Origin of the sequence: Brochothrix campestris FSL F6-1037, assembly GCF_000525915.1 — a bacterium.
Lineage (GTDB): Bacteria > Bacillota > Bacilli > Lactobacillales > Listeriaceae > Brochothrix > Brochothrix campestris.
In genome coordinates, this window is record NZ_AODH01000035.1 from 1 (window position 1) to 49113 (window position 49113).

The following is a 49113-nucleotide window of genomic DNA, read 5'->3' on the forward strand; positions in this document are numbered from 1 at the left end:
TGGAATCATTCGAAGATTCATTCCAAAAGGAGTTCTGTCAGTGATGTAAGTGATCAACTTGTCCAAAGGATTCAAACATGGATGAATAATTTGCCACGTCGGATTTTAGGATTTCAAACACCAAAAGAGCTATTTTTAGAAGAAATTACAAAACTTCAGCTGTTCACAAATTAAAAAGTAAACTTACTATCATGATTCGGCACGTGGTGGCTAACTTATTCTTGCAATTCATGGTTTCAATATCTTCTTTTGACATTCTTCCGCTCAATGGCACATTAGCTTCTGTATATTGTACACTTCCGTTGACTACAAATGTGCCTATTGGAATACCTGTTAAAATACGATATTCTGGAACGTCTTCTTTATATCCCGAAAGTTCCCCATCTACCCATTTTAAAATTGTCTCATCTTGTAAATCTGTTAAAATAACTTTTAAACGAAGTAAAATCGTTTCTAAATTCCCTTCATTTTTCACAAAATCTTTTAGTAACTGACTTTTAGCCAATACTTACCCCCCCTAAAAAAGTTCTTCCATGGTTTGTTTTATATATTTATTTTTTATTAATAAATCGTACGGATGATTCTTTCTTTTTAAAGCCTGGTTCTGTGTCAGAAATTTTGAAAGAGTTGAATAATCCTTTAATAGCAATGAATTAAGCAACATTTCAGTAGGTGCGGTTTTATTGAATTTCACTACATTTTAATATCTTCGCACCTTAATACGTACCCAAAAATACATGTGAATCAGAACAAGACTACTTCTATAACCATCATTCATCTTAAACATTGCGTTTAACTTTCAACAAAAAAAACGGTTGGCAAGGATTTTTTTTCATTACTTTTTTTTAATTACCTAGCTTTATTTAAGAATACGTTATACTTGATACTTTTATAATATAAGAAACTATTGATAATACTATACCCTTTCCATCAATTAAAATTTCATTTCACGACAAAAAAAAAGCTATTTTGAGAAATATTAACCAATAGTAAAAATTATCATGCTATCTTTTGTATGTAATAAAAATTATTTAAAGGAGGGTGTTTCATCATGCACAAGGTAAAAAAATTAAACAATCAAGAGTTACAACAGATCGTGGGAGGTTACAGTTCAAAAGATTGTCTAAAAGATATTGGTAAAGGAATTGGTGCTGGTACAGTAGCTGGGGCAGCCGGCGGTGGCCTAGCTGCAGGATTAGGTGCTATCCCAGGAGCATTCGTTGGAGCACATTTTGGAGTAATCGGCGGATCTGCCGCATGCATTGGTGGATTATTAGGTAACTAGGAGGTTATATTTATGAAAAAAGAACTATTGAATAAAAATGAAATGAGTAGAATTATCGGCGGCAAAATAAATTGGGGAAATGTTGGCGGTTCTTGTGTTGGAGGTGCAGTAATTGGAGGCGCCCTCGGTGGACTAGGTGGAGCTGGCGGAGGTTGCATTACAGGAGCTATCGGAAGTATTTGGGATCAATGGTAAAAACTATACTATTTTCGGTTGTAATTTCATTCGTTGCATTATGTAACTTTTTAATAAAAAAAAGATGTGTCTTTCAAAAAAAAAAATTATTTTTAACAGGTTCTATTGCTGTCTTTCTAATTATCTATGATTTTCTATGGATTATATTCTCTAACTAGTACAAAGCTATATCTATATGTGTTAAATAATTATATAACAATAATATATATAATTATTTCATCTGCATCATATTTTATTTCAGGATACTTTATGATGCAGTTTGTATTATATGTCTTTTAAGCAATGGAATTATGATTCATTATTTTAATTTATGAGGTGATTATATTTGAAAAAAATATTCACAGGTATTTTAAGTATTTTTTGAGCATAATATTTGTATTATCATACTTTCCTCAAAATATTTATGCAGAAGAATCTAATGTCGTATTAAACGAAAAAGAAACACAATCTATTACCGATGTCTCAGCGGAACAATATCTATCAAATATACAAGGAATCAAAGCTCCTACAGGAAAGGAGTTACTCAACATTATGCACTCAGACGAAACCTATTTTCTATATATAGGTTATGAATCCTGTCCCTATTGTAGAGAATTTTCTAGAACCCTGTCCTCTTTTAAAACACAAAATTCATTTCCCATCTATTATGTTGATCTTGAAATAAACTATAGTACTGATTTATCATCTGAGGAATTTACTGAATTTAAGTTGTTTTTTGATAAAAAAATTGGAGCCTTGTATACGCCGACATTTGTACGTATCGAACACAAAACCCCAGTTTCCGGATTCATCGGCGGTAGCACAACTATACAACAATTACAAAGTATTAACAGCTAAAGCAAATAACAAATATATTTACTAAAATAAAACGTGATTAAAGAATTATCTTTTTGAGACGTTTTATTTTAGTTTTTTTACTTTAAGATTAAAATTAACGATTTTATGATTTTTTACACGTTTCTATCCAATTAAAGGTTATCCTTCTGATAAGAAATGAAATTTTCAGAAGGATGAGAATATTAAATGGAAAAATTTAAACTAATTAAACAACATGATGAAAAAGATTGTGGCGTAGCTTGCTTATCAATGATTTTAAATACGTATGGAACAAAAATTCCAATAAGCAAATTAAGAAATATGGCAGGAACAAATAGTCAAGGTACGTCTGCCCTTGGATTGGTGTGCGCGTTAGAAACATTGGGATTTGAAAGTGAAGTTTACCAGACTGATAGTACTATTTGGAAAGAAGAGTCCTTGATATTTCCCTTTATTGCTCATGTTGTCATAGATAAGTCATTTTTGCATTATGTCGTAATTTATGGATATAAAAATGGAAAAATTTTGTTAGCTGACCCAGCTAAAGGAAAGCTAACAAAAACTCCAGATGAATTTGGAAAAGAATGGACAGGCATCGTACTATCCACATCGCCAACACCTAATTATAAAGCTATTAGAGATAGCTCTCATGGATTATTTCATTATCTACCTCTGTTAAAAGAACAGAAAAAAATGATTATGGCTATTATATTTCTGTCTTTAGTACTAACTGGAATAGGAATCGTTGGATCGTATTACTTTCAAATTATTATAGATAAGATTATCCCATCAAACTCAATAAATCTATTATCTATCATCTCTATAAGTCTTTTAACTATTTATATAACACAAGCAATTTTACAATATATAAAACAATATTTCTTGATAAAACTTGGACAACGCTTAAGTTCTATAATCATGTTAGGATACTTTCGACACGTATTAAGACTACCTATGAATTTTTTTTCAACAAGAAAATCTGGAGAGATTATCTCTCGATTTTTAGATGCAACTAAAGTTATTGATGCTCTAGCAAATAGTACACTATCCCTTTTTCTTGATGTTTCAATGTTGTTAATAATTGGAGCCTCACTTTTTATACAGAATAACCTTCTATTTTTAATAAGTTTTACCACTGTACCCATATATACCTTGATAGTCTATGTTTTTATAAAACCCTTTAATCAATCGAACGAAGAACAATTAGAAGCTGGGGCAGTTCTTAATTCTCATATTATAGAAAGTCTAAAAGGAATTGAGACGATAAAATCATTTAATGCGACAGATCAAATATACAGTAATATAAAAGATCAGTTTCAAGATATGATGGTGAAATCATTAAAAAAAGAGAATCTGGATAACTTACAAGCAAATTTAAAAATGGCATTACAAGCTACTAGTACAACAATTTTACTCTGGATAGGAACATCACTTGTTCTTAAAGGACAATTGTCTATCGGGCAACTTATAACTTATAATGCGTTAATGGCATATTTTACAACACCTTTACAAAATATTATCAACTTACAAGTCAAAATCCAAGCTGCCAAGGTAGCAAACGATCGTTTAAATGAAATATTCTATTTAGAACAAGAACATTTATGCGAAGATTCCATATTAAGCCTGTCTACTAGCTGCATGGAAAAAAACTTAATTGATATAACAAACCTATCATTCGCTTACGGATTTGAGGAAAATGTGCTTAATAACATCTCATTCTCAATACTACCTAATGAAAAAATAGCGATTGTGGGAATGAGTGGATCTGGCAAATCAACACTGGCAAAATTATTAGTAAATTTTTACGAAACTCAAAGCGGCACTATCCATATACATGGAATTCCTATTCAAGAAATACCGAAAGCAACACTCCGAAATTCGATTAGTTATGTATCACAAGAAACCTTTTTCTTCAGTGATAGTATATATAAGAACTTAATTTTTGGATTAGAGTTAGAACCTTCTATGGAAGAGATTATTTGGGCATGTGAAATAGCTATGATTAGAGAGTATATAGAGAGCTTACCTCTAACTTACTTATCCGTTATTGAAGAAGATGCGAGTAACCTTTCAGGTGGGCAGAAACAACGGTTAGCTATCGCAAGAGCCTTATTAAAAAAATCTGACATAATCATTTTCGATGAAGCAACAAGCGGGTTAGATACACACTTAGAGTACGCGGTCATCCAAAACTTAATGAATCTAAAAAATAAAACTATTCTATTCATAGCTCATCAACTTTCAATTGCAAAAGGATGTGATCGAATAATCGTTTTGGAAAATGGAAAACTTGTTGAGTTCGGAACTCACGATCAACTTAGTGTTTCAAAAGGTACGTATGAAAAATTATGGAGAATGTTAACGATTGCATGAATGCAACTACCTAATTTTAATTTTTCTTGTTATAATTAAGATAAGTCTAATAACAGGATGTGGTTAAGATTATTTTTCTTGATTTAGTCTCCTACTTTTTTAAAGATTTTTTTGATTTGATTTTATTGTTCTTATTGATCCGTATTTTAACAAATATAAAGAATAAATCATTCTACGTTATTTTATCGGCGCTTATATTCCCCCTTACTTTACTTTCTGTAACAGACGTTCTAATTACCGGAATATCAATAACTTTTCTATTTGTTTTATTAAGAATAAAATCATGGAGTAAATCTTCAACTAGCCGAATTGATGAGCTAATTGGTTTTTTAATTTCTTTATCACTCTATGCAATTGCTCCTCTTCTCTCATCCATCATTGTAACCAGTTGTTTGAATCTGAAAATGGATTCTTTAGCGCAAAACGGATTGTTAGTAGTTAGTACAATGGTTGGATTAGATTGGTTATTTGCGATTGGAATTGCCTATTTAATAAAGAAAAAATTTTTTAAAAGGTTCTTTTCTTAATTCTGAAAAAAAAAATTTTTACAATACAGCTTGTAGTATTTTTAGCCTTTGTTTACTTATTCGCTGAAATATTGAGAAAAATGCAGGTCCTAGGTACACTTCAAAATATTATGGTTGGATTTTTATTTGCTCAATTTTCCTTTACTATGTTCCTAACCTATTTTTCTTTTAAAAAAAAATAGAGATAGAACTGAATTAGAAAATTTAAAAGAACAAATAGCTATGATGAATATTTATACAAAAGATATTGAAAGAAATTATCAAGAATTACAAAAATTCCGCCATGATTACAAAAATTTGTTGCTCGCTTTAAAAACAACTCAGAATACTTCAGAAATCAATCATCAGTATTTAAATAAAATGATAGAATATTCTTATCACATTATTGATACAAATATTATGCGTTTTTCTGATATTCAAAATATAAAAATACCTTCAATTAAATCACTGATAATTGCTAAGCTTTCACAAGCTAAACAGACTGGATTAACTATCACGTTTGAATGCTTATCGCCGATTAATAATATCAACTTTAATGAAGTCAAACTTATTCGTGTCTTAGGTATTCTTCTAGATAACGCTATAGAAGCTTCAGAAAAGTCACAACAGAAAAAAAATTACCGTTTTATTTATAGATTCACCAGACTCATTAGAAATTTCAATTGAGAACTCATACTTTGGAAACCTTGTAGATTTCTCAGCAATGAACAAAGAAGGCTATAGTACAAAAGGAAAAAATAGAGGCTTAGGCCTCTCAAATATTCAAGATATTCTCAATGAAAACAAACAAGTAGCATTCAATCACTATGCTGATAACGATATATTTGTTTCTATATTAACTATACGAAAGAGTGAGTAATTTGACACTACCAATTATTCTTTGTGACGATGACATTATTTTAATGTCTCACTATAAAACAATAATAACAAACTGGATTATGATTAACGATTACGATATGGAGTTAGTGTTATCTACCACTGATCCAGATGATATTTCCCTTTACATTTCTAAGAATAAGATAACCAATAGTTTATTCTTTTTAGATATTGACTTAGGAAATAGATTGGATGGAATAGACATTGCGCAACACATCAGAAATGAGAATGAGTTTGCACAAATTGTTTTTATTACCTCTCATCGAGAGCTGGCTTTAGAAACCTTGAAACGTCAAATATCTCCTTTGGACTTTATAGTTAAAGATGACAAAACTGAAAAAAAAACAAATAGAAAATATTCTGGATGGACGTCACACTAAAACCTTTATAGATCACAGTTCCAACAAGCAACATCTATCTTTTATGATAGGATCAAGAAATATTCGTATTGATGTTTCCTCTATTTATTTTTTAGAAACATCAATTACTCCCCATAAAATCATCTTATACGGGGATAATATTATGTACGAATTTTATGGTAAAATGAATGATTTGGAAAAAGAAAATAAAGAGCTTCTACGTGTTCATAAATCTTTTTTAGTTAATCCAAGCCACATCAAATCAATAGATTTCAAAACTCGTACAATTATCTTTCCAGAAGAATATATGTGTAACTTTTCTTTAGCAAAATCAAAATATTTAAAAAAGCTATAAATAATTTAGAAAAACAGTTTCATAAATCATCTATTGTATTTACATTTTTTCAACTCTGCTTAAATTACCGTCATCTAGTATTTGAGGATTGAATTTTGCTGTTTCACGATGTATAAAACACTAACTAATTAGAATTAGTTATAATTTTGTTATCAATAAAGGAGGGTATCAAATGCTAAAGAAAAAAACATTATCTCAAAAAGAATTGAAAACAATTATGGGAGGAACCCCTGGAGGCTTTGACTTTGTTACTGCTGGACCAAATGCTGCTCAAAACATTTTGAATTCTATTAGAAATTACTTTAAATGATATGCTTTGTCACCAAAAATTATATTGAGCATTTTTATCTACTCCAAATTTTTGTTAATATCTGAAAATACAAAAATAATTCAGTCAGTGGTAAATAAATCTATTATGTACTTTCTTTACCACTGATTAGATATGTATAGAGTGTGAGTAATTCATTTTAATTACTTCATACTCTATTTATCTAACCAATTATAGTAATCATCAAAAGTTGATTCCGCATATAGTTTCAATAGCTCTGGGTGTAAGAGTTGAAATACTTTGATTATTTCCTGGATGGCTGTTCTGAAATTTTATAAAGTTGAAAAACACTATAAAAGCGGGATTTACAGCAAACTTTTAAGGGAAATAGTTTCACTAAATTTTATTGAATTTTAGATACTCGTTACCACCGTTCGTAACCAAAAATAAATAAATTGCACATCAGAATATATACTTTCCATTAATATAAAAATTCAAATAAAGAAGTCAACAGCATTCTTTGCTGTTGACTTCTTTATTTGGGTTACTTGATTAGACATCTGTTTCTATCTTTCAAACCAATCATAATAATCGTCAGAAGTTGTTTCTGCATATAGTTTCAATAACTTTGGTCGTAGTGATTGGAACACTTGTATTAATTCATTTCCCCCAAAAAAAGTCGAGAAATGTTTTCCTGTCAATTCTTCAGACAAATCAGAAATAAGCTTTTCTGTTTCCTCTTCATTTGCAAGAATATTAATTAGCTTCCCAACAAGATATCCATCATCAAAAGAGATTTCTTTCTCTTTTAACGTTCCCTCGTAATAATTTTCTATGGCAGTCATAATCTTTTCTGTATCCCCATAGTCAAAATCTCTGGTTGCTTCGTAGTAACCCATTACTTCCGAGCTAAGGAAAATAGTCGCATCCTCTCTCTTACTCTCGTCTAAAGAGGTACGCTCTTTAAGATAAGTTAATGCTAGCCCTTGAATATGCTCTCGTAATAACTTAGAATGGATTTCCGCATAACAATCATCAATAAAGCCTTCTACTGGATAACCAAAATCCGTTTCCCATCCCGTATTTTTAAAGTCTCCAGTTAAAAAGTCTTCTTTCATTTTTAATGGCACCTCAGGATGATCCTTTAATAATGCTTCTTGTCCTCGTACCAATAAATAGGCTTGAATATACTCTTCTATTTCACCAAAATAAAACCAGCCAACTGGTTTACCACTAAGCACTGAAACCTTCTCAACAACTTCTAATGGAGCTAAAGAATACCCTCTAACATACGAGTTAATCGTTGTCTTAATTAGCCCCAAGCGATTGCCATATTCACTAAAAGAAAGCCCTAGTTCATCCTTCACTTCTCTCAAACGGCTTCCAACCTGCTCTTTATTCGGTTTTAATAATCCAAACATTTCCAGTTCCTCCTGCGTCATTTCATGGTATCTAACAATATTTTGTAGTAGCTCATAATTGATTATAGCACATCGTATACATTTTCGTATATATTTTTCTCGAAAAAGTATTGACTACGTATATAAATTCGTGTATGATAAATTTGTAGCGGTACCCTACAAAAAAAATTTAACCAAATCGTGTATAAAAACGTGTAAAGAAAGAAAGAACCTGCATGGCAGTAAAAATTAATGATCTAACATTACCAAAAGAAAAACTAGAAACAGAGTATCAAGTTGTTCAAGTCTCACGGTGGCAAAAAGACGGCGAAGTGCTTGGCTGGACGTATGAATGCGTACTTCCAAAGTTACGATTTGAAAAAATCAGCGTCAAAGTTAAAAGCGAAACTCCTGTAATCACTAAAGACGCACTGGATGAACAAGGAATGGCAATCATTCGATTTGACAACCTCCTGATTACGCCTTGGGGACGTGTAAATGGGCAATTTGTTAGCTATGGATTAGCCGCTGTTGCCAACAAAGCCACACTCATTCCAAATAAATGACCGAATATTTCACCGCTCATGACGTGTTAGAAAAAGTAGAGGGGTTAAATTCCCTCTCTACTTTGAACAAGTGGGCGAATTTTATCCAAAAAAAATGTGATTACCAATTCCACTATGATTATATTCGTTTTGCCAGTCACACCAGCACCAAAAAAAACATCAATCATCGCAAAACTAGAATGTTTACAGTAGAAGAAATCCAAAAGTTTCAAAAAGTAGTTGAATTGATTCCAACACTTGGCAGAGACAATTCTTTGCGGATTTTTTTTGATAAGAAGCATCATTTAGACGCCATGAAGCATAGTGATCTAATGACTGAAATCATCAAGCAAGTTGAAGTAAGGTTGAAAACTAGAGAAGAATCATTCCAAACCTTAACACAACAGGTTCAACGATTAGAAAGACAATATCAAGCATTGGAACAACGCTTCATTCAGCTTGAGGAAGTCCCCGCTACACAGGAGCAAACTTCCAGCGGGTGGTTTCGACGGAAGCGGTAGAGCTATCAAAGCTCACGCCGTTTTCCGCTCGAAAATCAACCACATGATGGATGATTGCTCTGGAAGAAAGGCGCAGACTTTCTTCCTACTTAACTTGATTTATAGAACACTATCTGGCGAAAAAACAAAAGGGTTTATAAAAATCGTTCTTTGATAATTAAATACTAAATAAGAACACTCAATTTCTATCGGTAGGAGTGATTACGATTGCTACATGGATACAATCAAAAAATCATTGAAACTCCTACGTACATTGAAATTTGGGAATATGAACAACCAATACTAGCAAAAAAGAAAAAATTGTGAATGATGAAAAAAAAAGAAAAACCTGACTGGTTGAAAAATACAAAATACACATTTGATGAATTAACTGCAAAAGGACAATATGATAGCCTAAAGAGAAAACAAAAACATTATAAAAGCCAACGCTTTGCCGTTGCCCGATTAATTGATACAAACTTTGATAACCAAACTAAATTCTTAACACTAACCTTTAAAGAGAATATAACGGACATATCTTATACAAATAGTGAGTTTAAAAAATTTATGAAACGACTTAATTATCAACTATACAAAACAAAGAAATCCCAAATCAAATATTTGGCTACGTGGGAGAAACAAAAACGTGGTGCTATTCACTACCATATTGTCTTATTCGAATTTCCTTACCTACCTCATTCACAACTTGTTCAAATTTGGGGACATGGAATTATAGGAATCAATCGAATTGATGTTGATAGCGCTGAGAATAGAGGTCGATATGTGAGTAAATATTTCGATAAAGATTTAGAACTAAAGGAACATAAGAAAAAAAGCTTTCTTCAAGTCTCAAAATCTAAAGAAACCTATTGAAACTAAAAAGCTCACAAATAAACCTTATGAAGTAAAAAATCAAGAAATACTATTTACAAACAATTATGTAAGGAAAAGTCCTGTCTTCTTTCAGAGTTGGGATGAACAAGGTGCCCCTCGTAAAGAAATGGGCTTTGAAGAACAAAACGTTCGCTATACGAAAATAAAAAAATATGGAGGAACACATAAATGAACGAACTCACTATTTTATTGTCTGACTCTCAAAAGAAAGGGTTACAGGAAACAATCCACCAGCTATTAGAAATTGAAATCACACAATTTCAAACTGATTTAGGATTAAATAAGCGATATCTTAAAAAGCTACAATTATGCCAATATCTCAATCTTTCCAATAATACTATTTATAAATTAATTATAGAAGGACTACCTCGAATTAATATCAATGCCGTATTGCTTACAAAATTCAACTTTATCGGCAACCATGTTATCTAAAGCCATCATCGCGCCTTGCCATGAAGGTCCTTCTAAACCTACATAAATGCCTGTAATAATACGCGAATAAATATCAACAATGGCATAAACTACAGGCCTACCAATAATTCGATTTACATCAAAAGAACTCACTAAATAAATATCTGCAATCGTTGCGTCAATTTGAAAACGTGTGCCTGGTCCATTTGTTTCAACCTCAGAATTACTTAATAAGGGACGATGCTTTAGATCGTATTCTTTTGCACTTTTGCGAAATTCGATGTCCTTCTTAGGGTCTTCCAATTTCTTAAACCAATAATAAAACTGGTGGTATGATGGAATTCGATTCGGCTCCCAAATACGGTAATGGATTTCTCCGTTTTCTTTATAGCGGTCTGAGTAAAAGTCCCGCAAAATAAATCCATATACGTCCTTTAATGAATAGTTATTTGCTTTACGGTAATATTTATTTATCACGTGTTCAAATTGCGTTTTAATCTCATCTGTAATGTTAATGCCACTTCGATACTCTCCATTAACTGTCACCCTACGTGGACGTCCTACTTTTTCAGCACTTAATTTTTTTGTCTTACCTCGACCACCTGAATTTGCATAATCAGGAAGCATCGCGTTTTTATTCATGCCACGCTGCCAATACCGGCTGAGTAATTTTTTTTACCTTCGTTTTTCCTAGTCCACTCTGTTCTGAAATCTCTCTAATTTTCGCTTCGCGTCCTTGTTTCTTCAAAAGCTCATTCATATTTGGTAGTAAATACTTTTCAACCGTTTCCCAATCTTCATCACGCTTATTTTTTTGTATAACCGTTAATTCACTATCTGGGATTGCTCTCGCAAATGGATCGGTCACTATAAGTAAATCCCCTTGATTAAGCTCTAATTCTAAATGACTGTATAGCTCTCTTTTTGGCATAGCGCTTGTTGTATCGATGTTTACGACATAGACATAGGATTGTTCAATTTCAATAATGCGAATGCGCTGTGAATCAGCTGTGTACTGCAATACTTGGTTAATATAAATCATCCGTACTTCACCTTCTTCAGCTTGCTTTCATCAATTGATTGAATAACAAGTGGTTGCTCTACGTTTAGCGGTTCTAACATATCAATTCGAATTGTTTTCGTTGCGAGTAAATGATAAAACAATGTCATTCCACTACCTAAAGGCAAATGCGTATCCCTATCAAATGCATTCGTAATAGCTCGAATACTTTCATCATTCGTTAAAAGGCGCTGTAATAATGCCATAGACAAGTCTTCGATATACTGACCGCTTAAGCTTTGAAAAGCGTCATAATGCTCAAGGCTGTAATAATCATGAATATAGCTAATATTTCTCGCCATTTCTTTCGGGATTTCTAGCTCCGTTACAATGCCCCAATCAATTTGCCTTCTTTCCCAATACACACGTTCAATCTCAAATTTCTCAATGACACGTTCTTTTAATAGCTCGTCCTTCATTTTGATTGTTCTAGCAAGTTCAACAAGCCCTTCACCTTTATCTACGGTTAATAAAAAATCTGTTGTCATCACAATAGGCTCATGCGTTTTTGGGTCTGTAGGATGTTTAATTCCTAACTCATCTGCAATGACAATTGTTTCTTCCAACGGTAGTAAAGGAAATTGCTCTCGAATATCAACAACAAAATCTGAGTATTCAGTTAAATAAAAGTGGTTTCGTTCCAAATCTGATAGAAATTCATGCTGTCTGTTTGTTTTAATGCCTTTTAAACGTGTGGAACGCCCTTTTGAAGCAACGTCTTGAATGTTTAGCCAAGGTTTATACTCAGAGCCAACGCCAGAACCGCGACCTTCTTTAATCCACTTTTCGATTTTAGATGTTCTTGCTCGTTTAGACATAAAAAACACCCCTTTAGACAAATATAATCTAAAGGGGTGTTTCATCGCAACTTTTTTACAACCGTCGCGACTTTATTTTAAACATCGTATCTTTTTTATAAACGTCGCAACTTTATTTAAAAGCTACATTGAATGAGCTGAATTAACTTTCACTACTCAACTGTTACTGATTTTGCCAAGTTACGTGGTTTATCCACATCACAGTCACGCGCCAATGCCGCATAGTAAGCGAACAATTGCGTGAACACGACTGACACAAGTGGTGTCAGTTCTAAGGCTGTGTTCGGAATTACAAACGTATCTTCTGGTTGAGCTAAGCTCTCTGTCACAACGGTTGCAACATGTGCACCACGTGATTGCACTTCTGAGCAATTGCTACGGATTTGGAGCTGTGTATGCGGTTGTGTAATTAAGGCAATCACAGGTGTGTTATCTTCGATGAGAGCAATCGTCCCGTGTTTCAATTCACCACTTGAAAAGCCTTCAGCTTGAATGTATGATATTTCTTTCAGTTTTAAAGCCGCTTCGAGTGACACAAAGTAATCAACACCACGGCCTAAGAAGAAGGCATTTCGTGTTGTCGCTACATAATCATGCACCAACTGCTGAATCTGCTCTTTTTCATCAATGATTGTTTGCATTGCATTGGCAACAATCCCTAATTCATGCACCATGTCGTTCGTTTGAGTATGGCCGTTTGCCTTACCTAACGTTTCAGCTAAAATGCTCAAGACAGCAACTTGGGCTGTATATGCCTTCGTTGAAGCAACGGCAATTTCAGGGCCTGCGTGTAACAATAACGTATGGCTTGCTTCACGTGATAAGGTTGAACCGGCCACATTTGTTAATGTGATTGCAGTGTGGCCAAGTTGTTTAATTTTAACGAGTACTTGGCGACTATCAGCTGTTTCACCACTTTGTGAGATAAACAAGAATACTGGTTTCGCAGACAACAACGGCATATCGTAACCAAATTCACTGGCAACAACGACTTCAACCGGAATCCCGGCTTTTTCTTCAATCAGTTTGCGTCCAATTAAACCGGCATGGTAGCTCGTACCACAGGCCACAATATAGAGGCGATCAGCTGCATTAATTGCTGCCATCAAGTCGGCATCAATTGTAAACGAGCCGTCTTTTGCTTGGTATTTTTGAACAATGCGACGAATCACACCAGGTTGCTCATCCATTTCTTTCATCATGTAATGTGGGTACATTCCTTTTTCAACGTCATCGGCATCGATTGCCGCTGTATAAGGGGCACGCACCACCACTTCATTTGTATCACCATCAAACAAATGATACGACTCAGCCGTTAACACACCCATTTCACGGTCGTTAATTTCAACAAATTGATCGGTTTGACGAATAACTGCCATTGCATCACTCGCTAACATCATCGCGTCGTTGCCAACACCAATTAAGAGTGGGCTTTTGTTCTTCGCAAAAAACAATTCGCCTTCACGTTGCATATCGATTAAACCAAAGGCATATGACCCTGCTAATTCATTCAGTACCGCACGAAAAATTTCCTCAGTCGAGAGACCGTCTTTTGCAAACACATCCATCATTTGCACAACGACTTCCGTATCAGTATCACTTTTCAAGTTTACACCGTTTAAATACGTTGCTTGTAACTGACGGTAGTTGTCAATGACACCGTTATGGACTAACGTGAAACGGCCTGAATGTGATTGGTGTGGATGTGCATTACTTTCGCTCGGTACACCATGTGTTGCCCAACGTGTATGACCAATCCCACAAGTTCCATATTGTTCAGCTGTAACAGCTGCACGTAAATCAGCAATCCGTCCCTTTGTTTTAGTCGTTGTCACAGTATGATTTGCTACTAGGCAATGCCCGCTGAATCATAGCCACGATATTCCAATTTTTCTAACCCATCTAACAACACATTTGTTGCATTTAATTTCCCGATATAACCAACGATTCCGCACATATTCATTTCCTCCTAAAGTGTATTAAAACGCTTCAAGAACGACCGTTGTTCACGTGGTTGTTGTGCAAGTAGTCACCCGCTTGTTTTAACCTTGTGTATCGACCCCAACAGGCCGGAAAGTATCCGCCGAATCCTCGATAACTTTCTCCTCGTCTACTTAAACATTCTAAGTACTGGCGCTAGCAATTAAGCTTTTAATAAATTGGTACAGTCCTCTATTCGTTTTTTTCTAACATAACTAATCATACTACAGAGCGATATATCACGTCAACACCTAACAATTAAAGGGAACAAAAAAACTAACATCTGTTAAAAGATGTTAGTTTACTATAATTGGTATAGTTCAATTCGGGGTTAATTTAATTCTGGCAAGAAACTTGTACCATAATCAGGCATTTTAACAGTAAAATTGGCAGCTACCGTTGCGCCTAAATCAGCAAACGTCCCGCGTAATGGCAACTCACCCGCTTCTTTAAGCGCTTTTGAGTAAACGAGCAATGGCACATACTCACGGGTATGATCAGTCCCTTTATAGGTCGGATCATTACCATGATCGGCTGTAATAATAAGCAAGTCATCCTCAGCTAAGTTGGCAAACACTTCTGGTAAGCGGGCATCAAATGCTTCTAATGCATCCCCATAACCAATGGGGTTGCGACGATGACCATAGACCGCATCAAAATCGACTAGGTTTAAGAAACTCATGCCGTGGAAGTCGGATTTTAACACGTCAACAAACTTATCCATCCCATCCATATTTGACTGCGTCCGAATCGCTTTTGTCACACCTTCACCATCAAAAATATCTGCAATTTTACCGATTGCTACCACATCTAAACCACCGTCTTTCACGTGATCCATTACTGTTTTATCAAATGGTTTCAGCGCATAATCGTGACGGTTTGGCGTACGAGTAAAATCTGCCGCTGATGTCCCTAAGTAGGGACGTGCAATAATTCGACCGAGCATGTATGGATCTTCACGTGTGATTTCACGACAGTACTCACAAATACGATATAGTTCGTCCAACGGAATAACTTCTTCATGTGCAGCAATTTGTAATACTGAATCTGCTGAGGTATACACAATTAAAGCTCCTGTCTGCAACTGTTCTTCACCGAGTTCTTCTAATATTTCAGTCCCACTCGCAGGTTTATTCCCAATAACTTTCCGCCCAGAAAACGCCTCGATTTTTCCGATTAATTCGGCGGGAAAACCATTTTCAAACACGCGGAACGGTGTATCAATAAAAAGTCCCATAATTTCCCAGTGACCGGTCATCGTATCTTTACCAGCCGATGTTTCTTGCATTTTTGTATAATAACCTAAGGGTGTGTCTGTTTGAGGCACACCTTCTATTTGTTTGATATTTGATAACCCGAGTTTTGCTAAATTAGGTAAATTCAAGCCCTTTTTCTCACGTGCGATATGCCCTAATGTGTCGACATCAAAATCGCCAAATTGAGCGGCATCTGGCGCCTCACCAATACCGACTGAATCCATTACAATTACATGTATCCGTTTGAATTTTTCACTCATTACAAAAACTCCCTCTCTGATATGACTCTTTCTTTCGTGATAATTATACTATGTGCATCAGGCGAATGAAAGCGAGAACAACCCACTTTCTAACTTGTATTTGTCAAAAAAAGAACAGTTCGAAAGTTTCATCTTCCGCCCTGTTCTTCTGATTTTTTATATCTTAAAGACTCATTTCGTCTTTAACAACTGCAACGATTCGTTCACAGTAATTAACGCAGTCTTCTTCACTGGCCGCTTCAACCATTACACGCACTAATGGTTCTGTTCCTGAAGGTCTTACAAGCACACGGCCTTTATCGCCCATCAGCTCTTCGACTTCGGCAATAACAGCCGCAACCTTCTCATTATCAGTCACGTGGTGTTTATCTGTGACACGCACGTTAATGAGCGTTTGTGGGTATTTATCCATTTCGCCTGCTAAGTCAGACATTTTCTTACCTGATTGGTTTAAAATATCAGCTAATTTAACAGCCACTAACATCCCATCTCCGGTTGTATTATGGTCAAGCAACACAATGTGTCCTGATTGCTCACCACCAAAGTTAAAGTTGTTTTCGCGCATTTCAGCAACAACATAACGGTCACCAACCTTAGTCATCACATCGTTAATACCTGCGGCTTCAAGACCACGGTGAAAACCGAGGTTACTCATGACCGTCGAAACGATTGTGTTATTTTTCAATAACCCTTTTTCAGACAAGTATTTACCCATCACAAACATAATTTGGTCACCATCAACGATATTACCTTTTTCATCAACTGCAATAATACGATCACCATCACCATCGAAGGCAACGCCAAGGTCAGCTTCGTTATCAACTACAAAGCGCGCCAACGCTTCCGGATGCGTTGAACCGACACCATCATTAATGTTTAAACCATTTGGTGTTGAAGCCATCGTACAAATATCTGCATCGAGGTCAGCGAATAAACGGTTTGCTAATTGGCTTGTTGCCCCATTCGCCATATCAATCGCAATTTTCATCCCTGTTAAGTTCTCACTTGCACACGAACGTAAAAATTGAATGTATTTGGCTGAACCTTCATAAAAATCTTCGACTGATCCAAGACCATCATCACTTGGACGCGGGAGGTTGTCTGTTGGTTCATCTAATAAACGTTCAATCTCCAACTCATCCTCATCACTCAATTTAAAACCATCTGGTCCAAAGAATTTAATGCCATTATCTTGTACGGGATTGTGCGAGGCCGAAATCATTACACTCGCTGCTGCTTCTTGGACACGTGTTAAGTAAGCCACACCTGGTGTTGAAATGACACCGAGACGCATGACTTCACAGCCCACTGAGATGAGACCAGCAATTAATGCTTGTTCAAGTAACACACCTGAAATACGTGTATCACGAGCAACGAGCACGCGCGGATGTTTCGTAGCTGAATGTTGTGTTAACACATAACCGCCAAAACGTCCTAATTTAAATACAAGCTCCGGTGTTAACTCTTTATTTGCGACACCACGTACACCATCTGTTCCAAAATATTTACCCATTTTCTTTTTCGCTCCTTCAATTTTGCTCATATAATCAGTCAACTACTCTTCTGTTGTATCTTCTGTTACATCAGCATCTGTATTTTCTACTTCAGTTGAGTCACTTGTTGCTTTTTCGTTCGAGGAAAACAATTCACTCTCACTGGTTACTTCGTTGTTAGATGTGTCCTTCTTTTCGACAGTCGTTTTTTTTATTTTGTTTGACTGTCTTAACTTTTTGGCCGGTACTAATTGTCACATTAATGACTGGTGACGAGATTAAAGTTGTTTTAGCAGGCACTGTTAATTCGATTTTTTTTATGATGGTTCCTGTGACATCGCTGACATCAACCGGTACTTCGATCACATCGATTTCATCCAACACTTTCGCATCACCTTCAAGCGTTACCTCACTGATATTAGCATTTAAACTCGCAATTGTTACATTATCTTTCGGAATGCCTTTTTGTATTAGTTTAATCGGAACGCTTTTTCCCGACTGTGATACCGGCACAGTGACTTCCACTGTCGTTTTATTTAATTCTACATTAGTTATTTTATTGTAATTATTGTCGAGTACGGTCACATTTGTTTTGATTGTTGTTGTTTCAGTTAAAGCTCTTTCAGCAGTAACCTTCGCCTTTACGGTCGTAATGTTGAGAATCGTATCTCGTGGTCCGGTTACCTTGATTGTTGACACATCCGTCGTTGGCGTGCCTGCTTTAAAGCCCGCCGCAACTAAACCAGACGATAGTTCTGGTTCAACAATAAACTCTTTCGTAATTTTTTCTTGAATCGTGACAGTCACTTCTTTAGGGGTAATCACAGCTTTGATGCCTTCTGGTAAATCTTTCGCTTCCAGCTTCACAACTTGCGTCCCAACTGATGCATTATGCAAGTTAACTTCCACTTTAAAATCACCTTGTTGTTCCATCGCTTTAATAACGTTACGTGACCCCGTCACCTTCATGGTCACAGCCTCAGGCACACCTGAAACAACAACATCTTTGGAGTCGTTAATTACCTCTACAGGCACGTCGGTAATTACTTCGGTATCATTTCCTAATAAAGATAAAGAACTGTCCGTTTCTTTGGCTGTATCGGTCGTGACACTATACAAGACGAGTGTTAACACCAGTGCTAAAACTCGCAATGCCCATCGACTCGATAAAATACGATCAATCATTTTTTTCGCCCCCTTTTCGGAAACTTCCAAAACGACTCTTTAGTTGGTGCTTCAAACGTGCGTTCTAAATAGTGGCGCAAGTCCGCCACACTTAATTCCTGTTGCATCTCACCGTCCATCGTTGTCGAAATACCACCTGTTTCTTCTGAGACGATAACGGTTAAAGCATCGGTCACCTCACTAATCCCCATCGCTGCCCGATGACGAGTTCCTAACGATTTAGAAATCAAGGGACTTTCTGACAGTGGTAAATAACCAGCTGCTGCCGCAATTTTATTTTGCTGAATAATAACAGCACCATCATGTAGTGGCGTGTTTGGAATAAAGATATTAATTAAGAGCTGTTCTGAAATGTTAGCGTCCATTGAGATGCCCGTTTCAACATAATCATCTAATCCGGTTGTGCGTTCAATTGAAATCAATGCACCAATCCGACGTTTTGCCATGTAAGCCACTGCATTTTCAATTGAGCCAATTAAATTCAACCGTTCTTTTTCAGCCTGACTGCGCTTGCGACCAAAAATGTTACCGCGTCCCATTTGTTCTAATGCGCGACGTAATTCCGGTTGAAAAATAATAATAAAGGCTAAAAAGCCCCAAGTCAACGCTTGGTCGACGAGCCATTCAATCGTTTTCAAGTCAAAAAAGTTACTTAGTAACTTCACAATAACAATAATGAGAATCCCTTTGAGTAATTGTACAGCTTTTGTGCCACGCACAAGTAAGATGATTTTATAAATCACAAACCAGACGACAATTATATCAATAATTCCCGCAACACCCGGTAAATGTGATAGCAACATAAGCCTTCCTCCAATTTCTGTTAGTCTACCTACAACTGATTAAAAACCAACTCTAGTATATCATACCTCGCTGTTTTTTACGGCTGACAACCTTCAGACTTCATTTTAAACACAAAAAAATACCTCAGCTATTGCCGAGATACTTGTTATGAGCCGTGCTGGGCTCGAACCAGCGACCCTCTGATTAAAAGTCAGATGCTCTACCAACTGAGCTAACGGCTCTTATAATGGCTGGGGTGGCAGGGATCGAACCTACGCATGATGGAATCAAAATCCATTGCCTTACCGCTTGGCTACACCCCATTATAAGAGTGGAGGAGAGTGGATTCGAACCACTGAACCCTAAGGAACGGATTTACAGTCCGTCGCGTTTAGCCACTTCGCTACTCCTCCATATTGAGTTGTTCTACGATGCTTTCTAATTACGAAAACATATGGGGGTTGACGGGCTCGAACCGCCGACCCTCTGCTTGTAAGGCAGATGCTCTCCCAGCTGAGCTAAACCCCCTCAACTATATCTCTATAGTAATGACCCGTACGGGATTCGAACCCGTGATACCGCCGTGAAAGGGCGGTGTCTTAACCGCTTGACCAACGGGCCTGACTGTTAAAAACTGGTATGTTGTTTCCTTAACACAAAATCTATTATATAAAGAATCGAAGCATTTGTAAACCCTTTTCAACAAACTTTTTACAAAAAAAATCTTTTTATTTTTAATTAAACGGCTTTATCACTATCTTTTCTACAGTTTATTTCCTCTTTTTGATATACTATTTTTATTAAAGGAGTGATTTTTATGTCACATTTACAAATTCGTCCCATCAAACAAAGCGACTATCCCCAACTGATAGCCATCGAAAATAGCGTGTGGAATCAAACGAATACACCTAGCCAGGTATTTTATGCTTCTGTGGCTGATTATCAACAATATTACCCGGTCGGCACGCAATTCGTCGCTCTCGCTCATCAAACGGTTCTTGGTATCGTCCAGTATCATCACGCGACAGCCTTACCCGCTAGTAACCATACATTAAGCATGAGCATTGCAATCGCAAACGATGCGCAACATCAAGGCGTTGGTTCCGCCTTAATGCAACACATTAAAACGTATGCGAAGCAACATAACTACCGTAAAATTACATTACGTGCTTTAGCAACAAATCCACAAGCTCTCAGCTTTTATAAAAAACATCATTTCGTAATCGAAGGGATTTTAAAGGATGAATTTTTTATCGCTGGTCATTATGTCGATGATTATTTATTAAGCTATTTTATTACGGATTAACCTACACTATTTTGTTAGGCGGTGTCTCGCAACGCAGCCGTCAAATTAGTCACCGCATCACTGATCATCCGCGCTCTTGACGCCGCAGTGGCCGATCCCATATGCGCTGATACAACGACTTGAGGCAACTGTAGTAAGGGATGATTGGCGGCAATCGGTTCTTGTTCGAACACATCGAGTGCAGCACCTGCTAATTCGCCTTGTTGCAACGCCTTAATTAAAGCCGTTTCATCGACGGTTTTCCCTCGACCGACATTGATAAAATAAGCCGACTTCTTCATTGTTTTAAAGGCAGTCTCATTCATCAACTGATGGGTTTCATCATTATAAGGTGCTAACATTATGACAAAATACGCGGTCGAAAGTAAGCCCGCTAAGTCAGCATAATAGACAGCATCATATAATTGTTCAGCCTCCAAATGGTGAGAACGCGTGTGATAAATGACTTTCATTCCAAAACCAGCATGCGCCCGTTTTGCCACGGCTGTGCCAATTCGCCCTAACCCAATGATACCGATTGTTTTACCGTATACATCTGTGCCGTAGAGTCCTTCTGCTGTATCTAACGGTCCCTTGAACCACTCGTCCCTGCGGATGGCACGATCCACAGCTGGTAATTGGCGTGCCACGGCTAACGTAAGTGCCAGTGTCAAATCGGCCACCGTGTCAGTTAAAGCATCTGCCGCATTTGTTATCATCACCCCTCGTGCAACAAAGTCCTCCACAACCAACGTATCAAAACCGGCAATCGTTTGACTCACCACTTCTAATTGTGGCATTTTTGCCAGTTCTGCCTCGCTGATAAAAAGACCCGCACCCAACAGCCCTTGAACAGTCGGTAAAGCCGCCTCAAACTGCTCACGTTCACTTGTGCGATAGTTAGGCACATATGTAACCTTAAACGTCCTCTTTAACTGCTCTAGCAATGCCAATGGGATTGGCTGATAAACAATGATCTCTTTCATCTACCCACGCTCCCCTCATGACTACTCTTGAATAAATAATCCTGTCTCGTTGTAATCAATCACAACACCCACCATCCGCTCACTTAGGTTAGCTGACCAAGCCACATTAAGCTGATCATTGATTTTTTCAATGTGATCATCAGCTAACGGTGTTTCAAGTGATAAAGCAAAATGATGATGACCTTGATGATGTTCTTCATTGCCACATTCACAGCTGTTATCAAATAGACAAATTGTATTTAATTCAGGATAAGCCGCTAAAATCGGCGTTAAAAATTGTTGTGCCGCTTCAGTTACGCGCATATTATCCACCCCTTTTTCTTTATAAGCTTCATTATAAGTCACCTTAAACACTGATAGCAAATGCGTTGCCTCTCAGTTTGACAATTATCGGTATATACCTTATGATTATGGGTATGACAACATCAAGATAAGCAGTTCAAACCTGTCTAAGAGGAGGGAGTCGTATGAAATGGTTGGGCATTCTATCTTTAATCATTGGTCTTGCCGCCATCTCAATTTCGTTTAGCATTTCACACATCACGGGCCTCATCGTTTGTGTTGTAGGATTTTGTCTATTCATCATTGGTACCATCTTATTGTTTAAGCAGCAACCTAAGAGAACAAATCGCTATTTTTAACATGAACAGTAATCGTTCCATCTGATATATTGACTAACTAAAAAAGTGTCCCCTCATCGAGGGAGACACTTTTTTTAGTGTTGTCGCTTTTCTTGCAACAGATAAACACATAGCAACAAGCAAATAATCCCTTCTGCAACGGGTACAGCTAACCAAACACCACTCGTACCAAACAGTGGTGTTAAAATAACCAAAAAGAGCACGACTAAGACAAATTCACGAATTGCGGTAATGAAAATAGCGAAATTCACGCGTCCACTCGTTTGCATAAATGTTATCAGCACAAAATTCGTTCCCATAAAGAGATAGGCAATAAAGAACAAACGAATACTTTCAGTCGCTAAGGCGATTAATTCCGGTGTGAACTGACCGAACAAGCCAATAATCTGCGTGGTAAACACTCGACCAACAGCAATAATTAACACGCCGATTACCAACGACGAAACAATCCCGTATTTAACAATTTGCCACTGTTGCTTTGGCATCTTAGCGCCTTGATAATAAGAAATCAACGGCTGTGTTGCTGAACTCAACCCTAAAAACAGCAGCAATGCGATGCTATGTGTGTAATTCACGATTGAAAAAGCAGCCGCTCCCATCGTTCCAGCCACACTAACAATTGCGATATTATAGGCAATCGTAAAGACCGAAATCCCCATCTCCGCTAAGAAACTCGGAAAGCCAATATAAAAGAAACTTTTGAAATACCAAACGTTACCAAATGAGAAGGTCAACTTCAGATTATTATTTTTATGCAGAAAATGCGTCAGCATCACTAAGATACCAACTGCTGCTGAGATAATCAAACCGAGCGCGGCTGCCATAATGCCCCAATTTAATACAAATAAAAAGTAATAGTTCAAAATAATATTAACAATCGCCGTCATAATTAACGCAACCATCGCCAGAACCGGCGAGCCATCATTCCGAACAAACAAGCTGAGCATATTCTCTAATGTTAATACAAAACCAAACAATAAAAAGATATGTAAATATTCAGCTGCCATCGGTGTGATCTCTGCATTTGCACCGAGCATCGTAAGTAATTTATCACCAAACATGCCAAGCACAGTACTCACAACCACCGATACGGCAAGCAAGAGCATTACCGCCTGAGTGAAAATTCGCCGTGCCGTTTGCGTATCTCCTGCCCCCATCGCCCTCGAATAGCGTGTCGTTGCACCAACACCAATCCATAGTGACATTGCCACATAAAAACTATAGACAGGAATAACGATGTTGACAGCCGCCAAAGCGGTCGCACCAAGAGCATGCCCCACAAAGACACCGTCCATTACTACATTAACCGCCATCAACATCATGCCCAACATCGATGGAATCGCATATTTGGCAAACACGAGCAAGGGGTGCTTATGTTTGATTGCTGCTAAACTACTCATCTGTTTACCTCCTCAGAAAATCCTGTTGTGATTGTTAGCAAATACATCTTCAAAAAAAAGTTAACGGCCGCCAACAATTCAGCTTCAGTCTTATTCTCCATTGTATCCGATACGCCGTAAATAAAACCAACCAACACATCAACTTGGACACGAATCGCGGCTGGATTAATACGAAACACTCCTTGCATCATACCGTTGCGTAAAATGAGCTCAAACGCTGCCCGATCAGAGGCAACCCAGCGTTCACGTTCTTCTTTCTGCCCATTGATTTCAAGTAAATATTCATCTAACGCTTTTCGTAAAGGGTGACGTAAATCTTCGTAGATAAAGGCCTTAAAATAAGCCATTAACTGTTCACTTGGTTTCGTGATGGTATCTCTGATGACATGCCAACTTTTATACCACTGCTCTTCCCACTGTTTTAAGACTATCTCGAATAAGTGTCCTTTACTTTCGTAATGATACAATATGTTACTACGAGTTGTACCGACCGCTTCAGCAATCAGCTGTAAAGAGGTATCATTATAGCCTTTTTCACTAAACAGATGCTGCGCTGCAGTGAAAATCAATTGTTTTTTAGTTACCTTCATCATTTTCATTCCTCCTCGCGAAAAAACTGACCATTTGTTCAGTTTAGTTGAGTGAGAATAATAAGTCAACTAAAGCAGAAAAAAAATGAAAGTACGCTAGTAGAACTGAAACTTTGAAAGTGAAATCAGCTCACCCAACTCCGCAAATAGCAGAACTGCAACTCATCCCTTGCTAGCTTCTGAGCTAAAAAAAGATAACTTTAACATAATCTAACATCAAAAGAGAACTATTTGGCTACTTATTCCCGCAAAAAACCCTCCAACAATGTTGGAGGGCTCAGATTGTAAACAAAGTCTAAACAGTCTTCATTTACGAGGTGATAAGACTTGATTAGATCCTAGAAGAATTGACGCATGATATCTTTTAGTGGTGGTAATTGTGCAATTCTTTTTTCTTCTAATGCTGTACGGATTTCAAAACGAGCGAAACCTTTTGCTTCGTCCATTACGATTTTACCTGGTAATGGCGCTGCATTTTGGTCAGTCACAACATCGATGATAACTGGGCAGTTATCTGCTTTAGCCGCAGTAAAGGCAGCTTCAAGTTCTTCGAATTTAGTAACGCGATAACCTTTTCCGCCACACGCTTCAGCAAATTTAGCGAAGTCGATGTCAGAGTGATCGATACCGTAGTTTAATTGACCTTGTGCTTGTTGTTCATATTTAATGAATGATAATTGTTGGTTGCTTAACACCACGTTGATCATTGGCAAGTTGTAATGTACTGCCGTTGCAAAATCTTGCATAACCATTGCAAACGCGCCGTCACCTTGTAATGAGATAACTTGACGTTTAGAATCCGCCATGTTTGAAGCAATTGCGCCAGGAAGTGCACAACCCATTGTACCTAACCAAGCAGAGATTAAGAAGTCATTTTTATGACCTAATTTCAAGTAACGTGTACTCCAAACAGTTGATGTACCGACGTCGATTGAGAAGACAGCGTCTTCGTCAGCAATACGTTGCATTTGTTTGATAACGGCTTGAGGAGCGATTGGAGACGTTGTTTTGTCCATGTGCTCATCCATCCATTTCCACCATGTTTGCATGTTTTTGTTACATGCTTTCAAGAATGGACGATCTTTCACTTCTTTAGCGTGAGTTGTTAAGTATGCTAATGCTTCTTTAGCATCACCAACGATACCAACAGTTGCCGCATGGCGTTTACCAATACGAGTTGCGTCGATTTCGATTTGGATACATTTAGCTTTAGCCGGTAAGTATTTACGGAATGGGTAATCAGTACCTGCTAAGATTAATAAATCTGATTCTTGCATTGCTTCGAAAGCAGGCTTAGTTCCGATTTGACCAATGTTACCAACGTAGTTAGGGTGCATATCAGCCATGATACCTTTACCTGGTAATGTTGACATTACAACAATACCCATTTTTTCAGCGAAAGCAGTTACTTCAGCTTTGGCTTTTTTAGTACCAGTACCGATAAGCATTGTTGGTTTTTTAGCAGCATTGATTAAATCAACTGCAGCTTCTAAATCAGCAACGTTTAAGCCTGTACGAGTTGGTTGTTTTGGTGCATCAAGACGTTCAACTGTATCAGCAATCATGTTTTTAGGCACATCATCAGGAATAATAACAACCGCAACGCCACGTTTTTCGTAAGCTGCACGAATCGCTTGATCGACAACGATTGGTAATTGTTCAGGACGAGTAATTTCTTTATTGAAGACAGCACAGTCATCAAAGATTGCTGCTGTGTCGACTTCTTGGAAGTAATCAGTGTTAGCAAATTTACTTGGAATTTGACCAACAAGTACTAATTGAGGTACTTTGTCCATTTTCGCATCATACATACCGTTTAAAAGGTGTAATGCACCTGGTCCACCGATTGATAAAGCGACACCGATTTTACCAGTTAATTTTGTGTAAGACGCTGCTGCAAGTGATGCAACTTCTTCGTGACGAACATGGATAAATTTGATTGAATCTTGCTCTTTTTGCAAGGCATCAACGATGTTATCGATTGAATCACCTGGTAAACCATAAACATGGTCGATGTCCCAGTTTTTAAGGACGTTTACTACTGCTGAACCGGCATTGATTTTTCCCATTATATTATATCCTCCTTGGTTTCACTGACGCTTACGCGTAGTGCTGTTTGTTCTGCTCTTCTTTATCAAACAAACAGATTTACATTTTTATCATTCCTTGAATGCAATACCAATATTAACATAATGTGTCAGAAATTCAACAATTTTTTTCACCTTTTGCAAGTACTTAATAACTAATCAAACCTATACTATAACACGAAATCAGCGGTTTTAATGAACAAAAAAACGACAGCTCTGTAGGCTGTCGTTTCCTTGTAAATCATTATTTCCCATGTAAAATGGATGACGCCAATGCAGTTGCCGTCTTTTGATCACAGAGTCGCTCAACAACCGCTAATGCAAGTTCAATCGTTGTCCCAGCAGCACGTGAGGTGATGATTGCATCTGATATAACAACGTTGTTATCTGAATATAACGGAGTCGTTATATCTTGTTTGACTGCCGGAAAACTCGTCACCGTATGCCCCTCTAAAATACCTGCTTTTTCAAGTGCAATTGGTGCCGCACAAATTGCTGAAATTAACTTTTTCGACGAATAATGTTTTTTAATTATCTGTTGTACAACAGCATTATCACGTAACGTTTCGGCGCCTTTACCACCTCCGGGTAAGTAAAGACAATCATAAACGGTGTTAGCCACATCATTCATAAGACAATCGGCCTCAACAATAATGTCATGAGCACCTCGAACCGCAAGTTGATTGTTGACCGCAGCTGTTACCACTTCGATATCCACACGTCTAAAGAGATCTATCGCTGCAATCGCCTCAATTTCTTCAAAACCATCAGCCAGTAGTACTAATATTTTCGTCATCTGCAATCATCCTTTCTTTGTAGTTACCTAAGCTACTACGAACGGCGATAAAATCACCTGTTTTCTTCTTGGAAAAATCGATCTTCTTAGCAGGCGAAAGTATCACCACCGTCGATCCGAAGTTGAAATAACCCAATTCGGCGCCTTTTTCAATTTCTTTTCCAGAAAAAGTATCGACAATTGAATTAATATTCAACGCACCGACCGCTACCAATAATGTATCCTCACCAATTCGATAGACTACCCGGTGATTTTTAGCATACAATTGTGAAATATTAGTCATGCCCCACTCATTGACGGGAAAACTCGTACGTCCTAGTTCCCCCACACGACGAATCGCCCCTGCTATCGGAGAATGATAGCGATGATATTGACTTGGACTTAAATATAAAATGATAAAACTGCCCCCACCGCCAACTGTAGCGGCAACTGATTCACCTAGTAATTCCTTTAATTGATAGGTCGTCCCCTTAACTTCAAATGTTTGCTCAGCTGTAATGATACCAGACTGTTGAATAAAACCATCTACTGGAGATACCCAATCAGTGGCAGCTAACGGTCTCTTTTTCAGATTAATCGGTCGGGCGAAAAAGGCGGCAAGCGTTTGATAAGATGAGACTTTCGCTGTCATTTCAGCTTGATTTATCCGATATTTTTTAGCAAACAGTTTAATCAACGGCTTGCTTAATCGAGAACATGTGAATCTTTTCAAAGGTGCTGATACTAATCGTAACGCTAATATTCTCATAATCATTACTTGCACTTTCTTCATATGTTTAACTCCTAAATAAGGCTGTAGCATCACAACACGTAATTTACACCTCTTCTATTTCAACATCTTCTTTTGAATGACCTAATTTTCTGACTTGAATTTGACTAACCATTAAAAAGCCAAGGAAGATTATAATAATACCACCTAAAAAGACCGGTAATATTTGGACAATTAATAACGTTGTCAACGCCGCTGCTGGAACGGGTAAACCGATAAAATAATTAAGCCCGGATTGACTGACATTAAAACGGGCCAGTCGCACAATACTGCAAATCAAATAGACGACTGTGCTGACTAATGTCCAAAAATGCAACCCGTTAACTGTAAGATGAATTACCATTGGCGCAACCCCAAAAGTCACAACATCCGCCAATGAATCAAGCTCTTTACCTATGGTGGAACTAGAATTCAATCGTCTCGCAGAGTATCCATCAAAACAATCGCATAACATCCCGATTAAAATCAACACGACCGCATAAAAAATATAGGATTGACTTGCTACTAAAATGGCAAAAAATCCGGCCAAAAAGTTACTAATTGTAAGGATTGAAGGAATATACTTCATCGTTGTTCCCTCCTTTCTATTCTCAGTTTCATTATATACCTTTATGTTTTACTTTCCTACCTATTACTAGTTAGAAAACATTAAAAGAACCCAAAACATAACAACTGTTTCCGGCTCTTTTATCTTTCTCTGTCACAATCCCATCTTCGCAAAGATTGTCTGTCGCTTAGATGGAATAGACGTTACTCTGCTTTTCAACTGCCTGTTGCATCGTTGCATTTAATTTCAACAGCACTTGATTGCGACTTTTGACATTCATTTTTTGGAGAATATGGCTCACGTGATTTTTAACCGTATTCTCACTTAAACCTAAAAATTGAGCAATTCGTTGATTATTCTCACGTTTGATAATCAACTGTAAAACTTCTGTTTCTCGCGTCGTTAACTTATAACGAGAGGCTCCATTAATACCTCGCTCTGCCTTAATATCAATCACATTCGCGGCAAAAAACGGATCGATGTAAGTCTCGTTATTCAGCACAGCTTGAATGGCAGCCGTCAAATGTTCTTCACATACACTATAAGATAAGAAGCCTTTAATTTTTTTACTGCACGCTCGTGAATTAAATGACTCTGAAAATAATAAATACCTCGTTTTAAAATCTGTGTATACAGTATGTTTATAGTCGTTATACTCCGCATCGATAATACATAGTTTAAGCGGTATAGGTGTACATGTTTTATAATTTTCATAGTCAGCTGTCTTGTTATCATTTTCTTGAATAATAACATGTTCAACGTTCGCTAACATTGTCTTTAAGCCTTCGCAAAAAATATTACGTCCCCTTAATTCAATATATATCATCTATGAGCCTCCCTTTAAAACAATCTTTCTTCCATCTGTATCCAATTCCCTTTTTTTCATATCATAAACTAGTTTACCAGTATTTTATAAAAAAATAAAGAAAGCACTCCCATGAGTGCTTTCCTTATTTTTTATCAATCTCTTACCTTTAACGCTCTGCAATCACTTCAAGTTCCACCGAGATTTTAATCTCATCCCCGATTAAAACACCACCTGTTTCAAGTGCAGCATTATACTCAATTCCGAATGCTTTACGGCTGATTTTTGCATCTGCTGAAAAACCAGCCACAATTGAACCATCCATTGGATTTTTACTTTGACCTGCAAATTCAACATCAAAGCTGATTGGTTTAGTGACGCCAACTAGGGTTAAGTCACCTATCATTTTGTATTCATCTTCAGCTGTTTTCGTAATAGTTGTTGCGACAAAATCAATCGTTGGATTGTTTTCAACATTAAAGAAGTCGGCACTCTTAAGATGCTCATCTCGTGCTTCTTGTTTGGTTTTAATACTATCTGCTTGAATTGTAAATTTAATATCAGCAGTCGTCAAATCAGTTACGTCCATATTTAACTCGGCTGAAAAAGTTTGGAACGTACCTTTAACCTTTGAAATCATCATGTGTTTCACTTGAAAATCGATTGAAGAATGGGCTGCATCTAATTTATATGTTTTGTTTGTCATTTTTCATTTCCTCCTAATAGTTGGTTTCGCTTAACTTCTATTTATACTTTACCACACTTACTTTTTGTAATCAAGTTATTTTAAGTAACTTTTATTCGTTTTCTTATATAACTTACCCTATCTACTACAAAATCAATCATCTATTAAAAAAAATTCCCTTGCACAGCTCAAATGACAGCGCTTTTTCACTAATTATATGATATTCTTAAATAAAATAGGAAATGAGGGAGTTTGAATGATTAACTATGCAGTGATTGGCACAAGTATGATATCAGGTCAGTTTATCAAATCAGCACAAGCCACGAATGAATGGGACTTAACGGTGCTTTACTCCCGTTCGGTTGAAAAAGCAGAACACTTCTTAACAGCTGAAGAACTTGCTTTCGTACCGATTGAAACAAACTGGAACGCCTTTTTAGGAGATGATCGTTTTAGCACCGTCTATATTGCCTCACCGAACAGCCTTCATTTTCAACAAGCGATTGCCTTATTACAGGCAAAAAAAAAATATTGTCGTTGAAAAACCAATTTTTCCAACCGCGGCTGAAGTCGTAACAGCTCAAAAAATCGCGAAAGAAAATGGCGTCTTTATCTTTGAAGCTGCAAGACATATCCATGAAGAAAACTTTAAAGTCGTCAAAGACTTACTCGGTAACAGCCCTGAAATTGAAGGCGCCACCTTTGCCTATTCAAAATACTCATCACGTTATGATCAAGTACTTAACGGTGAAGAACCTAATATTTTCACAACCAAATTTGCTGGCGGTGCCTTAGTCGATTTAGGCATTTATTTAGTATATTCCGCAGTCGCTTGGTTTGGTGTTCCCGACCAAGCTCATTATTTCGCCAAAAAAATCAGTACCGGTGTTGATGGTTCAGGCACAATTATTTTGCAGTACCCCTCATTTAATGTCACCTTACTCACAGGTAAGATTATTCAATCTTATTTACCGTCAGAAATATATACAAACACAACCACCATTAAACTAGATGCAGTTAATGCTATTACTGATATTGCAGTCTGGCATCGTGAAACAAATAGTGAGACGCAACATGCTGTGGCAGCTCCTGAGCTGTTATTATATGATGAGGCTCTTGCATTTGCCTCTGTCATCAACCACCCAACAGATGAACAAGCACTGGCTCGCTATGCTTACTGGTCTGAATTAAGCTTACAAGTAACTACCTTAATCGAACAGTTAAGGCAAGATGCCGGTATTATCTATGACGCTGAAAAATAATTAGAAGTTAATCCCCCTCGCTCAAACAGCGAGGGGGATTTGTTTAAACAAGTCGTGTACCATGTACTTCTGTTACTTCAAGGATGTGCGCAATGTTATGCATATTTTCTTTTGTAATCCCGCCACCGGGTAAAATCACTAGCCTTTCGTTGGCATGATTTTGATAAGCTTTTAAAACAGCAAGATGATCACTAATCGCAGTAGTTAATGGACCACCATGTGTCAAAATCCGTGTTACACCGTGGTCAGCAAGCCAATCAATCGCTTTAAACGGATCAGAGAGCTCGTCAAATGCCATGTGAAATGTTAAGTCCATACCTGCTGCTGCAGCGATGATTGCTTTGTTCTTTTCTTCATCTAATGTGTTAACTGCTGTTAAACAACCAAATACAAGCCCGGTTATCCCACAGTCTTTGTACGCCTGCACATCGGTTAACATCATCGCTAATTCTGCCTCATTAAAGACAAAGTCACCTTTTCGAGGACGCACCATCGCCATCACCGGCACCTTATGTTGTGCACAAAAAGCAGCTGTTTGTTTCGCTACCCCTAAACTGACCGAGGTACCACCTTCTGCTAAGTTATCACATAGCTCAATTCGATCAGCCGCTGCAATAATTGCTGGTATTCGTTCGAAATTCTCAACACAGACTTCTTTTAATAACATCTCTTTTCCTCCTCGATATAGACTTCTTCTTTATTATAAAACAACTTCTTCTGATATAATACTTTTTAACAAACCAATTAGTATTTTATAGTTAGTTATTTTCCGTTTCATTCTAACGGTTAAGTACTTTACTTAAGCGGAGGTGTTTCTATCAAATAAATATTCATCCTATTAGCTAGTATAGCGCTTCTTTTATTAACTGGTTGTCAACCATATGATAAATCCTTTTCACCGCGGAAAGAAACGGCGATTCCAATCATACTTGTACCTGGAACACATGCAACTGAAGATCGTTTCGATGCCTTTACATCCGATTTATCTACTAGCTATCATCATCAAGCGACAACAATGAAAATCACTGTTATGAAAGACTTAACCTTGGATTATAGCGGCGCAAAATTAACACCCGATACCCATCGGCCATTTATCGTTATCGCCTTAGAAGATCTCTTTCAACGCTATCATTTTAAACAATTTGATGCCGTCGGTCATTCTAATGGCGGACTCGTCTTAACTAACTTTTTAGAATATCACAGCAGTGAAATTAAATCGCAGTTACGTCATTTAGTCACAGTGGCTACTCCTTATAACGACACAAAACAAACAGATAACGGCACGAACAGTGATATCACAAAAATCCCAACCCAAACACATCTGTTGACGAATTTTATTGATCGTAATGTCTTTATTCCTAAAAGTATTACCCTGTTGAACATCACTGGCGATATCAAAGATAATCATGAATCTGATGGTATTGTGCCTGTTAACAGCGCCTTGTCGGGTAGCCTTATTTATAAAGATGTCATTCAGTCTTACCGTGAAAAAGTCGTAACCGGTAAAGGTGCTGGCCATAGTGATATTTTAGAAGATGATGCCACCAAAGAAGCGATTATTGAATTTATTTATCGTTAAGCTATCAAAAAGGAGGACTTATGTTTAAACAATTTAAGCTAGTACTCATCTCATGCCTACTTGTTGGACTCGTTGGCTGTCACACTGTCTCCCATTCAAAAAACACTCAAGGTACCTTAACAAGTAAGAGTATCGCACCAATTATACTTGTTCCAGGTACTAATGGGCGGGCCACCGATTTCGATGCTTTCATCAAAAACATCGGTGCCTTTTATAACTACACACCGCATGTCTTGCGTTTAATTGTTCATCCTGACCATCAGTTGAGTTATTTAGATAAGCCTTTACCTATTACAACGACGCGCCCCTTCATTGTGATTGCTTTTGAAGATAGTTCAGAAGATGGCACCTTAACACAATCGGCCTGGCTTCATACCGCCCTAACAGCGATACACACTGATTACGATTACTCCAATTTTGCTGCTGTTGGCTACTCTAACGGCGGACTTGTTTTAACACACTTACTTGAACAATATCCGCAGTCTCCTTTTAAGATGACTGATTTAATTACGATTGCTACACCCTTTAATGACTTAAGTTTGGTCGATAACGGGGAATCCGCCTTTATCGACCACCCCCCTTTAGTGACCGAGACGCTTTCTTTTTTAATCGCTCACCAACAAACGCTACCGCCTGAATTGAATTATTTAAATATTACTGGTGATGTCGCAGCAAATCATCTTTCTGATCAAGTCGTTCCAGTTAATAGCGCGCTCAGCGGTCGGTTGATTTATCGCAACATCGCCAATTATCGCGAAAAAATATTTATCGGCCCGCAGTACTCACATCAGCATATTTTAAGTGATTCGCTTGTTCAACAAGCGCTTATGTCTTATATTGACGACGAAACAAAAACCGACACAAATTAAGTGTCGGTTTGAGACTGCATTTTAGTTTTCCAAGTAATGATAAACTGCCCCAAGCATCCCCGCTTGATTATGATGCGTTGTCGCAGCTATCACTGTATCGCGTGCACCAAACCACGCCAGTTGCTCCCTTATTTCGGCAATAAAGGTTGGCCGTTGGGTAATTCCACCACCGATAAAAATATGCGACGGATCGAATAAATAAATAAGATTGTAGAGGCTCATACATATCCCATTAAAAAACTCGGTCACCAACCGTGTACACATATAATCACCTGCATCATAACCGGCAAAAATTTCTTCGCCATTCACTTCAGCAACGGGCTTTTGCAGATGCGCTGCATATTGTTTACGCAACTGATACAAGGTTGCTTGCTCATTGACCGTATGTGTCGACGGTTGACTCGCTCCCGGTCGTTCGGTAAACATATAACCGAACTCCCCCGCTCTAAAACGAGCCCCTCTGACGAGCTTGTCATTGACATAAATACCACCGCCAACACCCGTACCAATCGTCATACATAAAAAGTTATCAAGGGTTTGAGCCTTACCAAGCCATTTTTCAGCGAGTAATGCACAATTGGCATCATTCTCAATCGCAGTTGGTAAGTGAAGTTCTTCCTCAGCCCATTTCAGCATGTTAAAATTGTCAAAGTCTCGAATCGCACCTCCCATTGTAATTAACCCTGTTTGTGGATTGACATATCCGGGAGCGCTCATGGCAATGCCTGTGACATCAGGATGATTTTTCACCCATTTTTTCATTTCGGCTAAAATTTGCAAACCATCAAAATTTACGATGGCAACCTCATTCGTTTCCAGTAATTGTCCATCGGTTTGAACAATCCCCATTTTCAAATTAGTTCCGCCAATATCGAAAGCAGCAATGTCTTTATCCATGTCAATCACATCCTCTTAGGCGACCTTTTCTTCTTCAACTCCTGCTGATGTATTAACCTTATTCGATACCATCACGAACGGTAAGTAAATGACAACTGAAATCGCTAAACAGAGTAAACCAACTGCTAAGGCACCGAAGTTACCTCCTGTTCCTAAGAAAGGAATTAACGGCCCAGGTGTTGTCCATGGGACTTGATAAGCTACCGGTGGAATTACTTTTGTTACAACAAACAGATACCCAACAACAGTGTTAATCGCTGGTGTAATAATGAATGGAATAATTAAAATCGGATTCAACACAATTGGTAAACCGAAAATAACCGGTTCATTAATGTTGAATAAGCCCGGTCCAAGCGATAGCTTCGCAATGTCACGGTAGTCTGTACGACGTGACGCGATGAAAATAGCAATCAATAAACCAAGTGTCATCCCTGAACCACCATAGTTAGAAAAGGCATCATTTAATCCACCCCAAGTAGCTGGATACGGTGCGCCCCAAGCACTACCATGAGCGGCAACATACGATAAGTTTTCCAAGTTTGGTTCTGTAAAAATTGTATCTCGAATCGCTGCAATTGTATTTGGACCATGAATACCTAAAACCCATAATACGTTTGAGATAAATCCAAGTAACACAACTGAGTAAATATTAGTTCCCATATCTTTTAATGGTGATTGAATGACTGTGTAAACCAAGTCATTAATCCCTTTTGGTGACACTAATGTAACAACATAATTAAGGACTGAGAATAAAATAGTAATGATAACGATGGGAATTAAGACTTTAAATGAACGTGAGACTGCTGGTGGCACTTGATCAGGCATTTTGATTAATAAACGTGGTGAACGTGAAAGACGACTAAATACTTCACCAACGATAATACCTACAATAATAGCGACGAATAAACCTTGTGCCCCTAAAAATTTAACAGTCATGTAAGAAGCATTATCCACTACTTCATACGGCGTATAGACGATAAAGAAGGCACCGACAGCAGTTAACCCCGCCAGTAAATCATCTTCTTTAAAGGAAATCGCTAAATTTCGTGCGACTAAGAACACAATCAAAATTGCCATAATATTAGTCGACCCTTGCATAACTGGTGTAAATAGTGCTTGGGCTGATGCTAAATTCGGAAATAGTTTCCCTAAAAACAATATTTTTGCAATGAAGCCATCAGGTGATAATACCGCAAAATTTAACAAGGTAACAATTGATCCTGCCATAATTAACGGAAACACTAAAATAAAGGCATCACGAATTGCTGCAATATGGCGCTGTGAATTCAATTTATTAGCTACAGGCACCAACATTCTTTCCATTCCACTCTCAAACTTAGTCATTATACTCATTTTTATTCCCTCCCATATCCTCTTATCGACTTTCTATTATTAGGCTTCCATTGCTTTGAAAGCTGTTTCTAATACCCCTTTGCCGTTCATCATACCATAATCTTTCATATCGATAACAAGTACTGGAATACGGCCAGCGACCGCCTTGTCAATCTGTGGTTTTTGATAACGTACTTGTGGTCCTAACATAATGATGTCTGCTGTATCAATTTTTGATGATGCTTCAGAAATTGATAACGCTTCAATCTCAACATCAATACCGATTTTTTTTTGCGTGCGCTTTCATTTTGTTAACTAAGAGACTCGTTGACATTCCCGCTGCACAAACAAGTAATATTTCCTTCATGCTATTTCCTCCTAGCGGCTCAGCTAACGGACTCATCCGCCAGCTCTCCGTGTTATTTTTCATCAATTAAATTAGCACCATTGGCTGCAATTGTTTTTTTGTACCAATAAAAACTATCTTTTTTATAGCGTTTTAAGTCTTTCTCATCCGCTTCATCACGGTCAACAAATACAAAACCGTAACGTTTTTGGTAGCCGTTTAACCAGCTGAGTAAATCGGTAAAACTCCAAGTACAGTATCCAATCATCTCGACACCATCAGAAATTGCCTCTTGAATAGCAAGTGCGTGACGACGAAGATAGTCAATCCGATAATCATCGTGTATCTCAGACTCGGCTGTTAACTTATCGTATTCTCCGAGACCATTTTCAGTAATGAAGACTGGCACGCGGTAACGACTGGCAATCCGACGTAAACCGATGCGTAAACCGGTTGGGTCAATCTCCCAATCCCAGTTTGTTTTTTCTAAATAAGGGTTAGCTGCGTTTTTAAACAAGCCTGGAATCCCTTGTTCTTCGGTTGTGCCTTTTTCACCGGTCGTGTTCATCTTCCCTAGACCGACACCATCAATTGGATTAAAGGCGTTTGTCGCTGTTTGATAGTAGTTCAAGCCCATAAAATCAGGTGCCCCTTGTTTAAGCAATTCGGTATCACCTGGTAAAATGTCAGGTGCCCAGCCTTGTTCTTCTAACCAAGTAAATACCGCCTTCGGATATTCACCCCACATATAAACATCCATCCAAAAGTTAGCGTTATACTCTTCTGCATTCAAAGCCGCCAATACATTTTCTGGTTTCGAATCGATGGCATAATTTGGTCCGTAAGCAAAACTTGGTCCAATCTTGCCTGGAACGCCCAACTCACGAAAGGCTTTAATTGCCGAAGCATTCGCAAGGTTCGCATGATGATTTGCTGCGTACATGCGTTTTGGATCAGATACACCAGGTGGATGTGTCGCTAACATGTAACCATGTGAGATAAATACATTTTGTTCATTTAAGGTAACCCAATGTTTTACCTTTCCTTTAAAGCGGTTAAAGACAAGCGTCGCATAGTTCGTAAAGTCAGCAATCACTTGACGTGATTCCCAACCACCATACTGATCTTGCAAGGCTTGAGGAATATCCCAATGATATAAAGTCACGACTGGTTCAATCTGGTGAGCTAACAGTTCATCAATCAAATTCTCATAAAAGCGTAAACCTTCTTCGTTCACTGCCCCACTACCCTCAGGGAGAATACGGCTCCACGCAATCGAGAAACGATAGGCTTTTAAGCCTTGTTCTGCCATCAAGGCCACATCTTCTTTGTATTTATGGTAATGGTCTACTGCAACATCTCCCGTTGTTTCTTTAAATGTTTTCCCTGGGATGCGAACAAAGTTATCCCAAACAGATGGCCCTTTGCCACCTTGGTCCCAAGCACCCTCAACTTGATAAGCTGCCGAGGCGGAACCCCATAAAAAATCAGCTGGAAACGGACTTAAACGTTTATGTTCCATATCATGACCTCCATACTTTATTTTGTCTATACATCAAATGTATACGCTTTCACTCAATAGGTAAATACTTTTCATCTTATAAGACCGATGTACCACATGTTTGATATTTATTTCAACAATGAAACACTTTGTTTCATCAACAAAACCGAGACGTGTAAGTGTCTCGGCTCAGATTGATATTAGCGTCTACTAGCAAGGTCGTCGGGTGAGTTCAAAAATACCTCATCTCCGCAAAATAGTCGCCTCCCTTTTTCTATCAACTCGTTTGCTTCTAACGAGCTGTTTTCACTTTTCTTTGTAAAGTTCTTCATAATTTCGTTTAGCTAAGGCCTCCAACAAAAATAAGACAGGTAACTGTGTCGTTATGTTCGCATGGGTCATTTTTTCTTGAGGCACGTAATAAGATAAATTAATATCCGATAATGATGCCAATGTATTATGGGCTGTATTCGTAATACTAATAACCTTACTGCCATTACTTAGCATGTTACGTGCTTGTTCCAATACTTGTTCAGTTTCACCTGAAACCGATAAAATAATCATCACGGATTTCTTAAAAGGACGACCCACCGTTGGATAAAAGGGGTCTTTTACAAAGAAGGTTCGCTGATCTAAATTAGAAAAATAACGTGAACCATACTCCGCTAATATCCCCGAAGTTCCGATGCCAAAAAAGACGACGAGTTCTGAGGTCTTTATTAATGCAACTGCTTGTTCAAAAACCGCCTCGTAGTCAGCTGTTAAATCACGACTAAAAAAATCATTGGCAACCTTCACTGTATTATTTAACTTTTCCGGTACAGGCAACTTAGCCTCTTCTTTTAAGCGCAGTTTAAATTCGGAAAAACCTTCGCAACCGATTTTCCGTGTAAAACGGACAATGGTAGCGGCTGATACCTGTGTTGCCTCTGCTAATTCACGTACGCGCATATACATTACTTGTTCCCGATTATCTCTAATGTAACGATAAAGTTGCTGTTCAATCTCGGTAAATTGTTTAATTACTGCAGTTGTAAACATCATTATCCCCCCTGTTCCCTATTTCAATTATAGCGAATAATCGGAATGAAAGGGAACTCAAAAAAGAAACAGTCAGTTATTAATCGGTCGCTGACATCTTCACCTTGTTTGAGACAATAACAAATGGTAAATATATTAATACTGCTATTGCTAAACAAAGCAGACCTACTGCCAACGCACCGAAATTACCACCGGTACCTAAGAAAGGAATCAACGGACCAGGTGTTGTCCATGGCACTTGATAAGCCACCGGTGGAATCAATTTGGTTGTCACGAAGAAATACCCTACAACCGTATTAACAACCGGTGTGACAATAAATGGAATAATTAAAAGCGGATTCAATACAATCGGAAGACCAAATATCACCGGCTCATTGATATTGAATATTCCCGGTCCAATTGAAAGTTTAGCAATGTCACGATAATCGGCCCGACGTGAGGCAATAAAGATCGCAATCAGTAGACCTAACGTCATGCCTGAACCACCATAATTAGCAAAGGCGTCCGCCAAGCTACCCCATGTTTCGGGATACGGTGCTCCCCATGAATTTCCATGGGCAGCTACATAAGATAAATTCTCTAAGTTAGGCTCTGTAAAAATCGTATCTCTAATAGCTGCAATTGTATTAGGTCCATGAATACCGAGTACCCATAGTAAATTGGAGACTAAACCTAAAATAACAACTGAATACACATTTGTTCCCATATCTTTTAATGGGGCTTGAATAACAGAATAAACCAAATCATTGATTCCATTAGGTGATACCTTCGTAATCACAAAATTCAGCACTGAAAATAATACCGTAATCATTATAATCGGAATAAGCACTTTAAAAGAGCGGGAAACCGCCGGTGGTACTTGCTCTGGCATTTTGATTAATAGACGCGGTGAGCGAGCTAAACGACTAAATACTTCGCCGACAATAATACCAACGATAATAGCAACAAATAACCCCTGCGCCCCTAAAAACTTAACGGTCAGATAGGCTTGATTATCAATCACCTCGTAAGGTGTATAAATAATGAAAAATGCCCCAATCGCCGTCAACCCTGCTAGTAGATCATCTTGTTTGAATGATATCGTTAAATTGCGGGCAACTAAAAAGACGATTAATATTGCCATAATATTCGTCGACCCTTGCATAACAGGTGAAAAGATTGCTTGCGCTCCCGCTAAATCAGGAAACAACTTCGGTAAAAATAGTATTTTCGCAATAAAACCATCAGGTGATAATACTGCAAAGTTAAGTAACGTCACAATCGACCCCGCCATTATTAGGGGAAATACTAAAATAAAAGCATCTCGAATAGCAGCAATGTGTCGCTGTGAATTTAATTTATTCGCCACCGGCACAAGCACCCGTTCCATACCATTCTCTAGTTTTGTCATTATTCGACTCATTTCCTCACTCCTTTTCTGCCTTTGTTAGGACACTCCAAATGTAACCGTTCACTTTAGATTGGTAAATACCAATTAACGATTATGATTCAGTTACCTTGCGCATGATATTTTTACCTGAATAGGAACAACTTGTACCAACCTTAACATGTTGTTGGCTACAAACTTCCAGCAAGTTCCTCGATGATATAAAGCACCGGTACTTGTGAGTGGCGTTGTTCATCTATGACTGACACCGATTCCGTATAATAAGCGATAGTTACATCGGATAACTGGGCAAGTGTATTGTGCTGTGTGTTTGTAATGCTAATAACTTGATGGTTATTTTGTTTGAATGCCTTTAGTTGCTGTATCACTTTTTCATTTTCACCTGAGGCCGAGATTACAATTGCCACAAGCTCATCTGTTCGTTGCGCTGGTCCGAGCTGAAATACTTCTGTTGCAAAAAAACTCATCGGCCTTTTTTTACCAACCAACTGCGCACCATATTCAGCTAAAAGAGCCGATTGACCACCTCCAAAAAAAACAATAATACGTGCCTGTGAAATAATCGTGAGCGCCTCCACTATTTTTTGTTGATATTCCTTTCCTTTCACTCGCCCAAGGAATTTTTCAACATTTCGAGAGTAAGACACACGCTCGTGGTTATCCACTTGTTTCTGCCGCTGTTGCAGTTCTAGGCGGAACTCTGCAAAACCTTCACAGCCCACTTTTTTAGAAAAACGAACGATTGTCGTTGCTGACACACCACTTGCTTGCGCTAATTCACGAATTCGCATATACTTCACCTCTTGCTGATTCGCTAAAAGATACCCGTATAACCGCTGTTCTACTGCTGTCATTTTTTTCAACTGACTACCGTCTATCATTTGGCAACACTCCTCTACTTAACTCTATTATGGACCAAACCAACGTTGTAAACGCGTTCATTTTTGCACACATAAAAGACCAGAAGTGAAACAACTTCTGGTCTTTTTTACATTATTTAATTCAGTGCCGGCTTACTCAGTATCAGTAGCTGTACCGAACTGACTATTATACAAGTCTGCATAAAAACCCGCCTGTGCCATTAATTGTTCATGCGTTCCACGCTCACTAACCGCACCCTCTTGCATTACTAAGATGAGATCAGCGTCACGAATTGTAGAGAGGCGGTGAGCAATTACAAAACTTGTTCGTCCACTACGAAGGTTATCCATTGCTCGTTGCAGATTCACTTCTGTTCGTGTATCGACCGATGAAGTCGCTTCATCGAGCACAAGCATGTCACGATTAGCGATAATTGCACGGGCAATCGTTAACAGTTGTTTTTGTCCTTGCGAAATATTATTACCATCCTCATCTAAAATTGTATCGTAGCCTTCAGGTAATTTACGGATGAAATCATCCGCATAGGCAGCTTTGGCCGCCGCTTCGATGTCTGCATCGGTTGCCGCACTGTTGCTGTAACGAATATTTTCGCGAATCGTCCCATTGAACAACCACGTGTCTTGTAACACCATACCAAATTTAGCACGAACCGCTTCACGGGTCATACTTTGAATATTAACACCATCAATGTATATACTACCGCCTGTTACATCATAAAAACGCATCAAGAGATTAATAATGGTCGTTTTACCTGCTCCAGTTGGTCCAACAATCGCAACTGTTTGACCTTGGGCAACAGTAAAACTTAAATCGTTCATCAGCAACGCCTTGCTATCATAGCCAAATGAGACATGTTCAAAAGCAACACTGTTTTGATACGCTGCTTTGATGTCAGCTGTCGCTGATGGAATAATATCTAACTCATCTTCTTCATCTAACATTTCGAAAATACGTTCAGCTGAGGCAATCGTTGACTGAATCACATTTGCAATGTTACCGACATCCGAAAAGGGTTGGCTAAATTGACGAGCATATTGAATAAAGGCTTGAATATCCCCGACGTTGATACGACCATTCAAGGCATAGAATCCTCCGACAATCGCAACCCCAACGTAACCAAGATTCCCAACAAAACGCATCAACGGCATAATTAAACCCGATATAAATTGTGCTCGGCGCGCTGCCCGATAATAGCTCGCATTTCCTTCGTTGAACAACTGTAGCGACTTATCTTCTTGTTGAAATGCTTTCACTAATTGATGGCCACTATACATCTCTTCAATATGATTATTTAACAAGCCTAATTCTTTTTGCTGTTGCTTAAAGGCCGACTGTGACTTTTTAGCAACTAGTACGACAACAATTAAGCTCAAGGGCACTGTCAATAAGACGATTAAAGTGAGGTTGAAGTTGATTGTGAACATCATAATCGTAATCCCGATAATCGTCACTAAGGCTGTAATCGCCGTAGTTAGTGATTGTTGCAAAGTATTCGCAATGTTATCCATATCATTGACAGCCCGCGACAATAAATCACCATTGTTACGCTGATCATAATAGTTTAACGGTAAACGATCCATTTTCGCCTTTAATTGTTTGCGCATATCGTAGACTGTCTTTTGTGCAACCGAACTCATAATATACTGTTGAATGAAACTAAAGAAGGAACTTAACACGTATAATCCGATTAACCACATAACAATCGTACCGACTGCACCGTAATCAATCGTCCGTTCAGGACTCATCATCCCTTTAAAAATCAATGTTGTCGCCTCACCTAATATTTTTGGTGACACAATTGTAAAGATAGTTGATAAAATCGCAAAGAGGAACACAATCATTAATTTCCAGCGATACGGATGCAAGTATGTGAGCAAACGTTTAAAACTTGTTTTAAACTCTTTTGGTTTTTCGACGATTTTTTGTCCGCCTGGTCCATGACTCATGCCCATTCCTCCTCTGATAGTTGTGAACGCATAATTTCTTGATAAACCTTATTCGTTGCTTTCAATGTTTCATGCGTTCCTATCCCGACAAGTTGCCCTTCATCCATCACTAATATTTTAGTGGCATCCATCACTGAGGTAATCCGTTGGGCAATCGTAATCATAATCGAATCTTGTTCGTAAACAGCTAACGCTTGACGCAACTTGGCATCTGTTTTAAAATCCAACGCCGAAAAACTATCGTCAAAGATATATAAATCAGCTTGTTTAACTAAGGCGCGGGCAATCGCCAACCGTTGTTTTTGACCTCCTGAGAAGTTATCGCCACCTTGTTCGACCACTGCTTCCAGTTGATTGTCTAGTTCGCGTACAAATTCAGCCGCCTGAGCAATTTCTAGTGCGCGCCATAATTGTGCATCAGTTGCCTCGCCATTGCCATAGCGTAAGTTAGAAGCAATTGTGCCGCTAAACAATAAAGCCTTTTGTGGTACAAGCCCAATCCGTTTGCGTAAATCAGCTTGCGCCACTTGACGAATATCCTCTCCATTCATCAACACTTCACCTGTCGTCACTTCATAAAAACGAGTCAACATATTAATTACCGTTGATTTACCAGCACCTGTACTACCGATAATGGCAATTTGTTCACCACGATCAGCCGTAAAGCTGACCTGTTCTATTGCAGGTTTTTCGGCATGTTCGAATTGAAAGCTCACCTTATTAAAGGCGATATGTTGAATATTATCCAAGACCTGTGGTTTGACTGGATCGACAATTTCAGTTTTTAATGCGAGTACATCATTAATACGTTGCGCTGAGGCAGCCGCTCTTGGAATGAGTACGAACATCATCGCTAACATCATAAATGAGAATAACACTTGCATCCCATATTGAATAAAGGCCATTAAATTACCGACCTCTAATTCACCTTGTCCAATCAATTTCCCACCAAACCAGACAATCGCAATACTCGTAATATTCATAATTAGCATAATAACTGGCATCGCAAACGCCATTACTTTATTGGCATAGATAGCTGTTTCTGAATAGCCCTGATTAACCTCATCAAAACGTTGACGCTCATCCGCACTTTTATTGAACGCACGAATGACACGAATACCATTTAAACCTTCACGAATTACGCGATTAAGGCCATCTGTTTTCGTTTGTAATTTTTTGAAAATCGGCGTTACTTTCATCCCAATAAAAATCATTACCAACATGAGAATCGGTAGCACCACACAAAAAACAAGCGATAATTTCGCATTACGAGACACAGCCATCACGATACTACCAATTAACATGATTGGGGCAGTTAGCATCATTCGTAATATCATCATCGTTAAGGTTTGCATTTGCACAACATCATTTGATGTTCGGGTAATGAGTGATGCCGTGCCTACCTTATTAAACTCTTGTAATGAAAAAGAAGTCACGCGCTCAAAAATTTGCGCGCGTAAATCACGCCCATAAGACATCGATACTTTAGCTGAATAAAACACGATAATAATCATTAAAATAATTGTCGCAATCGTTAACCCCATCATTTGAATACCGCTCTGCCAAATATAGGCGGTATCTGCCTTAACAATACCTTTGTCGACAATATTTGCCATTATTGTTGGTAAGTAAAGCTCCGCAATCACTTCAATAAACGTCAAAATAATAATCACACTAATTGGAACCTTGTACTTTTTCAAACCACCTAACAACTTAAACATCCGTTCTCACCTCTATCATTTCTTCAATTTTACTTTCTTTTCTTTTTACATTTTTTTTCGATACAGTAATTAATCTTTGTTTTTTGAAAAACACTTATCATCTGATAAGCATTTTAACACTATTATTTTTAACCGGTCAACTGATTACTCTTTCCGATCTTTCAAATCAAAACTGATTGTGATTTCAACTGATTTCGTCTACAATATAAAGTATCACGGTTTTTTGAAAGGAAGTATTATCATGCGTTTTATCGTCACCTTTTTAGCAACGCTCGTACAGTTCATTGTACTTGCCTTTATTTCATATATCATTTTATTTGATGGTAGCCTTTTACTCGGACTGATTATGTCCGTTCTTATTAGTGCTCCGGTTGTTTTTATCGGTGCCACTGCAGCTGAACTTTATTATGGCTTGCGTCATGGTAAACCTGGCCATTTTGTAGGATACGGCGCGGCCTATGGTTTTGTTGTCGCCTTGCTACTTGCCTCGATTTTACAATTATCAATTCCAATGATTATTTTAACGTGCGGCCTCGGTGTTATCTTTGTCGGAGCCCTCGGATTAACCTTCTTCTACATTCGTGGAGCAAATCCTGGCAACGCACGCAAAAAACGTCAAGCCTAAAAAGCATTTACCCGCTGATAATAAATCCCCTATAAGATGGACACGACAGAGTGTCTCTTATAAGGGATTTTTGTTTATCATGAAAAGATATGTCACTAAAAAACGACCGCCTGTGAAATACAGACAGCATTTTCAACAAGTTGTCCTTTTTTTCTAAAGGACATTTACAAAATGGTACACTTTCTGAGTTGGCAATCGCTTTTTTTAGGATTTATGCTTACTTAAATGCACCATCACTTCTTCGTTAGACTCGAGTCCCATTTCACGCATTACACGTTTCACTTCATTGACATCCAATGCTAATGTTGTTTCATCTGTACTTGAAGGAGCTGGCATCGTTAAGATTTTACGGGCATATATTTTATTACATGTCTCAATAAATTGATTATACATCGCACTCGTTTCACTTTGAAACGTAACTAACGGATTAATCTGACCGTATGCTTGTAAACCAATACCTTCTTTGATTGTTTCAACTTCATAGAGATACTCTATCCATTGTTCATCAATTGTTTCAATAAAGAGATTGCGTTCTATCTCATTAATTGAGTACATATTAAAACGCAACCGATTATCACGATACCATTGTAACAAAAAGGCTGTCCCCTCATTTTCATTTAGCTTTGTTAAGGAGACAATTCGTTTTGGTAAAGCAATCCCATCAAACAGTTCGTAGATGGCACTTTTTTTACGTTCATCCGATGCCGCTAAAGCAAAAATAGGTGAGACAATCCCACAAATTATTTGTTCTGTGAATGTCTTTGTATCCGTTAAACTAATAATTTTAAACCGTTCCGCGTAGATTTTTTGACTTTGCAAATGTAAAACTTCATCAAATTGCAATAACTGTTTACGCACATCAAAGTTATGTGCTTCACGTGCTTCTTGGGCATAACGCATTACTTTTTTTACAAAGCGCCCCTTCAAGGGCCGATCAGTTTCTGGCCGCTTTTTCGACCGGAACTTTTCCCAACGACGACTATCAAATTGTTTCAACAGTTCATCTTCTAGCGATAGGATGAATTTACTATGTCCTGGATTACCACGCCGGCCTGAACGGCCAATTAATTGCAAATCAATGCGACGACTATCAAAACGTGAAGCTCCGATAACGCATAACCCACCCCGTTTTAATGAGGCATCATCTAATTTAATATCCGTGCCACGTCCAGCCATGTTCGTTGCGATTGTTACTGCACCAAGGGTCCCAGCATTTGCTATAATCGCCGCTTCTAAACGATGATTTTTTGCATTTAAAACGTTATGTGGAATCCCTTCCCTGTTCAACAGTTCACTCAGCCATTCACTTTCTCGGATTGAGTTTGTGCCGATTAAAGAAGGACGGCCTTCTTTTAAATTATTAAAAATTTCTCGTACGATTGCCCGCCCTTTTTCTGCCTTCGTAGCATAAATTTCATCGGCTAAATCTTGGCGATTAATGCGCATGTTCGTCGGTATCACTACGACATCTAAGTTGTAAATCATTTTGAATTCTTCGGCTTCCGTTGTCGCGGTGCCTGTCATTCCCGATACTTTTTGATACATTCTAAAATAATTCTGAATCGTAATCGTAGCTAATGTCGTTGCCTCAAAATTAATCTTAACCCTTTCTTTTGCCTCTAAAGCTTGATGCATTCCATCGCTATAGCGACGTCCTGGTATTGCTCGTCCAGTATTTTCGTCAACGATAATAACTTGCTCATCCATTACGACATAATTTTCATCTTTCTTCATTAAAATATGTGCTCGCAAGGCAGTCATTGTCGCACGCATCACCGTTTGATTAATTGAATCGAACAAATCAGCTACTTGCCAAAAATATTCTGTTTTACGAATCCCCGCTTCAGTTAGCCATACCGTATGATTCAATTGATCCAAAGTATAATCATTTTCTACAAACGTTAGCAACAGACGATTTGCTCGCGCATAGAGAGAAAGATCCTCATATTTAATGCTCGAAATCACGAGGGGTGTTCGGGCTTCATCGATTAAAATTGAGTCGGCCTCATCAATCAACACAAATTCAAGACCGGTTTGCACCCGATCTTCTACGTGTTTAACCATGTTATCACGTAAATAATCAAAGCCAAATTCTGAGGCAGTCCCATAAATAACATCCCCTTGATAAATCGCTTGTTTTTCAGCCGTTGTTGCTTCATCGCTATTTAAGGTTACAGTTAATCCCATAAACTCCAACGTACGGCCAATTTCATCCCGATCTCGTTCTGCTAAATACGTATTAGCTGTAATTAAATGGACTTTTTTTTCCTCGTAATACTTCACTGTATAACACAAACAGCGATACCAATGTTTTACCCTCACCTGTCTTCATTTCGGCAATGCAACCATCTGCCAGTGCCAATGCGCCAATTAACTGGACATAAGCTGCTTCAAATCCAACAACTCTGCGAATCGCCTCTCGCAAAAGAGCATAGGCTTTTACAAGATCATCTTCCGTTATATCAACATCAGCGCTGAATTTAACTCGCCAATATGTTGTTTGTTCCTTAAATTCGTTGTCATCAAAATAAGTATATAATTTACTCTGTTGTAAGATTCGTCGGGCTAAACGACGATATCCTGTCATTTGATTGTTGTGTGTACTAAGATTCATATGGATTATCCTCCTGATTGCTATTTCTTTATTATACAAGATTGTTACCAGTCTGTGTGGTTTTATCCTCTGTTTCGTCTTTTTACTTCGACAGTAAAGTCCCTTCACTACACTAAATAAACTAGTTGTTTTTTAGTCTAAAAGTAGCTATCTCACTGTTTTTTAATGACTTTCATTGTAAAACAGCATAAAAAAAAGGTACTATTAAAAGTGTAACCTGTTTTTAAAAGGTAAATATTACGTAACCTACACTTATTTTAAAATGAAAAGGAGAGATTAATCGATGAAAAAACTAACACTGACACTAGCCTCTGCTAGTCTTGCAGCTACATCTATTGTTGCACCTGTGGCTGCATCTGCTTCCACGAATGTGACTGTTAAGCTCAATGACACCTTATGGGGGTTAGCCAAACAGTATAAAACGACTGTTGAAAAATTAAAACAGTTAAACAACTTGGAGTCTGATACGATTTACGTTGGACAATCATTACAAGTGTTAACAACACCTACAACACACATTGTTAAAAGCGGGGATTCGTTATGGAAAATTGCCCAAACAAATCACACGACTGTTGAGAAATTACAAGCATTCAACAACCTTCAGTCGACTATTATCTTTGTTAATCAAAAAATCGCTGTCCCTCCTGTTGACTATACAATTGATACAACGGCAGTTGTACAAAAGGCCTCAGACTCTGCACAAGAAACGCCTGTTGCAAAAGACTTAACACCAACAGATCCAGCAACAGAGCAGTCTGTAGTCGCTGAAGAAGCTCCTGTTGCTGAAGAAGCTCCTGTTGCTGAAGAAGCTCCTGTTGCCGAAGAAGCTCCTGTTGCTGAAGAAGCTCCTGTTGCTGAAGAAGCTCCTGTTGCCGAAGAAG

48 protein-coding genes, 5 tRNA genes and 4 pseudogenes are annotated in these 49113 nt (G+C 38.0%); 21 read left to right on the forward strand and 36 right to left on the reverse strand.

Annotation, left to right across the window (positions count from 1 at the left end):
* Window positions 1-163: 163 nt before the first annotated feature.
* Window positions 164-505: an AbiTii domain-containing protein gene (locus BCAMP_RS07840; protein WP_051456970.1), complete on the reverse strand. Its 342-nt coding sequence runs from the start codon at window positions 503-505 to the stop codon at window positions 164-166.
* A 546-nt stretch (window positions 506-1051) separates the two neighbouring features.
* On the opposite strand from BCAMP_RS07840, the gene BCAMP_RS07845 reads away from it, so the two are divergent.
* The 10 genes from BCAMP_RS07845 to BCAMP_RS13550 all read left to right on the forward strand — a co-directional run bounded on the left by BCAMP_RS07845 (window position 1052) and on the right by BCAMP_RS13550 (window position 7096).
* Window positions 1052-1285 carry a Blp family class II bacteriocin gene (locus BCAMP_RS07845; RefSeq protein WP_035314901.1) on the forward strand — a complete coding sequence of 78 codons (234 nt, stop codon included), beginning with the start codon at window positions 1052-1054 and terminating at the stop codon, window positions 1283-1285.
* A gap of 12 nt (window positions 1286-1297) precedes the next feature.
* Window positions 1298-1480 carry a Blp family class II bacteriocin gene (locus BCAMP_RS07850; protein ID WP_035314902.1) on the forward strand — a complete coding sequence of 61 codons (183 nt, stop codon included), beginning with the start codon at window positions 1298-1300 and terminating at the stop codon, window positions 1478-1480.
* Window positions 1481-1795: 315 nt separating this feature from the next.
* Complete coding sequence (locus BCAMP_RS13125; protein ID WP_198015744.1) at window positions 1796-2317, forward strand: PedC/BrcD family bacteriocin maturation disulfide isomerase; 522 nt, start codon at window positions 1796-1798, stop codon at window positions 2315-2317.
* A gap of 186 nt (window positions 2318-2503) precedes the next feature.
* Window positions 2504-4669, forward strand: a complete 2166-nt coding sequence (locus BCAMP_RS07860) for a peptide cleavage/export ABC transporter (RefSeq protein ID WP_035314903.1) — start codon at window positions 2504-2506, stop codon at window positions 4667-4669.
* 59 nt (window positions 4670-4728) lie between these two features.
* Window positions 4729-5196 (forward strand): hypothetical protein, encoded by a 468-nt coding sequence (locus BCAMP_RS13875; RefSeq protein ID WP_198015745.1) that lies wholly within the window; start codon window positions 4729-4731, stop codon window positions 5194-5196.
* Window positions 5197-5418: 222 nt separating this feature from the next.
* A complete protein-coding gene (locus tag BCAMP_RS13880) occupies window positions 5419-5862 on the forward strand; it encodes a GHKL domain-containing protein (protein WP_198015746.1) in 444 nt (147 codons plus the stop codon).
* Window positions 5852-6055, forward strand: coding sequence for a GHKL domain-containing protein (locus tag BCAMP_RS15080; RefSeq protein ID WP_408605187.1), 204 nt, complete (start codon window positions 5852-5854; stop codon window positions 6053-6055). The genes BCAMP_RS13880 and BCAMP_RS15080 overlap by 11 nt, the downstream gene beginning before the upstream one ends.
* Before the next feature lies 1 nt (window position 6056).
* The gene (locus BCAMP_RS13890; protein WP_198015747.1) at window positions 6057-6452 is read left to right on the forward strand and encodes a response regulator; all 396 of its coding nucleotides are present in this window, start codon (window positions 6057-6059) and stop codon (window positions 6450-6452) included.
* A 43-nt stretch (window positions 6453-6495) separates the two neighbouring features.
* Window positions 6496-6786: a LytTR family DNA-binding domain-containing protein gene (locus BCAMP_RS13895; protein ID WP_232217954.1), complete on the forward strand. Its 291-nt coding sequence runs from the start codon at window positions 6496-6498 to the stop codon at window positions 6784-6786.
* Window positions 6787-6958: 172 nt separating this feature from the next.
* Window positions 6959-7096, forward strand: a complete 138-nt coding sequence (locus BCAMP_RS13550) for a bacteriocin (RefSeq protein WP_156921188.1) — start codon at window positions 6959-6961, stop codon at window positions 7094-7096.
* Window positions 7097-7620: 524 nt separating this feature from the next.
* Here the strand turns inward: BCAMP_RS13550 and BCAMP_RS07875 are convergent.
* Complete coding sequence (locus BCAMP_RS07875; RefSeq protein ID WP_035314904.1) at window positions 7621-8475, reverse strand: helix-turn-helix domain-containing protein; 855 nt, start codon at window positions 8473-8475, stop codon at window positions 7621-7623.
* Window positions 8476-8690: 215 nt separating this feature from the next.
* On the opposite strand from BCAMP_RS07875, the gene BCAMP_RS07880 reads away from it, so the two are divergent.
* From BCAMP_RS07880 to BCAMP_RS07890, 3 genes are all read left to right on the forward strand, one after another.
* Window positions 8691-9020, forward strand: a complete 330-nt coding sequence (locus BCAMP_RS07880; RefSeq protein WP_035314905.1) for a hypothetical protein — start codon at window positions 8691-8693, stop codon at window positions 9018-9020.
* Between the two features lie 23 nt (window positions 9021-9043).
* Window positions 9044-9520, forward strand: coding sequence for a hypothetical protein (locus tag BCAMP_RS07885; protein ID WP_232217952.1), 477 nt, complete (start codon window positions 9044-9046; stop codon window positions 9518-9520).
* A 306-nt stretch (window positions 9521-9826) separates the two neighbouring features.
* Window positions 9827-10372 (forward strand): rolling circle replication-associated protein, encoded by a 546-nt coding sequence (locus BCAMP_RS07890; protein WP_232217953.1) that lies wholly within the window; start codon window positions 9827-9829, stop codon window positions 10370-10372.
* Between the two features lie 396 nt (window positions 10373-10768).
* On the opposite strand, the pseudogene BCAMP_RS07895 reads toward BCAMP_RS07890, so the two are convergent.
* The 12 genes and pseudogenes from BCAMP_RS07895 to BCAMP_RS07950 form a co-directional block, all read right to left on the reverse strand.
* A pseudogene (locus BCAMP_RS07895) lies at window positions 10769-11846 on the reverse strand (Mu transposase C-terminal domain-containing protein); the annotation flags it as partial.
* On the reverse strand, window positions 11843-12682 hold the full coding sequence (locus tag BCAMP_RS07900; RefSeq protein WP_035314907.1) for a heteromeric transposase endonuclease subunit TnsA: 840 nt from the start codon (window positions 12680-12682) through the stop codon (window positions 11843-11845). The pseudogene BCAMP_RS07895 and the gene BCAMP_RS07900, both read right to left, overlap by 4 nt.
* A gap of 152 nt (window positions 12683-12834) precedes the next feature.
* A pseudogene (gene glmS / locus BCAMP_RS07905) lies at window positions 12835-14639 on the reverse strand (glutamine--fructose-6-phosphate transaminase (isomerizing)).
* 354 nt (window positions 14640-14993) lie between these two features.
* Complete coding sequence (deoB, locus tag BCAMP_RS07910; protein ID WP_035314908.1) at window positions 14994-16178, reverse strand: phosphopentomutase; 1185 nt, start codon at window positions 16176-16178, stop codon at window positions 14994-14996.
* Window positions 16179-16341: 163 nt separating this feature from the next.
* Window positions 16342-17691 (reverse strand): phosphoglucosamine mutase, encoded by a 1350-nt coding sequence (gene glmM, locus BCAMP_RS07915; RefSeq protein ID WP_035314909.1) that lies wholly within the window; start codon window positions 17689-17691, stop codon window positions 16342-16344.
* 157 nt (window positions 17692-17848) lie between these two features.
* The gene (locus BCAMP_RS07920; protein ID WP_051456973.1) at window positions 17849-18856 is read right to left on the reverse strand and encodes a CdaR family protein; all 1008 of its coding nucleotides are present in this window, start codon (window positions 18854-18856) and stop codon (window positions 17849-17851) included.
* Window positions 18853-19659: a diadenylate cyclase CdaA gene (gene cdaA, locus BCAMP_RS07925; RefSeq protein ID WP_035314910.1), complete on the reverse strand. Its 807-nt coding sequence runs from the start codon at window positions 19657-19659 to the stop codon at window positions 18853-18855. The genes BCAMP_RS07920 and cdaA overlap by 4 nt, the downstream gene beginning before the upstream one ends.
* A gap of 149 nt (window positions 19660-19808) precedes the next feature.
* Window positions 19809-19881, reverse strand: a tRNA-Lys gene (locus tag BCAMP_RS07930).
* Window positions 19882-19887: 6 nt separating this feature from the next.
* A tRNA-Gln gene (locus BCAMP_RS07935) sits at window positions 19888-19962 on the reverse strand.
* A gap of 9 nt (window positions 19963-19971) precedes the next feature.
* Window positions 19972-20052 (reverse strand) — tRNA-Tyr (locus tag BCAMP_RS07940).
* Between the two features lie 42 nt (window positions 20053-20094).
* Window positions 20095-20167, reverse strand: a tRNA-Val gene (locus BCAMP_RS07945).
* Window positions 20168-20188: 21 nt separating this feature from the next.
* A tRNA-Glu gene (locus BCAMP_RS07950) sits at window positions 20189-20260 on the reverse strand.
* 196 nt (window positions 20261-20456) lie between these two features.
* On the opposite strand from BCAMP_RS07950, the gene BCAMP_RS07955 reads away from it, so the two are divergent.
* Window positions 20457-20945 carry a GNAT family N-acetyltransferase gene (locus tag BCAMP_RS07955; protein WP_035314911.1) on the forward strand — a complete coding sequence of 163 codons (489 nt, stop codon included), beginning with the start codon at window positions 20457-20459 and terminating at the stop codon, window positions 20943-20945.
* 14 nt (window positions 20946-20959) lie between these two features.
* Here the strand turns inward: BCAMP_RS07955 and BCAMP_RS07960 are convergent, their stop codons facing one another.
* On the reverse strand, window positions 20960-21910 hold the full coding sequence (locus tag BCAMP_RS07960) for an NAD(P)-dependent oxidoreductase (protein WP_035314912.1): 951 nt from the start codon (window positions 21908-21910) through the stop codon (window positions 20960-20962).
* Between the two features lie 21 nt (window positions 21911-21931).
* Window positions 21932-22273, reverse strand: a complete 342-nt coding sequence (locus tag BCAMP_RS07965; RefSeq protein ID WP_035314913.1) for a hypothetical protein — start codon at window positions 22271-22273, stop codon at window positions 21932-21934.
* A 104-nt stretch (window positions 22274-22377) separates the two neighbouring features.
* Between BCAMP_RS07965 and BCAMP_RS13555 the strand changes: the two genes are divergently transcribed.
* A complete protein-coding gene (locus tag BCAMP_RS13555; RefSeq protein ID WP_156921189.1) occupies window positions 22378-22551 on the forward strand; it encodes a hypothetical protein in 174 nt (57 codons plus the stop codon).
* A 74-nt stretch (window positions 22552-22625) separates the two neighbouring features.
* Here the strand turns inward: BCAMP_RS13555 and BCAMP_RS07970 are convergent, their stop codons facing one another.
* From BCAMP_RS07970 to BCAMP_RS08005, 8 genes are all read right to left on the reverse strand, one after another.
* Window positions 22626-23951, reverse strand: a complete 1326-nt coding sequence (locus BCAMP_RS07970; protein ID WP_051456974.1) for an MATE family efflux transporter — start codon at window positions 23949-23951, stop codon at window positions 22626-22628.
* Entirely contained in the window at window positions 23948-24544 is a 597-nt protein-coding gene (locus tag BCAMP_RS07975; RefSeq protein ID WP_035314914.1) for a TetR/AcrR family transcriptional regulator, read from the reverse strand. The genes BCAMP_RS07970 and BCAMP_RS07975 overlap by 4 nt, the downstream gene beginning before the upstream one ends.
* Window positions 24545-24879: 335 nt before the next feature.
* Window positions 24880-26610, reverse strand: coding sequence for a pyruvate oxidase (locus tag BCAMP_RS07980; protein ID WP_035314915.1), 1731 nt, complete (start codon window positions 26608-26610; stop codon window positions 24880-24882).
* Window positions 26611-26872: 262 nt separating this feature from the next.
* Window positions 26873-27424 carry a DJ-1 family glyoxalase III gene (locus BCAMP_RS07985; RefSeq protein WP_035314916.1) on the reverse strand — a complete coding sequence of 184 codons (552 nt, stop codon included), beginning with the start codon at window positions 27422-27424 and terminating at the stop codon, window positions 26873-26875.
* Window positions 27396-28196, reverse strand: a complete 801-nt coding sequence (gene asd, locus BCAMP_RS07990) for an archaetidylserine decarboxylase (RefSeq protein ID WP_051456975.1) — start codon at window positions 28194-28196, stop codon at window positions 27396-27398. The genes BCAMP_RS07985 and asd overlap by 29 nt, the downstream gene beginning before the upstream one ends.
* 43 nt (window positions 28197-28239) lie before the next feature.
* A complete protein-coding gene (pssA, locus tag BCAMP_RS07995; protein WP_035314917.1) occupies window positions 28240-28761 on the reverse strand; it encodes a CDP-diacylglycerol--serine O-phosphatidyltransferase in 522 nt (173 codons plus the stop codon).
* Between the two features lie 166 nt (window positions 28762-28927).
* Window positions 28928-29566, reverse strand: a complete 639-nt coding sequence (locus BCAMP_RS12645; protein WP_051456976.1) for a response regulator transcription factor — start codon at window positions 29564-29566, stop codon at window positions 28928-28930.
* Window positions 29567-29714: 148 nt separating this feature from the next.
* A complete protein-coding gene (locus BCAMP_RS08005) occupies window positions 29715-30251 on the reverse strand; it encodes a YceI family protein (protein ID WP_035314918.1) in 537 nt (178 codons plus the stop codon).
* 235 nt (window positions 30252-30486) lie between these two features.
* Between BCAMP_RS08005 and BCAMP_RS13900 the strand changes: the two genes are divergently transcribed.
* Both BCAMP_RS13900 and BCAMP_RS08010 read left to right on the forward strand, forming a co-directional pair.
* The gene (locus tag BCAMP_RS13900; protein ID WP_198015749.1) at window positions 30487-30771 is read left to right on the forward strand and encodes a Gfo/Idh/MocA family oxidoreductase; all 285 of its coding nucleotides are present in this window, start codon (window positions 30487-30489) and stop codon (window positions 30769-30771) included.
* Entirely contained in the window at window positions 30698-31492 is a 795-nt protein-coding gene (locus tag BCAMP_RS08010; protein ID WP_198015750.1) for a Gfo/Idh/MocA family oxidoreductase, read from the forward strand. Before BCAMP_RS13900 ends, BCAMP_RS08010 begins: the two co-directional genes overlap by 74 nt.
* A 43-nt stretch (window positions 31493-31535) precedes the next feature.
* Here the strand turns inward: BCAMP_RS08010 and BCAMP_RS08015 are convergent, their stop codons facing one another.
* Window positions 31536-32159 carry a copper homeostasis protein CutC gene (locus BCAMP_RS08015; RefSeq protein WP_035314919.1) on the reverse strand — a complete coding sequence of 208 codons (624 nt, stop codon included), beginning with the start codon at window positions 32157-32159 and terminating at the stop codon, window positions 31536-31538.
* 249 nt (window positions 32160-32408) lie between these two features.
* Here BCAMP_RS08015 and BCAMP_RS08020 point away from each other — a divergent pair, with 249 nt between their 5' ends.
* Window positions 32409-33071 carry an alpha/beta hydrolase gene (locus BCAMP_RS08020; RefSeq protein WP_269479279.1) on the forward strand — a complete coding sequence of 221 codons (663 nt, stop codon included), beginning with the start codon at window positions 32409-32411 and terminating at the stop codon, window positions 33069-33071.
* A gap of 20 nt (window positions 33072-33091) precedes the next feature.
* Window positions 33092-33940: an alpha/beta hydrolase gene (locus BCAMP_RS08025; RefSeq protein WP_035314921.1), complete on the forward strand. Its 849-nt coding sequence runs from the start codon at window positions 33092-33094 to the stop codon at window positions 33938-33940.
* A 21-nt stretch (window positions 33941-33961) separates the two neighbouring features.
* Here the strand turns inward: BCAMP_RS08025 and BCAMP_RS08030 are convergent, their stop codons facing one another.
* The 9 genes and pseudogenes from BCAMP_RS08030 to BCAMP_RS08070 all read right to left on the reverse strand — a co-directional run bounded on the left by BCAMP_RS08030 (window position 33962) and on the right by BCAMP_RS08070 (window position 44993).
* Window positions 33962-34837, reverse strand: coding sequence for an ROK family protein (locus BCAMP_RS08030; protein ID WP_035314922.1), 876 nt, complete (start codon window positions 34835-34837; stop codon window positions 33962-33964).
* 15 nt (window positions 34838-34852) lie between these two features.
* Window positions 34853-36190, reverse strand: coding sequence for a PTS sugar transporter subunit IIC (locus BCAMP_RS08035; RefSeq protein WP_035314923.1), 1338 nt, complete (start codon window positions 36188-36190; stop codon window positions 34853-34855).
* 39 nt (window positions 36191-36229) lie between these two features.
* Window positions 36230-36536 (reverse strand): annotated as a pseudogene (locus tag BCAMP_RS08040) (PTS sugar transporter subunit IIB).
* Between the two features lie 52 nt (window positions 36537-36588).
* A complete protein-coding gene (locus tag BCAMP_RS08045; protein WP_035314924.1) occupies window positions 36589-38037 on the reverse strand; it encodes a glycoside hydrolase family 1 protein in 1449 nt (482 codons plus the stop codon).
* Window positions 38038-38322: 285 nt separating this feature from the next.
* Window positions 38323-39057, reverse strand: a complete 735-nt coding sequence (locus BCAMP_RS08050) for a MurR/RpiR family transcriptional regulator (RefSeq protein ID WP_035314925.1) — start codon at window positions 39055-39057, stop codon at window positions 38323-38325.
* Between the two features lie 79 nt (window positions 39058-39136).
* A complete protein-coding gene (locus BCAMP_RS08055; protein ID WP_035314926.1) occupies window positions 39137-40459 on the reverse strand; it encodes a PTS sugar transporter subunit IIC in 1323 nt (440 codons plus the stop codon).
* A gap of 155 nt (window positions 40460-40614) precedes the next feature.
* Window positions 40615-41325, reverse strand: a complete 711-nt coding sequence (locus BCAMP_RS08060) for a MurR/RpiR family transcriptional regulator (protein WP_035314927.1) — start codon at window positions 41323-41325, stop codon at window positions 40615-40617.
* 132 nt (window positions 41326-41457) lie between these two features.
* Window positions 41458-43272: an ABC transporter ATP-binding protein gene (locus BCAMP_RS08065; RefSeq protein ID WP_035314928.1), complete on the reverse strand. Its 1815-nt coding sequence runs from the start codon at window positions 43270-43272 to the stop codon at window positions 41458-41460.
* Complete coding sequence (locus BCAMP_RS08070) at window positions 43269-44993, reverse strand: ABC transporter ATP-binding protein (RefSeq protein ID WP_035314929.1); 1725 nt, start codon at window positions 44991-44993, stop codon at window positions 43269-43271. Before BCAMP_RS08070 ends, BCAMP_RS08065 begins: the two co-directional genes overlap by 4 nt.
* 241 nt (window positions 44994-45234) lie before the next feature.
* Here BCAMP_RS08070 and BCAMP_RS08075 point away from each other — a divergent pair, with 241 nt between their 5' ends.
* The gene (locus tag BCAMP_RS08075) at window positions 45235-45618 is read left to right on the forward strand and encodes a hypothetical protein (protein WP_035314930.1); all 384 of its coding nucleotides are present in this window, start codon (window positions 45235-45237) and stop codon (window positions 45616-45618) included.
* Window positions 45619-45822: 204 nt separating this feature from the next.
* Here BCAMP_RS08075 and BCAMP_RS15195 read toward each other — a convergent pair whose 3' ends face one another.
* The gene (locus BCAMP_RS15195) at window positions 45823-46614 is read right to left on the reverse strand and encodes a hypothetical protein (RefSeq protein ID WP_456297563.1); all 792 of its coding nucleotides are present in this window, start codon (window positions 46612-46614) and stop codon (window positions 45823-45825) included.
* A gap of 21 nt (window positions 46615-46635) precedes the next feature.
* Window positions 46636-48232: pseudogene (locus tag BCAMP_RS15200) on the reverse strand (preprotein translocase subunit SecA); the annotation flags it as partial.
* A gap of 283 nt (window positions 48233-48515) precedes the next feature.
* On the opposite strand from BCAMP_RS15200, the gene BCAMP_RS12650 reads away from it, so the two are divergent.
* The coding region (locus tag BCAMP_RS12650) for a LysM peptidoglycan-binding domain-containing protein (protein WP_156921193.1) at window positions 48516-49113 on the forward strand (598 nt) is incomplete at its 3' end.

Bases quoted from the DNA above. Each gene is read 5' to 3' on its own strand.
- BCAMP_RS07920 (WP_051456973.1), bottom strand. From the start codon at position 18,856: ATGATTGATCGTATTTTATCGAGTCGATGGGCATTGCGAGTTTTAGCA.
- BCAMP_RS07860 (WP_035314903.1), top strand. From the start codon at position 2,504: ATGGAAAAATTTAAACTAATTAAACAACATGATGAAAAAGATTGTGGC.
- BCAMP_RS07890 (WP_232217953.1), top strand. From the start codon at position 9,827: ATGATGAAAAAAAAAGAAAAACCTGACTGGTTGAAAAATACAAAATAC.
- cdaA (WP_035314910.1), bottom strand. From the start codon at position 19,659: ATGTTGCTATCACATTTACCGGGTGTTGCGGGAATTATTGATATAATT.
- BCAMP_RS08045 (WP_035314924.1), bottom strand. From the start codon at position 38,037: ATGGAACATAAACGTTTAAGTCCGTTTCCAGCTGATTTTTTATGGGGT.
- BCAMP_RS13895 (WP_232217954.1), top strand. From the start codon at position 6,496: ATGATAGGATCAAGAAATATTCGTATTGATGTTTCCTCTATTTATTTT.
- BCAMP_RS07850 (WP_035314902.1), top strand. From the start codon at position 1,298: ATGAAAAAAGAACTATTGAATAAAAATGAAATGAGTAGAATTATCGGC.
- BCAMP_RS08055 (WP_035314926.1), bottom strand. From the start codon at position 40,459: ATGAGTCGAATAATGACAAAACTAGAGAATGGTATGGAACGGGTGCTT.
- BCAMP_RS07875 (WP_035314904.1), bottom strand. From the start codon at position 8,475: ATGTTTGGATTATTAAAACCGAATAAAGAGCAGGTTGGAAGCCGTTTG.
- BCAMP_RS08015 (WP_035314919.1), bottom strand. From the start codon at position 32,159: ATGTTATTAAAAGAAGTCTGTGTTGAGAATTTCGAACGAATACCAGCA.
- BCAMP_RS07960 (WP_035314912.1), bottom strand. From the start codon at position 21,910: ATGAAAGAGATCATTGTTTATCAGCCAATCCCATTGGCATTGCTAGAG.
- BCAMP_RS07955 (WP_035314911.1), top strand. From the start codon at position 20,457: ATGTCACATTTACAAATTCGTCCCATCAAACAAAGCGACTATCCCCAA.
- BCAMP_RS08035 (WP_035314923.1), bottom strand. From the start codon at position 36,190: ATGAGTATAATGACTAAGTTTGAGAGTGGAATGGAAAGAATGTTGGTG.
- BCAMP_RS07975 (WP_035314914.1), bottom strand. From the start codon at position 24,544: ATGATGAAGGTAACTAAAAAACAATTGATTTTCACTGCAGCGCAGCAT.
- BCAMP_RS07880 (WP_035314905.1), top strand. From the start codon at position 8,691: ATGGCAGTAAAAATTAATGATCTAACATTACCAAAAGAAAAACTAGAA.
- BCAMP_RS13550 (WP_156921188.1), top strand. From the start codon at position 6,959: ATGCTAAAGAAAAAAACATTATCTCAAAAAGAATTGAAAACAATTATG.
- BCAMP_RS07900 (WP_035314907.1), bottom strand. From the start codon at position 12,682: ATGTCTAAACGAGCAAGAACATCTAAAATCGAAAAGTGGATTAAAGAA.
- BCAMP_RS08005 (WP_035314918.1), bottom strand. From the start codon at position 30,251: ATGACAAACAAAACATATAAATTAGATGCAGCCCATTCTTCAATCGAT.
- BCAMP_RS08070 (WP_035314929.1), bottom strand. From the start codon at position 44,993: ATGTTTAAGTTGTTAGGTGGTTTGAAAAAGTACAAGGTTCCAATTAGT.
- deoB (WP_035314908.1), bottom strand. From the start codon at position 16,178: ATGAGTGAAAAATTCAAACGGATACATGTAATTGTAATGGATTCAGTC.
- BCAMP_RS07980 (WP_035314915.1), bottom strand. From the start codon at position 26,610: ATGGGAAAAATCAATGCCGGTTCAGCAGTAGTAAACGTCCTTAAAAAC.
- BCAMP_RS07845 (WP_035314901.1), top strand. From the start codon at position 1,052: ATGCACAAGGTAAAAAAATTAAACAATCAAGAGTTACAACAGATCGTG.
- BCAMP_RS07970 (WP_051456974.1), bottom strand. From the start codon at position 23,951: ATGAGTAGTTTAGCAGCAATCAAACATAAGCACCCCTTGCTCGTGTTT.
- BCAMP_RS08065 (WP_035314928.1), bottom strand. From the start codon at position 43,272: ATGAGTCATGGACCAGGCGGACAAAAAATCGTCGAAAAACCAAAAGAG.
- asd (WP_051456975.1), bottom strand. From the start codon at position 28,196: ATGAAGAAAGTGCAAGTAATGATTATGAGAATATTAGCGTTACGATTA.
- BCAMP_RS08025 (WP_035314921.1), top strand. From the start codon at position 33,092: ATGTTTAAACAATTTAAGCTAGTACTCATCTCATGCCTACTTGTTGGA.
- BCAMP_RS13900 (WP_198015749.1), top strand. From the start codon at position 30,487: ATGATTAACTATGCAGTGATTGGCACAAGTATGATATCAGGTCAGTTT.
- BCAMP_RS08060 (WP_035314927.1), bottom strand. From the start codon at position 41,325: ATGATAGACGGTAGTCAGTTGAAAAAAATGACAGCAGTAGAACAGCGG.
- BCAMP_RS08075 (WP_035314930.1), top strand. From the start codon at position 45,235: ATGCGTTTTATCGTCACCTTTTTAGCAACGCTCGTACAGTTCATTGTA.
- BCAMP_RS13555 (WP_156921189.1), top strand. From the start codon at position 22,378: ATGAAATGGTTGGGCATTCTATCTTTAATCATTGGTCTTGCCGCCATC.
- BCAMP_RS08050 (WP_035314925.1), bottom strand. From the start codon at position 39,057: ATGTTTACAACTGCAGTAATTAAACAATTTACCGAGATTGAACAGCAA.
- glmM (WP_035314909.1), bottom strand. From the start codon at position 17,691: ATGGGTAAATATTTTGGAACAGATGGTGTACGTGGTGTCGCAAATAAA.
- pssA (WP_035314917.1), bottom strand. From the start codon at position 28,761: ATGAAGTATATTCCTTCAATCCTTACAATTAGTAACTTTTTGGCCGGA.
- BCAMP_RS08030 (WP_035314922.1), bottom strand. From the start codon at position 34,837: ATGGATAAAGACATTGCTGCTTTCGATATTGGCGGAACTAATTTGAAA.
- BCAMP_RS13880 (WP_198015746.1), top strand. From the start codon at position 5,419: ATGATGAATATTTATACAAAAGATATTGAAAGAAATTATCAAGAATTA.
- BCAMP_RS12645 (WP_051456976.1), bottom strand. From the start codon at position 29,566: ATGATATATATTGAATTAAGGGGACGTAATATTTTTTGCGAAGGCTTA.
- BCAMP_RS07985 (WP_035314916.1), bottom strand. From the start codon at position 27,424: ATGACGAAAATATTAGTACTACTGGCTGATGGTTTTGAAGAAATTGAG.